The organism is Mesorhizobium sp. M7A.F.Ca.MR.148.00.0.0 (assembly GCF_003997735.1).
Taxonomy (GTDB): domain Bacteria; phylum Pseudomonadota; class Alphaproteobacteria; order Rhizobiales; family Rhizobiaceae; genus Mesorhizobium.
In genome coordinates this window covers 1-46076 of record NZ_RZTB01000043.1, presented here as the reverse complement: position 1 = coordinate 46076, position 46076 = coordinate 1, and the positions used below count along the sequence as shown (strand labels likewise).

Sequence of the window (46076 nt, the reverse complement as noted above, 5' to 3'; positions counted from 1 at the left end):
TCTCCCCGCTTGAGGGGGAGATGTCCGGCAGGACAGAGGGGGGCGCCGTAGAGCGTCGGCCTTGAACCGCCCTCACCCCTGATGCGCGGCGGCCAGTTCTTTGACGTGTTTTTCGTGCATCTGCAGCGTCGGCAGGGTTTTCTTGGCGAATTCCTTCATCGCCGGGTCGTCGCCGGATTGCGCATAGCCGCTGAACAGCGCCACGGCTTCCTTGTGGGCGTTGGTCTGCATCTCGATGTATTTGGCCTGGAACTGATCGCCGCTGGCGCCCTTTAATTCATCGAGCATCTTCTGCTCCTTGGGCTGCAGGGCTGGACCGGACGGTGCGGTGGCCGAGGTTGTCTGGCCCTGGGCAAGCGCCGCCTTGAATTCCTCGCCGGCCTTGGTGTGGTCGGCGATCATCTGTTTGGCGAACGCCTTGACGTCGGCATCGGTCGCCTTCTGCTCGGCGAGCTTGCTGGACTCGATCTCGAACTCATTGGCGCTCGGCACCGTCTTGATGAAGGTCGAAGTGTCGACCTTCGTCGTCGTAGCGAGCGGCGTGGTCGTGGCGGTCGTGTTCGACTGGGCAAAGGCCGGCGCGCCGGCAAGCAATGCTGCTGCGGTCAGAATGGTAAGCGTCTTCATGGCATGTCTCCGGTTGGAATTGTCCCTCGGACAATCCAACGTCGCTTGGGCACTCCGGTTGCAGCTCTTGAGGAAGAAGCCTGCGCATGTCGCCTCAATTGCCCCACCGTATCCGTGCCTGACGCGAACGCTCGCCGATGCCCTCGTTCGAGCCAGCCCATGGGACTCATGTTCCGAAAACTGAAACGCGGCGGCTGGCCAGAGCTGCCTTTCAGTGGCAACACGCCTCGCCATATTGCAGCTGCTCGTTCCAGTTCGGGCGGCCTTCCGGCGTGAAATCCATCAGGTTCCACAGCGTTTCGCAGGTGCCGAGGCTGCGCGGATCCTGGCCCGGCTCCGTCGGCGCGAAATCCAGTTCCGAACTCCAGAAATGGCGTATGCCCTCGCCGTCGCGGTGAAACACCGACAGCAGCGGGATCTGTGAGCCGTCGGCCGCCTCCGCATTGTAGTCGCGCTTGAAGCTGTTGGAAGCCGAAGACACCAGCCGCATGTTGTGCCAGCCCCTGTCGAGGCCGAGCGTGACCAGGTTTTCAAGCGCGGTCTTGCCCACCACCGCGAAATTGAAGCCGGCGGCCTGGAGATGACCGACCGCGCCGTCGAACTGGTCGAGCAGCGCCGTGCAGGAGGGGCATGGCTGGTCCTGCCGGGCGAGCTTCGCCGTACCGCCGCTGGTCGCCACCTCGCGCTTTTCCTGCGGGTGGCGCGGGAACATCAGATGATAGAGGATCAGGCTGTCCTTGCCGGGCGCGAACAGCTCCGACAGCTTTATCTTTGCAGGCCTCCCATCACCGTCCAGCCCGTCGAACTCATAATCCTGGCGGACCAGGCCGCCCGGCGGCAGCGCGCGCCGGGCCTCGGCGACCTCTTCCATGGCGCGGCGCAGCTCGATTTCCTTCTTCAGCAATTTTTCGCGCGCGGTGCGGTATTTGGCGGATTCATTGGGAAAGGTGATCATGATCGGCTCCTTCAAGTCGCGGCGCCGGCGTCCCGGCGCGGTTGCTCTGCGACCCAAGGACGTTCGGCGGCGATCGGTCCCGACATTTATTGCGCATCGTAAGATGTCGTAATACCTGTTCGGGCAGCGTGATCCGGGGAACAACATGCACGACGGCGAGATCGATCTGCGCTGCCCGCAAGTGGTGGCCGACAATGCCGCCAAGGGCCTCAGGCTGCGCGGCGAGTTCGGCCGTGGCGGCACCGAGATCGGCGTCGCCCGAGCCACCGAGCTGAAGAACCGGGAAAAGCTCGCGCCCTCCACCATCCGCCGCATGGTCAGCTATTCGCCCGCCACGAGATCGACAAGCGCGGCAGGAACTACGACAATGAGCAAAACCCTTCGGCCGGTTATATTGCCTGGCTGCTGTGGGGCGGCGACGAAGGCCGCGCCTGGGCGCTGGAGCTTAAGCAGAAGATCGGCAACGCGCCGGACATCTGAGGACTCGTCCCTCACCCCTTGACCCCGCCCGCGGTGAGGCCGGAGACGATTTTGCGCTGGAAGATCAGGACCAGCACCACCAGCGGCACCGTGACGATCACCGAGGCGGCCATGATGTTGCCCCATGGGATCTCGAACTGCGAGTTGCCGGAGAGCAGCGCGATCGCCACCGGCACGGTCCGCTGTGCGTTGTTGGAGGTGAAGGTCAGGGCAAACAGGAACTCGTTCCACGCGCCGATGAAGGCCAGCAGGCCGGTGGTTGCCAGCGCCGGCCACATCAGCGGCAGGAAGACCCGGGTAATGATGAGCCACGGCGTCGCGCCGTCTAGGATCGCCGCCTCCTCGACCTCGACCGGCAGGTCGCGGACGAAGGTGGTGAGCACCCAGACGGTGAACGGCAAGGTGAAGATCATGTAGGAGAAGATCAGCGCGAACAGCGAATTGTAGAGGCCGAACAGGCGGACCAGTTCGAACAGCCCGGCCAGCAGCGCCACCTGCGGGAACATCGACACCGACAGGATGATGAACAGCAGGGCCGAGCGGCCGCGGAATCGAATGCGCGCCAGCGCATAGGCCGATGTGACGCCGAGCAACAGCGAAAGGGCAACCACCGCGCCGGAGACGAACAGCGAGTTCAGCAAGTTGCGCACGAAGCTGCCTTCGGTCAGCACATTCCGGTAGTTGGCGAGGCTGATCGTCGTCGGCCACAGATCGGCCCGGAACAGGTCGGTCCCCGATTTCAGGCTGGTGACGATGGCATAGTAGAACGGGAACACGGCGACGAAGACGATGACCGCGACCAGCAGGTAAAAGGCCGTGCGCTTCACGATCCACATGTCAGCGGCCTCCGTCCAGGCTGATCCGGCCGATGCGGATGGTGACGATGGTGAGCAGAGCGAGGATCAGGAAAAGCAAGGTCGAGGCGGCGGAGCCATAGGCGAACTTGTCGAACTCGAACAGGTTCTCGCGGGCGAATACCGACATCGACTTGGTGTGCACATTGCTGGGCGTCAGCACATAGATCAGGTCGAAGATGCGCAGCGCATCGAGCGCGCGGAAGATCACGGCCACCATCAGCGCCGGGCGGATGAGCGGCAAGGTCACCCGCCAGAAGATCTGCCAGGGGTTGGCGCCGTCGAGCCTGGCGACCTCGATGATCTCCCTCGGCAGCATCTGCAGCGCGGCCAGGATGAGCAGCGTCATGAACGGTGTCGCCTTCCAGATATCGACGATGAGGACGGCCGCCATCGCCGTGTCGGCGTCGGCCGTCCAGGCGATCTTGGTGCTGATCAGGCCGAGGTTGAGCAGCACGACATTGATGATGCCGAACTGGTCGTTGAGCATCCATTGCCACATCTTCGCCGAGACGATCGTCGGGATCGCCCAGGGGATCAGGATCGCTGCCCTGACGATGCCGCGGCCGGCGAATTCCGCGTTGAGAACCAAGGCAACGATGGTGCCGAGGATGGTTTCGCAGGTCACCGAAATCACCGTGAAGCGCACCGTGTTCCAGACCGCGCGCCACCAGACCGGATCGACCAGCAACCCGTCATAGAGGGTCCGGCCGCTCGGCATGTGCAGCACCGAGAAGTAATTGGCGAAGCCGACCCATTGGCGCGCGTCGAGGTTGGCCAGCGAGGCGTCGGTGAAGCTGAAATAAACCGTGCGGGCAAGCGGCCAGCCGGCCGCCCCGGCGAGCACCAGCAGCATCGGCGCCAGGAAAAGCCACGCCGAGCGAACGCGCTGTGCCGTCAACGGCGATGGCCGACGGCGAACAGCCTGTGTCTCCGACGCCGCACGGGCGTCGGTCCCTGTCGGCACTGTGGTCACCAGCCGTTGCCCTTCAGCTTGGTCAGCATCGCTTCGAGGTCGGCCAGATTGTCGGCGGCGGTGCCGTCGCCCGACAGCGTGTTGTGAACGGCGTTCCAGAACTGGCTCGAGGCCTCGTTGTATTTGATCCTGGCCGCGGCCGACGGGCGCGGCACCGCATTGAGAAATATCTGCTTCCAGCGCGGAATAATCGGCTGCTCCCTGGCAATGTCGGCATCGTCATACAGCGCCTGGATGGTCGGCAGGTTGGACGTCTTCAGCGCGCGGTATTTCTGCATCGCGGGCGAAGCGATGAACTTGACCAGCCCGATCGCGGCATCCGGATGCTTCGAATATTTGGAGACGGCGAGATTCCAGCCGCCCAGGGTCGCGACCGGGCGCGCGCCCTCGCCCGTGCCGGCCGGCAGCGGTGCCACGTCGAACTTGCCCTTGATCGGCGAGCCCTCGCCGTTGGCGAGCGCATAGGCATAGGGCCAGTTGCGCATGAACACCGCATTGCCGGTCTGCCAGACGCCGCGCGATTCCTCTTCCTGGTAGGCGAGTACGCCGGGCGGCGCGATGGTCCCGACCCAGCCCTTGATCATATCGAGCGCCGCCGCCGCTTGGCTGTTGTTGATGGAGATGGAGCCGTCCGGCTCGATGATCTGGCCGCCGCCATTCGACATCACCCATTCGAGCGCGTTGCAGGTCAGCCCTTCATAGGCGTTGCCCTGGAAGACGAAGCCCCAGATATCCCGATTGCCAGCCGCACGCTCCTTGTCCATGACCAGCCTGGCGGTGTCCGCCAGTTCCTTCCAGGTGGCCGGCACCTTGGCGCCATATTTGTCGAGGAGATCCTTGCGGTAGTAGAGCGCCGGCGCATCGGTGAAGATCGGCAAGGCGACGAGCTTGCCGTTGACGGTCTGTGACTGGATGATCGATGGGAAATGCTCGGCCACGACGTCCTTGGTCGCCGCGGTCAGATCCACGACCTGGCTGGCGAGCTGCGGTGCCCAGATCACGTCCGTCTGGTAGACGTCGATGTCACTGTTTCCCGCGGCGAGCCAAAGCCGGTATTGGCCGAACTGGTCGGTCCCGGACGTCGGCATGACGACGATGCTGACCTTGTTGCCGCTGTCTTTCTCATAGCGGTCGAGGATCTCACGCAGCACCTTGATGCCGTCGCCAGTATCGCCCGACACGATCGACAACTCGACGGCCCGCGCCGGCGTACCAACCAGCATGGCGGCGATGCCGAGCGCCAGGAATGCGGGGAAAAGCTTCATGGTGGGTGGATGTCCCTCCGCAGCCGGCCACGGAAATGCTCCCACCCGCCGGCAGCTTGTCAGGCCCTCACCTCCCATTGAATGCGAAGCGGCGCTTTGGGTTCCCAAATCGCGCCGTTCCTGCGTGAGGCGACACCCATCAGGGTGTGTTAAGATTCAGGTCAGGCCGAGTCGAAAATGGTGGTTTCCGAGAACCGGAGCGGAGCGTACTTTTGGGTACGTGAGCACCGGAAGCGCAGGAAGCCATCATTTGCAGGCCGGCATCACCTGAATATCAGCACACCCTAGCCTTCCCAGGCGACAGGCATCATGCCCAGCCGCTCATAGAGCCGGACGGCGGCGGGATTCTCGACCGTGTTGGTCTTGAGGTCGACATGGTCGGCGCCGCGTTCGCGAAAAACGGCGAAGGCGTGCCACATCAGCGCTTCGGCAACGCCCTTGCCGCGAGCCTCGGGATGAACGGCTAGATCCTTGACGAAGGCGCGGGTCCAGCACAGTGCCGCTGCCGCCAGCCGGCCCTTGGCGTCGATGACGAGGAAGCACAGTGCCGGGTCGAATTCGGGATCGTCGGCGATGCGCGGCCACCACTCGTCGAACGGACCGTCGGCGCCGTCGTCGAACACTTCGGTCAACAGCGCATGCAGGGGCAGCGCGTCACCGGGCTCGAAGCTGCGCATGACAAAGCCGTCGGGCCAGTGCGGCGGAACCAGCGTCTCGTCGAGGATTTTGCGCAGCCGGATGTCGTTGAGAGCCGGCGGGCGCGGTTCAGGCATCGCGCTCAGGCGTCGGGCTGCAGGCGACGGCGCTGGCGGTCGCGGCCAAGGCCGGTCGCCTCGAGCAGGCCCTTGCGCTTGGCGTCGTAATAATAGCCGGTCTGGTAGAGCCAGTCGGCCTTCTTGGCGTTGCCGCCGGCCACCAGCCAGGCGCCCCGCAGATATTTGACCGCGTATTTCAGATTGGTATCGGCGTCGAACAGGCCCTTGGCCGGTCCGTCATAGCCCATGCCGCGCGCCGTCGCGTGTTTGATCTGCATCAGCCCCCAATGGCCGTTGTTGTAGGCTTTCGGGTTGAAGGTGCTCTCGCGGTTGACGACATGGCGCACCAGATCCACCGGCACCTGATAGATCGCCGCGTATTTCTCGATCAGCCGCTCGACATCGCCACGCACGCCCGTCGCGTGTTCTTCTTGCACGGGCCCTGCCGGGAACTGGACCAGGGCCGCCGGGTTCTGCGGCACGACATAGGCGACTTGCTGGACGCCGGGCATGCGATCGCCCTTGGCGGTTGCCGGCACGACCAGCCCCGCGGTCGTATAGGTCTCGGCCGCCTTGACCGGCTTGCTCGCATTTGCTGGTGGCGGCGCCTGCCAGGCATTGGCGGTCATCACCGCGGGCACGGCTGGTGCCATCGGTGTCGATCCGGCAAAAGCGGCGGTCGCCGCAGCCGGCTGTGCGGCGGGATCGAGCGGCAGCTCGGCCGTCTGAACGGGGGCGATCCCTGATGATTCCGGCAGCACCGAAACCGTCTCCGGCAGCGGCACGGTGAAACCGGCGTCAGTGCCGGCGACGGTCGCTGTTTCGGTGAGAGCAGGCGCGGGCTTCATCTGCGAGGTCGACGTGCAGCCGCTGATGCCGGCGGCGGCCAGGATCACGCCGATCGCGATAAGGTTGAGTTTTGCTGGCAAGCCGCGCTCGGGTCCGGTTTGTCGGGTTGTTAAGAAATTCCTTACACCAGCGATTCAGGCCGGGCAATCGGGGCGCTCAGGTGGTTTTCGGGTGGCGAGAGGCAGGCGGTGGTGCCATATTGTTCCGGATATGTACCGGAACGAATCCCGGATTTCGCCACTTTGCGGGAAGGAACGCATCATGGTCACGACAGTTTCGATCACGGCCGGCCACGCAGTGTTAGAAACAGTGATCGGTTTCATGGGCATTGCCTGGAGCGAAAAGGGCCTGATCCGGCTCTGCCTGCCCGAACGCAGCCGCGAGGCGGTGGAGCGGCGCCTGCTGCGCCATGGCGGCGTTTCCAGTGCCACGGCGCAGCCGCCATGGGTGGTCGAGCTGATCGCGGCGATCAAGGCCTATGCGGCGGGCGAGGACATCGATTTCTCCGCCGTGCCGGTCGATCTCGACGGCGTCGACGATTTCCGCCTCGCCATTTACGACGCCGCGCGAAAACTCTCCTTCGGCGAAACCACCACCTATGGCGAGCTGGCCAAAACCGCCGGCCATGCCGGGCTCGCCCGCGAAACCGGGGCCGCCCTTGGCTCAAATCCGGTGCCGCTGGTCATCCCTTGCCATCGCATCCTTGCCGCCGGCGGCAAGATCGGCGGCTTCTCGGCGCCCGGCGGATCGATCACCAAGGAGAAGATGCTGGCCATGGAAGGCGTGCGCGTCGGCCCTCCGCCACCAGCGCAGGTGTCGTTCGGGTTTTGATGTAGGCAGGTGCCTAGTTGTTGTGGAAGAACCGCCGGCGGAAATGCCGGTCATTGTCCGGCCGCTTGCAGTTGTAGACCGGGCAGGACTTTGTGTCGGCGCTCGGCACGTAGGCCCGTGTCCTCACCTCGCCCATGCTGCAGAATCGCTGGCTCTGCACATAGCGGTCGTAGAGCGGCAGTCCCGGCACCCGCTTCGACTGGTAGCGCAGGATGACCGCCCCTTGCCGGGCGATCGTCCCCTGAACCTTGCCGCAGCTCATACGCGTCGGGTCGTAGCGCGAGATCGCCTGCGCCTGAGCGGCGACAAGCGTCAGGCAGGCGGCAAGCAGAATGATTTTCATGGTCCTCTCCCCAAGATCCCCTCCCAAGCGGGTGTGGATCGAGCGCCCACAGGCTCCGATCATCGCGACGCTCTCACGCGATTGGGGCGGCCATTGGGCGGCGCCCTCATCACGGCTTTCTCACGCAGTCTTGTTTTTCGTGCGAAAGCAGCCTATATGCCTTCCATTGATATTTCGGCCGATCGATCCGGGCCTCGCGATAATCGCGTTTGCTGACGTCTATCTCCAAAATCTCGATGCACACCGGCTGGACCTCGGTCCGGTCAATCTAAAGCAAATGTGAAGGACTATCTAAATGGCAACTGGAACGGTCAAGTGGTTCAACGCCACCAAGGGCTTCGGCTTCATTCAGCCTGACGCGGGCGGCGCGGACGTTTTCGTCCACATCTCCGCTGTCGAGCGTGCTGGACTGTCGACCCTGGTCGAAGGCCAGAAGATCAACTTCGAGATCGAGCAGGACCGCCGCACTGGCAAGTCGTCCGCTGGATCTCTGAGCAAGGCAGCCTGATTTTGCGATAGCGCGCGCCGGGCGAGAGCTCGGGGCGCGCGGCAAGTCACGGATGTACTGACAGTCGCGCGAGAAGCGCGCTGGAGCGGAAAGACCCGACAAGCTGGATCAGCAGATAGCTGCCAGCCCGGACCGGACCCTCCCGATCAGGCTACCAAGCATGGAAGGCGGGATTTATCCCGCCTTTTTGCTGTCTGGGGTTAGGTGCTGCAACGTGCGCTACAGTCCCACCGATGGTACTTTTAGCCTAGTAGTGGTATCATTCGGCCATGACCAAGCTTGAGCAAATTGAAAAATCCGTTGCGGAACTGAGCCCTGAAGAACTGAAGGCGTTTGCTGCCTGGTTCGAAGCGCTTCGGGAGGATATGTGGGATCGGCAGATCGAGGCCGATGCGAAAGCCGGCCGATTGGATAAGCTTGCCGAACAGGCACTGACGGACCATCGCGCTGGTCGGACGCGGCCTCTGTGAATCACGTCGCCTCCCCATCCTTTTGATCCCTCGCTGCATTTCAAACAGGTCGGACGCTACTGGTCTGCGCGAGTTGACGACAATTACCGGGCTGTTGCCACCCGCACCAACGATGATGTGATCTGGTTCTGGATCGGCACCCATGCGGACTATGATCATCTCTTGAAGTAGCTACCCATCCGCCCACCTGGCGCGGGACAAACTACCCCATCCACCCGATCAGCACATGCCCCGGATCCGCTTCCACTCGGCCAAGCCAGGCCGCCACCGCCGGATAGGCGTCGAGCTGGAAGCCGCCCTGCTCCGCCGTATGCGTATAGGCATAGAGCGCGATGTCGGCGACGCTGAGCGCGCTGCCGGCGAAGAAGGCATTGTTTTCCAGATGCCTGTTCATCACGCCGAGCGCCTTGTTGCCGCGCTCCAGCGTCACCGCCAGCCGCTCCGGGGTCGCATCCCCAGCACGTTCGGGGAAGGTCAGCAGCGCCTTGCGCACGGCAATGTAAGGCTCGTGGCTGTATTGCTCGAAGAACAGCCATTGATAGGCAAGCCCGCGCTCATACCTGTCCGCCGGCAGGAAGCGTGTGCCTTCGGCGAGATAGAGCAGGATGGCGTTGGATTCGGCCAGCCGCCGGCCATCGTCGAACTCGAGCAGCGGCACCATGGCGTTCGGATTCTTGGCGACAAAGTCGGCTTTGCGCGTATCGCCGGTGTGCGAACTCACTTCGACATTGGTAAAGCCAAGGCCAAGCTTGGCCATCAGCAGGCGCGGCTTGTAACAATTGCCGCTGTCGATCATGCCGTAAAGTATCATGGCTGTTCCCCGGAGCACTGTCTCCGCGCGATTATCGCAGCGGCGGCGGTCTCAACCAATGATTTGTTTTGGTACGACGATCAGCGCCGCTGATGTGTGAATCGCCGAAAATCTGAGGCCGTTGAAGGGCATGTTGAGATTCAGGTCAGGCCGAGCCGAAAACGGTGGGTTCCGAGAACCGGAGCGGAGCGTACTTAAGTACGTGAGCACCGGAAGCGCAGGAAGCCGCCGTTGCAGGCCGGCATCACCTGAATATCGACATGCCCTAGCCAAAGAGGGGCACGACCTTGCTGTCCCGGCCCAGCAGTGCATCGATGACCAGCGGTTTCTCCTCGAATACCGTGCCGGCCAAGGCCGGACGGGCAAGGAGAAAACCCTGCAGCAGGTCGACGCCGCCTTCGAGCGCGACGCGCAGATGGGTGGGCTGCTCGATGCCTTCGACCAGCACCTTGGCGCCGCGGTCATGCAGGCTGGAAACCAGCGGGCGGAAGAACCGTTCGGCGGCAGCGTGGCGGCAGAACTCCGCGAACCAGGTGCCGTCGATCTTGACGATGTCGGGCTTGAGCAGGCTCACCCGCTCCTCGGTCGAGTGCCCGGTGCCGAAATCGTCGATGGCGATGCGGATGCCGTCGCGCCGCATCTCGCGCACCAGCCGCACGAGAAGCGCGTCGTCCGCCGCCTGTTCGGTGATTTCGCAGACCAGCATGGCCGGCGCCAGGCCGAACTCGCCGAGATGCCTGGTCATCAGGCGAATCTCGGCCAGTGCCCGCCCGGCATGGTCGTTGATCAACGGGTTGTAGTTGAAGAACAGGTCGAGCCCGTCGACGCCGATGTTGCGGAAATTCCTGAGATGCAGCGCCCGGCACATGGTTTCCACAAACAGCCGGTCCGAGACGGCAACGCTTTCAAAGAACACCTTCGGCGCGCCGGGGCGGCCGGCACGGTGCGGCTCGATCAGGGCTTCGGCCGCGACCGCGTGAAGCGACCGGCCGCGCGGCGCGAAAATCGGCTGATAGGCGCTACGCAGGCGGAACTCGCCATAGATGCCGTATTCGATGCCGACTTCGTCGACCTGGATCGCATCGCCGACATTGCGCCGCCGATCGTCTCTCATGTCGCCACCCGGCGCCCGAAGGCCTTGACCGGCCGCGCCGAAGGCATTGCCGCGGCAGGAGCAGCCGTGTCGACGGCAGCAGCGGCAGGCGCCTGCCTGGCCTTGTCGAAGACGCCAAAGCTGGTCGGCGCCAATTCGGGCCGCGCCAGCACGAAACCCTGCACCATCGACGCCCCCGATTTCTCGGCCAGCTCCAGTTGCCAGCCCTCCTCGATGCCTTCGAACACCGTATGGATGCCTTGCTCCTCGAAGTTCTTCACCATGGTGGTCAGCAACGCGAAGCCGGCGCCGGACTCCATCAGCTGCGTGATCCAGTAGGCATCGAACTTGACGATATCCGGCTTCAATTCCTTGACCCGATTGATGTCGGAATCGTCGGCGCCATAATCGTCGACGGCGATGCGAAAACCGTTGGCCCTCAGTGCCGCGACGAAGCCGTGCAAGGCTTCCTGCGACGCCGACCGCTGCTCGGTCACCTCGCAGACGACGCGACGCGGGTCGATGCCGGCCTCGTGCAGCACGAGCCGCATTTCGCGCAAGGCAGCGTCGGCAACGGCGCGTTCGGTGAACACTGACGGGTCGAAATTGACGAAGATCGATGCTTCCCGCGGCAGGCAGGCACCGGCGTTGAGAAGATGCAGCGTCCTGGTCAGCGCCTCGATATGCAGCCGGTCGGCGGCCGGGCAGGTCGAGAAGAAATTCATCGGCGATTGCGGCTCGCCGTCGCGGAACGGTCGGATCAGCCCTTCGAACGCGACCACCGACAGCTTGCCTTCCTTGAAAGCGAAGATCGGCTGGAAGGCGCTTTGCAGCGTGTAGATACCCCAGACACCGGTGGAGGTGCCGTCGTCCTGACGGATGATGTGGGCAAGCCCGACGCTGCGCGACACGGTTCCTCGCTCCGCAATTGGTCTGCCATCCTGCCACTCAAGCCTCTACCGCTCGTTAATGAATTTATTGTTGCCGACCCCGGGTCCCGATCACAGCTCCTTGAGACCTGGATCAGCCGACAATGCTTGCGTTGCGCGAAATCATGCGACATGAGAAGCGCCGCGGTCGCTCCTGGCCGCGCCGATCTTCCATGGAGACGTCAAGCTCATGGCCTTTCTTGCCGACACCCTTTCCCGCGTGAAGCCTTCCGCCACCATCGCGGTCACGCAGAAAGCGCGCGAGCTGAAAAATGCCGGCCGTGACATTATCGGGCTTGGCGCCGGCGAACCGGATTTCGACACGCCAGACAACATCAAGAATGCGGCAATCGAGGCGATCCGCCGTGGCGAAACCAAGTATCCGCCGGTTTCGGGCATCGTGCCGCTGCGCGAGGCGATCGCCAAAAAGTTCAAGCGCGAGAACAATCTCGACTACAAGCCCGAGCAGACCATAGTCGGCACCGGCGGCAAGCAGATCCTGTTCAACGCCTTCATGGCGACGCTGAACCCCGGCGACGAGGTCATCATTCCTCGCCCCTATTGGGTCAGCTACCCCGAGATGGTGGCCATATGCGGCGGCACCTCCGTGTTTGCCGACACCTCGATCGACAACGGCTTCAAGCTGACCGCTTCCGTGCTGGAAAAGGCGATCACGCCGAAGACCAAATGGCTGCTGATGAACTCGCCGTCGAACCCGTCGGGTGCCGCCTATACCGAAGCCGAATTGCGCGAGCTGGCCGACGTGCTGTTGAAGCATCCGCATGTCTGGACGCTGACCGACGACATGTACGAGCACCTGACCTATGGCGATTTCGTCTTCAGGACCATCGCCGAGGTCGAGCCTAAGCTCTACGAGCGCACGCTGACCATGAACGGCGTGTCGAAAGCCTATGCAATGACCGGCTGGCGCATCGGTTATGCGGCGGGTCCGGTCCAAGTGATCAAGGCGATGGACATGATCCAGGGTCAGCAGACATCGGGCGCCTGCACCATCGCGCAATGGGCATCCGTCGAGGCGCTGACTGGCCCGCAGGATTTCATCGCCAAAAACAAGGCGATCTTTCAAGGCAGGCGCGACCTTGTCGTGTCGATGCTCAACCAGGCACGCGGCATCACCTGTCCGTCGCCGGAAGGCGCCTTCTATGTCTATCCTTCCTGCGCCCAGCTGATCGGCAAGAAGACCAAGGCCGGCAGGCTGATCGACACCGACGAGACCTTCTGCTCGGAACTGCTCGAAGCCGAGGGCGTCGCGGTGGTGTTCGGCTCGGCCTTCGGCCTCGGGCCCAACTTCCGCATCTCCTACGCGACCTCGGAGACGCTTCTGGAAGAAGCCTGCACACGCATCCAGCGTTTTACGGCTTCGCTGACCTGACCGACGCACTATGAACGCAAAAACCCGGCTTCACCGCCGGGTTTTTTAATGGGCCGTCAGCCTCACGCCTCGTGCTTGGTCTCTTTGGCTGAGCGCGCCTCGGCCGGCGCCAGCACGGCAACCAGCAATGCGGCGGTGAGGAACGCGCCGATCGCTGCCGTCAGCATCGCGGCGTGGAAGCCGCCGGCATAGGCGGCAGCATAGAGTTCATGCACGCCGCTTTCGCCCATCGCCGCATCGGTTGCGAAATCATGCCGTGAAATCGCAGCACGCGCCACCGCTTCCGCGTTGGCGACACCGGCATCGCCGAGATACCCGGTCAAAAGGTTGGTTGCCCGCATGCTCATCAAGGCGCCGAGCAAGGCGATGCCGATGGCAAGGCCGCTCTGGCGGGTGGCATTGATGACCGCCGACACCATGCCCGAGCGTTCGCGCGGCGCATAGGACATGGCGGCAGCGCTGCCGGTCGGGATTGCAAGCGCGTTGCCGAGGCCGCCAATGGCGAACAGAAGGCACAGCATCGCATAGGGCGTCGAAGGGCCGGCCCAGCACATGCCGAGCATGGACAGGCCGATAGCAACATAGCCGATGGTCATCAGCGCGGAGTGGCCATAGCGGGCGCTGAGCCTGCCGATCCACGGCGACACCACGATCTGGACGATGAAGGCCGGCGCCATGCGCAGGCCGGTCTGCGTCGGCGACCAGCCCTGCACCTGCTGCAGGAACATCGAGAAGAAGAAGACGCTGGAATAGGAGGTGAAGCCGAGCGCGAACGAAGCGACATTGGCGACGGCAAAGCGGACATCGCGGAACAGGTCAAGCGGCAGCATCGGCCGTGCCGTGCGCGCCTCGAAGCCGAGGAAAGCAGCCAGGCCGACGACCCCGGCGACGAGCGCCGCGACGGTCCTTGGCTCGCCCCAGCCGTTCTCGCCGGCCGAGATCAGGCCAAAGGTCAGCGCCCCCAGCCACAGGATGCTGAGAGCCAGGCCGATAAGATCGAGATGCGCATGTTCGGGATGCGCCGTCTCGTTGATCGAAGCAGCACCGAGCGCGACCGTGATCAAGCCAAGCGGCAGGTTGATCAGGAAGATGCTTTGCCAGCCGACGGTCTCGACCAGGATGCCGCCGAGGACGGGACCAACGAGCAGGGAGATGGCGGCGAACGACGCCCAGCCGCCAATGACGCCGGCACGCTGGCGCGCATCGGGAAAGGCCTGCGTCAGGATCGACAGCGCGCCTGGAATGAGCAGCGAGCCGGCGATGCCCTGCACCACCCGGCCGGCCAGCAGCACCGGCAGGTTGGGCGCGACGGCACAGATCAGCGAGCCGGCCACGAAGATGCCAACGCCGGCCAGCCACGAGCGCTTGCGGCCATAGCGGTCGCCGATCAGGCCGGACGACAGCATGAAGGCGGACAGGCACAGCGTGTAGGCGTCGACCACCCATTGCAGGCCGCCGAAATCGGTTTGCAACGCCTGCTGGATGGTCGGCAGCGCGACATTGACGATGCTGACGTCGAGCAGAGCCACGAACGAACCAAGATAGACAGCGGCGACCAGGGGCAGACGGTGCTTTGACAATGGCTATATCCAGACGTGAGTTTCGCAATCACCTACGTCACTGACTGACGGTCAGTTGAACGGACGGGCATGGCGCTGTCGATCACGCTATTGAGTTGAAAATATCGCGGCTGGAACAGAAGCCCGGCTTCCTACGGACTGAGCAATCAGCCGCCATATTGCTCCGCGGTCACCGCTTCCAGCCAATCGGCATGGACATCGTCGAGCGCCTCCTGCATGGCGATATGCGTCATCGCCGATTTCGGCGCCGCGCCATGCCAGTGTTTTTCGCCAGGCGCGAACGAGATGACGTCGCCGGCCCTGATCTCCTGGATCGGGCCGCCCCACGTCTGGGCAAACCCGGCGCCCACCGTCACGTACAGCGTCTGGCCAAGCGGATGCGTATGCCAGTGGGTGCGCGCGCCCGGCTCGAAGCTGACCAGCGTGGCCCGCAGCCGCGCCGGCGCCTCTTTCTCGATGATCGGCGTCTGCAGCACCCGGCCGGTGAAGTATTTTTCCGGCGCGATGACGGTCGGCACGCTGCCGCAGGCGATGATCTTCATGGGTCGATGGTCCTTCAAACAGCGGGCGACGGGTCGCCTGTTTTCAGTTTCGGCCGATATCGGTCGACGTGCAACAGCTTCCCGCTGCCAGCCCCAGCATATGATCCGCACGGTCCACTGCCGAGCAAAGGGTTTCTATTTTTCTTGCCCTGCCGGCAAACAAGTGGGACGATGGCTTTGGGCAGGTGGCACTTGAAAAGAACCCCGCCCGCGACGGTCGAACAGGCCGGCCGCCGCTCAGGACCGATTGACCAAGCCTGAACCATACATGCCAGTCGGTCCTACGGGAAACGCCTGAGTGGAGGTCAGTCATGGGTACTCGCGCCGGAGGACGACGCACGGGACCGAAATGCATTGCCATAGTCGGTCCCTTCGCAAGCGGTAAGACGACACTTCTCGAAGCCATATTGGCCCGTACGGGCTCAATTCCCCGACAAAATCCCGTTTCATCAGGTAACACCGTTTCAGATCATTCGCCCGAGGCGCGCGCCCACGCCATGAGCGTCGAGGCGACGGTCGCCACGACCGAATTCATGGGCGAGCAGATCACCTTCGTCGACTGTCCCGGTTCCATCGAATTCTCTTTCGAGGCCGAACCGGTGCTGGCCGCCTGCGACCTCGCGGTCGTCGTAGCCGAGGCCGATGAGAAGAAGATCCCTGCCCTGCAACTGATCATGCGCAAGCTCGACGATCTCGGAGTGCCGCGCATTCTGTTCCTCAACAAGGTCGACAAGGCAATCACCGGCGTGCGCGACACGCTGAAGATGCTGCAGCCGGCCAGTGCCGTGCCGTTGCTGCTGCGCCAGATTCCGCTGCGCAAGGACGGCGTCGTCATTGGTTCGATCGACCTGGCGCTGGAGCGCGCCTACATCTATCGCGAATATGCCGAAAGCGAGGTGGCGCAGATTCCCGGCGACGACAAGGCGCGCGAGCTCGAAGCGCGTTTCTCGATGCTGGAGACGCTGGCCGACCATGATGACCAGTTGATGGAACAACTGCTCGAGGAGATCGAGCCGCCCAAGGATGCGATCTTCGACGACCTCGCCGCCGACCTGCGTGACGGTGCGGTGATCCCGGTGCTGATCGGCACCGCCGAGAAAGGCAACGGCGTGCTGCGCCTCCTGAAGGCGATCCGCCACGACGCGCCCGACATCGAGGCGACCCGCAAACGGCTCGGTGCACCCGACGGCGCGGCTACCCTGGTCCAGGTGATGAAAACCATCCACACCTCGCATGGCGGCAAGCTGTCGGTGTCGCGCATCCTCTCCGGTCAGGTCGTCGACGGTTCCGAACTCTGGCTGCCCGGCGGCGACACGGCCAAGGTTTCCGGCATCTACCGGATGCTCGGCAAGGACCAGTCCAAGCTCTCCATCGCCAAGGTCGGCGACACGGTGGCACTGGGCAAGCTGGACGAGGTCAAGACCGGCCAGACGCTGAGCTCGGCCAAGGGCGGCATCAAGCCCCTCGTCCAGTTCGAGCCGCCGCAGCCGGTCTTCGCCTTCGCGCTCCGCCCCAAGGAGCGCAAGGACGAAGTGAAGATGTCGGCTGCCATCCAGCGGCTGGCCGAGGAGGACCCATCGCTCAGCCTGCGCCACAATCAGGACTCGGCCGAAACCGTGCTGTCGGGCCATGGCGAGATGCATCTGCGCGTGGTGCGCGAGCGGCTGGAAGGCAAGAACCAGATACCGGTCGAAGGTCATCCGCCGGCGGTGCCCTATCGCGAGACGATCCGCAAATCGGCGCAGCAGCGCGGCCGTCACAAGAAACAGTCCGGCGGCCATGGCCAGTTCGGCGACGTGGTGATCGAGATCAAGCCGCTGCCGCGCGGTTCCGGCTTCCAGTTCACCGACACCATCACCGGCGGCGTCGTGCCCAAGACCTACATCCAGTCGGTCGAGACCGGGGTCCGCGACTATCTGAAATCCGGGCCGCTTGGCTTTCCGGTCGTGGATGTCGCAGTCAACCTATCGGACGGCTCCTATCATGCGGTCGATTCCTCCGACATGGCCTTCCAGATGGCGGCCAGGCTGGCGATGAAGGAGGGCATGGCCGCGTGCTTGCCGGTGCTCCTGGAGCCCGTGATGAAGGTCGAGATCGTCACCCCCTCCGATGCCACCTCGAAGATCATCGCTCTCATCCCGCAGCGGCGCGGCCAGATCCTCGGCTACGACGCGCGACCCGACTGGCCGGGATGGGATGTCGTCGAGGCAACCATGCCGCAAGCCGAGATCGGCGACCTGATCATCGAGTTGCGCTCGGCGACCGCGGGCGTTGCCAGCTATCGTGCCGTCTTCGACCACATGGCCGAACTCACCGGCCGTCTGGCCGACGACGCCATGAACACCAACGGCAAGGCCGCCTGATGGCGTGGCGTTCCTCTCGAACCTGATTCGGGGGAACAAAAGAAAACGACGTCCGGCGGGGACCGGACGTCGTTTTGTTCGCGGACCGTTTCCTTGGGAGGTAAAACGTCAGGTCCGCCGCATTTGGTACCGCCGAGTTCGGCGGAAAAACGGTTCGGACGCGGTAGCCGCCTGAGCCCGGGCCGTACGAGTGATGCCCCCATCTCCCGTCCGAACCACACCGCGTCCTATGATCTACATAGCAGGTCGCGGGCGTCCGGGATATGTTACCAGAGGTTACATGTCACCGTTACGTGGCAATTGTGATGGAATTTTTGGCCGGCCCAGCAGGGCACAGGCAACAAAAAAGCCGGATCAATGAAGATCCGGCTGAGTTTGATTGGAGTGCCTGTTAAGGCTAACCTCCAGAGGGGAACACTCGAGGGCGCTAATGGGAGGAGAACGCGCCCAGGAGATGATCTATATATGTGCTCATCATGCCCAAGAAACAAGCATCTATTTTGCAACACACACATGCAAAAAGACGCAGGCTGTGGTCTAACCCATTCCAGAAGCCAATAGGACCAGCAAAATCGTCGAAATGGAGCGCTGAATCGGGCAATTGCAACTACAGAATCGCTAATCTCGGCTGGCTTTCGGCTCGAAATGCCAAAACTGGGCAATGATGTGGAAGCGGGCAGCAGGCGTGCATTTCTAAGGCAATCGCGGAGCAAGCAGCCAATGCGGAGGTTTTCGGCGATCGCCGGCAGTGCGGCCTTCTTCATCGCGGCGCCCTGCGTGGTTGCCGGACTGGTGCCCTGGCTGTTGACCGATCGCTGGGGCTTGCCCTGGTCGAGCCTGCCGGGCTTTGCCCCTGCTGGCGGGCTTCTGATCGTTGCCGCGGGCGCGGCACTCCTGCATGCCTTCAGCCGTTTTGCGCTTGAGGGCCTGGGCACACCCGCACCGGTCGCCCCGACCGAGAGGCTGGTGATCGGCGGCATCTACCGCCATGTCCGCAACCCGATGTATGTCGCCGTGCTGTCGATCATCCTCGGCCAGGCGCTGCTGTTTTCGAGCTGGGCGCTTGTCGCCTATGCCGCCGTCAGCGCTGTCTCCATGGGCGCCTTCGTCAGGCTCTATGAAGAGCCGACGCTTAGCCGCCGTTATGGCGCCGAATACGACACCTACCGCCGCAACGTGCCCGGCTGGCTGCCTCGGCTGATGCCCTGGCGGGGATAATCCCGTAGGGCGTGAAAACGAAAATCAGAAGGACCAGCTTCGGGCCTTAGCGATGATGAAGTCCCGGAACACATGCAGCTTGGCCTGGTTCTTCATCGCGTCGGGATAGGCGAAATAGGTGTCGAAAGACGGCACCTCGGTCTCCGGCAGCAGCTGCACCAGATCGGAGTCCTTGCTGATCACATAGTCGGGCAGCATGGCGATGCCGGCACCGCCCTGCACCGCCCGCTTGATCGACAATATGTCGTTGATCTGCAGCGTCGGCACCCTTTGTCCGCCTTCGAAATCACCGACCGTTTCCAGCCAGTTCAGCTCCGACAGATGCGACGGCACCGGCACGCCGAAGGTGACGATGCGATGGGCCTTCAGTTCGGCGACGGAAGACGGCTTGCCGTGCTTGGCGACATAGGATGGGGCCGCGTAGAGATGGAAATGCACGGTGAACAGGCGGCGCTGGATCAGGTCCGGCTGCTGCGGCTGGCGCAGCCGGATGGCGCAATCGGCCTGGCGCATGGTGAGATCCAGCTCCTCGTTGGCGAGGATCAACTGCAGGCTGATTTCGGGATAGAGTTCGATGAATTCCTGCACCCGCTCGGTCAGCCAGCCGGCGCCCAGCCCCACCGTCGTCGTCACCCGCAGCACGCCCGACGGGCGATCCTTGGTCTCGGTCAGCCGGGACTTGATGGTCTCCAGCTTCATCAGCACGTCATGCGCCGTGCGAAACAGCATCTCACCTTGCTCGGTCAGCACCAGCCCGCGGGCGTGGCGGTTGAACAGCGGCACGCCGACATCATGCTCGAGCGCGCTGACCTGCCGCGAGATCGCCGATTGCGACAGATGCAATGTCTCGGCCGCATGGGTAAACGACCCCGCCTCCGCCGCAGCGTGAAACACGCGTAGCTTGTCCCAGTCCAACGCCATGATTCCCCTCGTTCTGTTTTGGCGTCTGAATGAAAAATCAGGCTTTTACACGGCGTTTCTAAGCCGCTCTCTGAACTCTCTACTCGGCCGCTTCGCGATGCACTTCGATGCCGGCCAGATACTTCTCCGCCTCGAGCGCGGCCATGCAGCCGAGCCCCGCTGCCGTCACCGCCTGGCGGTAGATATCGTCGGTCACATCGCCGGCCGCGAACACGCCCGGCACATCGGTGCGGGTCGAATCCGGCGCTGTCCACAGATAGCCGTTCGGCTTCTGCTTGAGCTTGCCGGCGAACAGTTCAACCGCCGGCGCATGGCCGATGGCCACGAACACGCCGTCGATCTTGAGGTGCGACACCTCGCCGGTCACCGCATGCTTGAGCTTCAGCCCCTCGACCGAGGGCGGCAGCGGCGTCTTGCCGGGCCGGCCGGTGATCTCATCGACGATCGTGTCCCAGATGACGCGGACATTGTCCTTCTTCAGAAGCCGCTCGCGCAGAATACGTTCAGCGCGAAAATCGCTGCGCCTGTGGATGACCGTCACGCTCCTGGCGAGATTGGACAGATAGAGCGCCTCTTCCACCGCGGAATTGCCGCCACCGACCACCGCGACATCCTTGCCCCTGTAGAAGAAACCGTCGCAGGTGGCGCAGGCCGAGACTCCAAAACCCATGAAGTCCTGCTCGGTCGGGATGCCCAGCCATTTCGCTTGCGCGCCGGTGGCGATGATCAGCGCGTCGGCGGTATAGGTCGTGCCGGAATCGCCCTTGGCGCGGAACGGTCGCACGTTGAGGTCGACCTCGGTGATGATGTCGTTGATGATGTCGGTGCCGACATGCTCGGCCTGTTTCAGCATCTGCTCCATCAGCCACGGACCTTGGATCGGGTCGGCGAAGCCGGGATAATTTTCGACATCGGTGGTGATCATCAACTGCCCGCCCTGCTGCAGGCCGGCGACCAGCATCGGCTTCAGCATGGCGCGGGCGGCATAGACCGCCGCCGTATAGCCGGCCGGGCCGGAACCGATGATGAGAACGGGCGCGTGCTTGGTGGTCATCTAAAGCCTCTGCGGAGGGCTGCCGGCAATTGCGGCATGGAAAACTCGATCATTGTCGCGCGTAATGTAAGTGTTGCCCACGACGCCAGCAAGGCAAGTTGGTGTTCGTCCCCGGAAAGCTTTGTCGCACCTGTCGGCCGCTGATCCCGCGAAATATTCCGGGCGAAGGATGGAATGGACAGCGAAGTCGTTTGCTTACAAAATCACGCAAGATTCTTGCGTATTGCCCCTCATGATCGAGAGCCCCCATGCCGCTCAAGGCCGACCTCGACGCCATCGACTGGAAGATCCTGCGCGAATTGCAGGGCGACGGCCGCATGACCAATGTCGAACTGTCGAACCGCGTCGGCATTTCGGCGCCGCCATGCCTGCGCCGCGTCAAGCGCCTGGAGGAAGCCGGCATCATCCGTGGCTACCGTGCCTTGCTCAATGCACCAGCGCTCGGCCTCGATGTCGTTGCCTTCTGCCTGGTCGGCCTGCATCATCAGGCCGATGCCGAGCTGCGCATCTTTGCCGAGCGCACCCGCGGCTGGCCGATCGTACGCGACGCCTGGATGGTGTCGGGCGAATCCGATTTCCTGCTGCATTGCGTGGCGAGCGACCTCGGCGCCTTCCAGAGCTTCGTCATCGAGGAACTGACCTCGACCCCGAATGTCGACACGGTGCGCACAGCGCTCACCATCCGCCGGGTCAAGGACGAAGGGCTGGTCTCGTTCGCACAGCCTTGAGCCGGTTGAACCGCAACGAGCTTTCGCCGATGTCGCTTGAAGGCCTCGCCATATCAGCGCCGCTTTGGCGTTCGATAGCTCTCCTGTGAAGCCGGAATTTCTGCCGCAGCCGTCTTGTTGGTTTCCTAGAGCAATTCCAGAAAAAGTATGTAACGGTTTTCCCGGGTAAAGCGCATAGCGCTTTCGGGATTGCGTAAACAGGGGCGCAGGGCAGCCCAATTCCGAGAACAGTGTGCCGTGGGGTGGGACGATGACTCGATTTTCTAGCCCGGTTTCGGCGCTGGTCATCTGCATGAACGAGGCCGACATGATCGGCGAGTGCCTGGAAAGCGTCGATTTCTGCGCCGAGATCATCGTCGTCGATTCGGGCTCGACGGACAGCACTCTGGACGTCGTCAACGGGTACATCGCCAAAGGCTACCCGATAAGGCTTTTTCACAACGATTGGCCGGGCTTTCCTCGTCAGCGGCAATTCGCGCTCGATCAGGCCACGCAACCATGGTGCCTTTCGATTGAAGCCGACGAGGCCATCGACGACGTGCTCAGGCAGTCAATCATGAATGTGACCCAGCTTGGGAATGACGCCTTCGACGGATGGTACATCAGACGCCGCGACAAGCTGAAGGGCTATGGCTATGCGCACCGCTGGGTGCTTCACAACAGGCTGCTGCGTCTTTTCCGCCGCGACAAGGCCACGATGGACCTCAATCTGCGGGTCCATGAGTCGTTCGAGGTGCCAGGCGAAACCGGCACGATAGAAAATGGCGTGCTGCTGCATCGCCGCGAAATGACCATTGCCGAGGATCTGGCAAGGGCCAACACCTACTCCAGCCTCAAGGTTGCCACGCTTGTCGAACGAGCCAAGAAGCCCGGCCTGATAAGACTGGTGCTGTCGCCGCTCGGCAACTTTCTGAAGTTCTACCTGGCCAAGCGCTACTTCCTGTGCGGCCGGCACGGGTTCGTCTATTCGATGCTGGTGATGCTGTATTCGTTCGCGACAGAGGCCAAGCTTTATGAAGCCTGGCGAGACAAAGATCGGATGTAAGCCGTCACGGCGCGCCCGAGGCGGTGCCAAGCGCAGCTATTGCGGCGAGCAGGCCGTCGAAATCCGCGCGCTCGCACCAAGGCCGAATTGTGAAGCCCGATCGGACAGCCGCTTGCCCGTCCACCAGCCAGCCCCGCGCGAGGCCGGCGCGTTGTCCCGCCTCCATGTCGGCCTCCTTGTCGCCAACAATCAGCGAACGCCGCAGATCGAGCCCGAGGCGCCCGGCCGCCTCCAGCAGCATGCCCGGATTGGGCTTGCGCATCGGATGATCGGCAACCGCAAGCACACCGGAGCCAGCTTCGTGATAGGCGCAGGCGACGACCATATCGACGAACGCATTGTCGACGCGCAGCAGCTCGAGCACGCGGCCATTGACGGCGGCGAAATCGCCCCAGCCGAAATAGCCACGCGCGATGCCCGACTGGTTGGTGACGATGATGACCGGAATGCCGGCCCGGTTGGCGGCGGCTATCACCGCGGCTATGTCCGCGCGCAGCACCATTTCGGCAGGATCATCCGGATAGCCCGTATCGACATTGATGGTGCCGTCGCGATCGAGGAACAGCGCCGGCGAGCCGGCGGCGAACACTCTTGAGCCGACCTGCTCGACCCATAGGCCAGGCTCCGCCAGCGGATAGCGGCCAGAGGTCGTGGGATCAGCCATTGCTGAGGCGCGCTTCGACCACCTCGCACAAATGATGGTAAAGGCACAGATGCCCCTGCTGGATGATCGGCGTCGAGGTCGACGGCACGTTGAGCAGGATATCGGACAGAGGCTTCAGCTTGCCGCCGGTGTCGCCGGTCATGCCGATCACCGTCATGTCCATCCTCCGCGCCTGTTCGGCGGCGGCAAGGATGCTCGGCGAATTGCCGCTGGTCGAGATCGCCAGGAGCACCCCGCCGGCGGCGCCATGCGCCTCGACCTGGCGCGAAAACACCGTGTCGAATCCATAGTCGTTGCCCCAGGCGGTCAGCACCGCTGCATTGGCCGGCAGCGCGATGACATTGTAGGCCTTGCGCTCCTTGAGAAAGCGGCCGACCAGCTCGCCGGCAATGTGGATGGCGTCACTGGCCGAGCCGCCATTGCCGGCGATGAGCAAGGCTTTCCCCGACGAAAGCGCAGTCACCACGGCGCTCGCTGCCCGCTCCATCTCACCGGTCAGGTCCCGTTCGACCATGGCTGATATGGCAGCCACGGAGCGGACAAGGTAATCGTTCAACTCGGACATGAAACCCTCAGTTTGTGGTGCCGCCGGCGCGCAATTTGCCAATGGTGTTGGTGGTGCTTTTTCCGGCGACCAGATCGACCAGCACGACGCGTCCGCCGGCCTTCTGCACCACATCGGCGCCGACCACGGTGTCGACCGTGTAATCGGCCCCCTTGACCAGTATGTCGGGCAGCAGCGCTTCGATCAGCGCCAGCGGCGTATCTTCCTCGAACACCACGACCGCATCGACCGAGGCAAGGGCTGCCAGCACGCAGGCGCGGTCGTGCTGGTCGTTGACCGGGCGCCCGGCGCCTTTCAGTCGCCGCACCGAAGCATCGCTGTTGAGGCCGAGCACCAGCCGGTCGCATTGGCTGCGCGCCGCGTGCAGCAAGCTGACATGGCCGGCATGCAGGATGTCGAAGCAGCCATTGGTGAAGCCGACGCTCAGGCCCTCTTCCTTCCACGCCGCCACCATGCGCGCAGCCGACGTGGCGTCGAGGATGGCGTCCTTGTGGGCCGTCGGCCCATGCGAACGGAACAGCGCGCCGGTGAGTTCCTCGACCGTCAGCCGCGCGGTGCCGCGTTTTCCCACCACGACGCCACCAGCGGCATTGGCGATCGAAGCGGCCATGACAGTATCGGCGCCCACGGCCAGCGCCAGCGCGAAGCTCGCGATCACCGTGTCGCCGGCGCCCGAAACGTCGAACACTTCGCGCGCCTGGGTGGCGATGTGGCGCGCCTCGTCGGGGCCGACCACGCTCATGCCCTTTTCGCTGCGCGTCGCGACCACGAAATCGAAACCATGTGCCGAAATCAGTTCGCGTGCGGCACCCACGATCTCGTCATCGGCGAACACCGCATGGCCGGCGGCCTCGCCGAGTTCCTTGCGGTTGGGGGTGATGGCGGTCGCCCCGGCATAGCGCGCGTAATCGCGGCCTTTCGGGTCGACCAGCACCGGCTTTCCAGCCTCGCGGCAGATGGCGATCAAGTCGCCGGCGACGCCGTCGAGCAGGATGCCCTTGCCGTAATCGGACAGGATGACGATGTCGGCGTGCGCCAGCGCGGCGCGGAAATGCCGGATCAGGCCGGCTCGCTCCGCAGCGCCGAGCGGCTTGATCTCCTCTTCGTCGAAACGCAGTACCTGCTGGTTGAGCGCGCTGAAGCGGCTTTTGGACGAGGTCATGCGACCACGCTCCTGCGCGAGGCCCGCCGTATCGGCGCCAAGCTCGCCGAGCATCCGCACCAGGCTATCGCCTGCCACATCGGTGCCTATGACCGAGACGGGAATAGCGGCAGCGCCGAGCGAAACGATGTTGGCCACGACATTGCCGGCGCCGCCCATGGTCGAGGTCTCGCCGCGCCCGTGCAGCACCGGTATCGGCGCCTCCGGCGAGATCCGCTCGATGACGCCGTTGACGAAACGATCGAGGATGAAGTCGCCGACCACCAGCACTGTGGCCTGGCCGAACCGCGCAATGGCGCGGTGCAACGGTTCGGGAGAAGGCGGATTGTGCTTGATCATGTCACTGGCAACACAGGGAAAAGGCCGATTTCAATCTCATAAGTGCTCATCAATCGACTGGTCGGATCGTTCATGGCGAAAGCCGATATACCGCAAATTCACGCAGCGCAACGGCAGGGCATGATCCCGGTAGGCTCGAGCGGTCAGCTCTTCTGCAGGGCGACATGGACGCCCAGCCCGACCAGCACAGCCCCTCCCGCCCGTTGCATCAGCCGCTGTGCGCGGCTCGAACGCCGCAAACGGCCGATCACGGCGCCCGCCAGGAACACACAGACGATATCGGCCGAGGAGAACATCAGATTGACGATCGTGCCGAGCACGACGAACTGCAGCCAGACCGGAAACGCCGCCGAGGCGTCGATGAATTGCGGCAGGAACGCCATGAAGAAGATCGCTGTCTTCGGATTGAGCACCTCGACGGTGATGCTATCGAAAAAGGCGCGCCGCGCCGATTTGCGCTCGATCGCAGGCAACGCCGCATCGCCCTCCACGCGCTTGCGAAACAGCGAGACGCCAAGCCAGATCAGATAGAGCGCGCCGACCAGCTTGACCGCCAGGTAGAGCGTCGGCACGGCATGAAACAGCACCGACAGCCCGGCAGCCGCTGCGAAAACATGCACGTAGCCGCCCAGATGAATGCCAAGTGCCGCCGTCAGGCCGGACCAGCGGCCGCGCGCCATCGTCTGCGCGGCGGCATAGAGCATGGCCGGGCCTGGAATGTAGGCGAAAATCGCCGTGGTGGCGAAAAACGCGATGAGCAGTTCGGTCGATGGCATTTTTGGTCCCTCACGATCGTGCTCTGTTCTGTCGATTCAGTCCGCGCGCGGGATGGCTTTGGACTGACCCGTGCGGACAACCGCAGTAAAAGCGAACATAATTTTCTTGTGAATGACGGGCTGAACGCGCCGATTCGCGCACCCGGCTCGAAATAGGCCGACGCTTCCAGGATATCATGATTGTACTCATCGACCATGACCCAAAGGGGCATAGGGTCGAGGCCCGCACGGTGGCGTTCAATTTCCGGGATGCTGACGGCAACGCGATCACGGCCCGGCTGCGTGGAAGTGATTGCAAGGATGAAGAGGTTCGTACCGCCGGCTTTCCCAGGAAGGACAGCCACAAAGGCCACAGGCCGTGACTTCCGGCCTTCGGTCTCGCCGTCTCCGTGTTGGCGATGCCAAAGATATGGATATCGCCAGACGTCCGCAGCGGCGGGTTTAATCACGGTCCAATTCCGCGGCGTACTCCTCGAGCATCTCGACATGTTCGGTCGGGGCATCCTCCGCAGCGTAGACGCGGCGGCTGTCGTTGCCGAAGCGCGCTTCGTAGGCCTCGATGCTCATCAGGACGTATCTCGGCTTGTTGTGGCGAGTGATGGAGACCGGCTGCTGGCTGGCAGCTGCAAGCACATCTCCAAGATTCTGTTTCAGATCGGTCGATGGATAGTTTTTCATGGGATACCCTGTTTTGTCCATAATAGATAAAACAGACAAAACAGACAAGCGCATAAAAGTGGCAGGACAGCGGCATGCACCTGGCTTTGTCGACAGCCCGCCTAGCCTCCCCTATAAGGACCGGAATCGCAAGCAACCAGAGGCCCTTCATGATCATCGTCACGGGCGGCGCCGGCATGATCGGCTCCAACATCGTCGCCGCGCTGAATGCCGAGGGGCATGACGACATCCTCGTCGTCGACGACCTTACCGACGGTCACAAGATCGCCAATCTTGCCGATCTCAAGATCGCCGACTATCTCGACAAGAACGATTTCCTGGACCGCATGGAGGCCGGCTCGCTCGGCCGCATCGAGGCGGTGTTCCACCAGGGCGCCTGCTCGACCACCACCGAATGGAACGGCAAATTCATGATGGAGGTGAATTACGCCTTCTCGAAACGGCTGCTGCATGCAAGCCAGGCGTTGCGCGTGCCTTTCCTTTATGCCTCCTCGGCTTCCGTCTATGGCAGCGGCTCGGAGTTTCGCGAGGATCCCGCGCTCGAGCGGCCGCTCAACGTGTACGCCTATTCGAAAAAACTGTTCGACGACTACGTCAGGCGAACCGTGTTCGCCGGGCGCACCGCCTTCGATACCGACCATTCACAGGTCGTGGGCTTGCGCTACTTCAACGTCTATGGCCCGCGCGAGGCGCACAAGGGCGCCATGGCCTCCGTCGCCTTCCATCTGTTCAACCAGGTCGAACAAGGCCAGAACCCGAAACTGTTCGGCGCCTATGACGGGTTCGGACCCGGCGAACAAAGCCGTGACTTCATCCATGTCGGCGATGTCGCCGACGTCAATCTGTGGCTGTGGAAACGGGGCTCAAGCGGCATCTTCAATTGCGGCACCGGCCGTGCCCAGCCCTTCCGCGCCATAGCCGAAACGGTGATAGACACGTTGGGGAAAGGCGAGATTGAATTCATCCCCTTTCCCGACCATCTCAAGGGCAGCTACCAGAGCTTTACGCAAGCTGATATGTCCCGTTTGCGCGCGGCCGGTTATAACGGCCAATTCCGGACAGTGGAAACCGGTGTCAGAGACTATGTCGAATGGCTGAAAGCCCAACGATCCTCGTGATCGGCCCACGCTGGGTGGGCGACATGGTGATGGCACAGTGCCTGTTTTCGGCGCTGAAGGAGTTGCATCCCAACGCCCCCATCGATGTGCTGGCGCCGGCCTGGGCCGCGCCGCTGGTCAAGCGCATGCCCGAAATCCGCCAGCAGATCGACTTTCCGCTCAAACCCGGCGCGCTCGAATTCACCCATCGCCGCCGCTTCGGCCGCCTGCTGCGCGGCCGCTACGACATGGCCTATATCCTGCCGGGCAGCTGGAAGTCGGCGCTGATCCCGTTCTTTGCCCGTATTCCGCGCCGTGTCGGCAATTTGCGCGAGATGCGCTATGGCCTGTTGACCGACATCGTGCCATTGCCCGACAGCATCAAACGACGCACCGCGCAGGCCTATTTCGGCCTTGCCCAGGGCGGCACTTTCCGGGCGCCACGGCTCAGCGTGGACACGAAAAACCAGGTCGACCTGCTCGGCCGTTTCGGCTTGACGCCGCAGAAATTCGTGGCCCTGATGCCCGGCGCCGAATTCGGCCCGGCCAAGCGCTGGCCCAGCGAAAGCTATGCCGGGCTTGCCCACGATTTCATGGGCAAAGGCTTGAAGGTCGCACTGTTCGGCTCGAAGAACGACCGCGACGTGACGGCGGAGATCGCGGCCCTGGCCCCCGGCGTCGTAGATCTCGCCGGACAGACGCGGCTGGAGGACGCCATCGATCTGATATCAGCCGCAAGGCTGGCCGTGTCCAACGACAGCGGGCTGATGCATGTCGCGGCCGCCGTCGGCACGCCGATCGTCGCCGTCTACGGCTCGACCTCGCCTGAGAACACGCCGCCGCTGGGGGAACGCCGCGAGTTGGTCTGGCTTGGCCTGTCGTGCTCGCCCTGCCACCAGAAGGTCTGCCCGCTCGGCCACCTCAACTGCCTGAAGACGCTCGAAGTCGGCCAGGTCGCAGCAGCGGCGGAGCGGCTGCTGGACATCCCGGCAGCGGCATGAAGGTGCTGATCGTCAAGACGTCGTCGATGGGCGATGTCATTCACACCTTTCCGGCCGTCGAGGATGCCCGTTGCCACCGCCCGGACCTGACCTTCGACTGGTGCGTCGAAGAGGCATTTGCCGGTATCGTCGCGCTTCACCCGGCGATCGAAAGAATTCACACGGTGGCGATCCGGCGTTGGCGCAAGGCGCTGCTCGACGGCGCCACGTGGCACGAGGCGGCCGCCCTGCGCCGCACCTTGCGCGATTGCCGTTACGACCTCGTCATCGATGCGCAAGGCCTCCTGAAATCGGCTCTGGTGGCAAGGCAGGCCGGCGCCCCCATTGCCGGCTTCGACCGTTCGAGCGCGCGCGAACCTTCTGCGACGCTGTTCTACGATGCCACTTATCCCGTGCCGCGCGACCTGCACGCCATCGAACGGATACGGCGGCTGTTCGGGCTGGCGCTCGGCTATCAGCCCGATCTTTCGACCCTGGACTCCGGCATCGTGCCGCCCGCCGGCACTCTGGCGGGCACTTCTGGAAAAACCGCCTTCCTGCTGCACGGCACCAGCCGCGAAGACAAGAAATGGCCGGCCGAAGACTGGATCGAAACCGCCCGCCGGCTGGCTGAACGGGGGATGACGCCGGTCACCACATGGTCGAACGAACGCGAGAAGGCGGTGGCCGAAGCCATTGCCAAGGCAGTGCCATCGACAGTTGTGGTGCCAAAGTCACCGCTGGCCGACATCGCTGCGTTCATCGGCCGCTCGGAACTGGTCATCGGCGCCGACACCGGGCTGACCCATCTCGCCAGCGCCTTCGGCCTGCCAACGGTTGCGGTGTTCCTGGCGACCGAGCCCGGGTTGACGGGTCCGCGCGGGCAATATGCGTCGACGCTTTTGGCCGCGCCCGGGAAGCGTGTGATGCCGGTGGAGGTGGTGGCGGAGGCAGAGAGGCTGGCGGGACTCCAGGTCCTTGGCAAGGCCAACGCTGGCAAGAATTGAAGTCAATCGGAAAGGCTGGCGCTGCCCCTCATCCGCCTGCCGGCACCTTCTCCCCGTATAACGACGGGGAGAAGAGAGCTGAACGCAAGGCCAGCGTCTATTCTGCTACGTTGAAAAGCGGCGAAATCGTCGATGAGAGCATCTTTCTCCCCGTCACTATACGGGGAGAAATGCCCGGCAGGGCGATGAGGGGCAGCGCAAACCTCAGCTTAAAAATCGCAGCCGCGCCCCCCTCAAATCCCCTAGATGAACTGCACCTGGACGATCTCATATCCCCTGGCACCGCCAGGCGCATTGACTTCGATGGCGTCGCCGACTTCCTTGCCGATGAGCGCACGCGCGATCGGCGAGGAGATCGAGATGCGGCCGGACTTCACGTCCGCCTCCTGGTCGCCGACGATCCGGTAAGTCTTCTTTTCCTCGGTGTCCTCGTCGACCAGCACCACGGTGGCGCCGAACTTGATCTTGTCGCCGCTGAGCTTGCTGACGTCGATCACTTCGGCCCGCGCGATATAATCTTCAAGCTCGTTGACGCGGCCCTCGTTGAGGCTCTGCGCCTCTTTGGCGGCATGATATTCGGCATTTTCGGACAGGTCGCCATGCGAGCGCGCTTCGGAGATCGCCTCGATGATGCGCGGCCGCTCTTCCTGCTGGCGCCAGCGCAGTTCTTCCTTCAATGACGCGAACCCCTCGCCTGTCATCGGGACCTTGTTCATGATGCCTGACCTTTCCTGCTGCCACCCCCGCGTTTCGGGGAAAGCCTTGTCGATGGGTACAAAAAGAAAACGGGTCCGGCAGCCTCGGGCTAACGGAACCGTTTCACCGCAATTTCCCTGAATATAGCAATGTCAGCGGGTTTTTCACGCCCAAAAATCGGTTTTGCTAAAATCATCCCCGTTTTCATCAGCCAGGGCGGTGAATGAGGCTGGGGCAACAAAAAGCGGCCGCGATCGCTCGCGGCCGCTTGGAAGAGCCCTGGGATCTTTTCAGCTTCTCATGAAATGGTCGATCTGCTCGGCCAGCATGCCATATTCGCGCGAACCCTTGCCGGTCCGCTTCTCGATTTCCATCAACTGCTGCTGGGCGCCGGCCAGATCGCCGATCTGCAGATGCGCTTCGCCGAGATATTCACGCACCAGCGTGTAGTTCGGATCGATGCGCAGCGCTTCCTCGTAATAGCCGAGGCCGACGGTGACGCGGCCGGAATGGCGGTGCGAATAGCCGAGATAGTTGAGGATGCGCGGATCCTGCTTGTTGGCGGCAAGGCTGAGCACGGCGATCGCCTCGTCATAGCGCCCGGCCATCGCCAACGCGTGGCCAGCATCATAGATGCTGTCGTCGTCGAGCATGCTCTCCTGGGGTGCGACGCACTTTTTCTTCTTCTTGTCCCAGACTTCGCCCTTCTTGCATTGGGTGACCGTCTGATCGCTGCCGCCACTGTCACCGCCGGCGGCGAACACTGGAACGGCAAGGAACTGCAGCGCGACAAGGGCAGTCGCCACCTGGATCAGCACTCTTTTATGCATCGAAGCCTCCTGGAGGGTGAGAATGCAACACTAACGCCGGTCGGCTTGCGTTTCATCCCGGAAAATTGCGTGCGGAGAACATCAGGTGACGGATGCCGCAAATCCGCTATCATCCGGCAAACGACCTGAGGGAGACGGCCCTTGCAGCGGCGGCTTGAAAAGGACTGGGAGCTTTCGATCGGCCCCGACACTGTGCGCCTGTTCATCCTCAAGGCCAAGGCGCTGAGTGCGGCCGTCAATGAAGACTATGCCGATGGCGCCGAGCATGAGGTCGAGCTCGACGGCGAGTCCCATGTCAACCATCACCATGACGGCCTTGCCGAGGAAAGCTCCGAGAATCTGACCGAGGAAGAGCTGCGTGAGCTGATCAACGACCTCAATGTCGATGAAGCAGCCGAACTGATCGCGCTCGCCTGGGTCGGTCGCGGCGACTACGACGCCTCTGAATGGGCGGACGCGCTGGCGGCCGCGCGCGAACGCGCCAACAAGCGCACCGCAAAATACCTGCTTGGCATGCCGCTGCTCGCCGACTGGCTGGAGGAAGGGCTGGAAGCGATCGGTGCGTAACGGAGCGGTTACCGTTCGTGATGCGGCCGAGGCAACCACCTTGCGTCGGCGCCGTTGACGGCGATGGGGTTGCTTATCTTTTCCCGAACGTTCAGGATCGCATTGGTCATGGCCGTCACGGCTCTGCTGGTGACACCGGCTGACGCCAAACATCGCCACCGCCATCACCAGCCGCTGACGCCGCGAATGGAGCAGCCGCTGACACAGCGGGCCGACCAACCCCTGAAACACCGGCGCGGAAAAAGCCTGAAACCACGGCGCCACCGGCAGGTCACACCGAACCGGACACAGCAGAAAACGCAGGCTCCGCTGCCCTCGCCCGCCGATGTTCCGATGCCCGAGGCCGGTATTCCAGCACCCAAGCCCGGCATTCCAGTGCCCGAGCCACGCCCGGCGGACGCTCCAAAGGCTGACGCTGCAAAGACCGAGGAGCAAAAGCCGGAAGCTCCGAAGAGCGCCGGAGCGCCCGACCGGTTCAAGCAAGAAAAATCCCACCAGGAAAAGCAGACACGTCCCGAGCCGTCCGCTCAGGAGCCGTCAGCCGGGGAAAGCGAGCCGGAGCCGCCGGCCATTGCACCGACGCCGACGCCAAAACCCGACATCGCGGAGCCCGAGGCTGGGCCGCCGGTCGTCGCACCTCAGCCGCCGCAAAAGCCGGCCGATACAAGCGACAAAGAAATGCTGCCCGACCCGCGCTCGGCCGACAAGCCCGAGGGGAAGATGCCCACCGAAGAGGTCGCCTGCCGCGAACGGCTGAAGACGCTCGGCGTCGAATTCGAAGAACACAAGGCGGAAAGCCAGCCCGAAATCGGCTGTTCGATCCCCTACCCCCTGGTGCTGAAGACCCTTGGAAAGTCCGTCGCCATCGGCCCCGGCACCGAGCTCAATTGCAAGATGGCCGAGGCGGCAGCGCGTTTTGCCGCCGATGTCATCCAGCCGGCGGCGAAGGCCGAATTCGGTGAGGACCTGAAATCGATCGGCCAGGCATCGGCTTTTGTCTGCCGGCCACGCAACGGCACCCGAAAACTGTCGGAACACGCCTTTGGCAACGCGCTCGACATCGCCAGCTTCACGCTGTCGGACGGCAAGAAGATCGAGGTCGGCCCGGCGCCGCCGGAGAAGGACGCCAAATTCCTCAACGCCGTGCGCAAGGCAGCCTGTGGACCCTTCAAGACGGTGCTCGGTCCGGGCGCCGATCCTGATCACTCCCTGCATTTCCATCTCGATCTCGAACCGCGCCGGCATGGCGGCACGTTCTGCCAGTGAGCATGGCTGATCCAGGCCGCGTGCCGCAATTCGGCCGCAGGCATGAACGCGGGCGCTGAGTTTTCCTTTACCCTTGATCGTTAAAATGCCGGATATCCATCAACGGGATTCCGCCAATGGCCGGCAAATTTCGGGCCGTGTTTTTCGCCACCGCGCGCCAGGCAAACTATGCAGCAATGCTGACCGCCGGCCTGGCGCTGGCGGCGCTTTCCGCCTGCAACACCGGCAGTGTGCTGTCGCTGCAGCCGGCCGTCGACGTCGGCGCGCAGACGGCTGCCGTGCCGCAATATGCCGGCATGCAGAAGCTTGTCCCTTCCAATCCATACATGACGCAGGCCGCCTATCCGCGCATGGACGAGCCGATGTCGCCCGTCGAGCAGATGCCGGCCAGCGAAACCGACTGCCGGCAGCAATTGAAGCGTCTCGATGTCGCCTACACCGACCTGGCGCCGATCCATGAAGGCCAGTGCGGCATCGATTATCCGGTCAAGGTTTCGGCCATCGGCAACATCCAGATGAAACCCGCCGCGACCCTGACCTGCGACATGGCCGCCACCTTTGCCGGCTGGACGAAGAACGAGCTCGTCCCCTCCGCCCGCTGGCGCTATTTCTCCGGCGTCAAGACCATCCACCAGGGCTCCAGCTATTCCTGCCGCAGGATTGCCGGCGAAGGTGTCCTGTCCGAGCATGGCAAGGGAAATGCGCTCGACGTCATGAGCATCGAACTCAACAATGGCGACGACATCGACGTGCGCAAGCCCGGCCTGTTCGCCTTCCGCACCCGCGGCTTCCTCAACAATGTGCGCGCCGACGGCTGCCAGTACTTCACCACCGTACTCGGCCCCGGCTACAATTACGACCACCGCAACCATTTCCATTTCGACATCAAGAACCGCAAAAACGGTTATCGCGCCTGCCGTTAGGGAGAGATCAGCCTAATCGGCGCCACCGGTTGAAGCGGCGATCTGCCGTGCAACCAAGTCCTGGATGCGCCAGAGATTGCGGTCGCGGATGCCGCTCTCTTCAAGCTTGGTCACGGTCCTGAACAAATACTGCGCCGAAGAGCCCCAATGACCGGCAGCCCGTGCCAGAGTGTCGGCAACCTGCTCCAATGGCAACCGGCCGGCATAGGCGCTGCCGTCCGGCGCGGCGACGAAAGCCAGGGCACGCAGCGGCCCGTCCCTGGTCTTGACCTTGATCCAGCATGGCACGTTGGTTGGCGGGTTGGCATCGATCTCGCGGCGCATCAACTGGCCGAGTTGCCCGAAATGATCTTCCGCGGGCAGCCGATAGGCAATGCCATTGCAACTGCCGCCTCGATCGAGCGCCAGCATCAGGGCCGGCAAATCGCGGGTTCCGCGCCAGCGGGTCAGTTTCAGGCAAAACGAGCGGTGCCATCCCGGCGCCGTGGCCGGGCGCTGCTCGACATAGGCGAATTCGGGGTTCCAGATCAACGACCCGTAGGCAAAGACCCAAAGCGTCTCGGGACGATGCTGCAAAAGCAGCTTTTCGACCAGGCCATCGAACTCCACATCGGTGTGCTCGCTGGTTCCGGGCTCTGGCCCGGGATCAGGCTCGACACGCTCAACTTGCGCGACAAGCTCGGCGGTCAACGCCATTGGCTTGCGGCTTGCCAGCTTCCGCTCCATTGCTGCCCCCGCGAGGAAACGATGGCCCACGATAGACCGGCGGCGCGCTGCTGGCCATTGATTTCCAGGGTCCGGCAGGCAACAGATACCGCACGGATCGGGCGGCGTTCATGAGCCAGCGAAGTTTTCGGCGACGCGTTGCAATCTGGGTGGCGACCTTGCTGGCCGCCTATCTGGCGCTCGCCTATTTTGCCGCACCGGAATTCTGGACGTTTCACGATCGCGGCTTTCGCAAGCACAGCTTCGAGATGGTGACGCACACGCCGCAAGGCATTCCGGGCGATCCCATCAATGTCGGTCTTGTCGGTACGCGAAAGGAAGTAGTGCACGCCTTCGCCGTCGCCGGCTGGGACACCGCCGACGCCGTGACCCTGAAGACCGCGATCGAGATTGGTGAAAGCGTGCTGTTCGACCACCCCTACCCCGATGCGCCGGTCAGCAGGCTGCTGTTCGATGGCCGCGCCCAGGATCTCACCTTCGAAAAGCCGGAGGGCCTCAGCGCCGACCGCCGGCATCATGTCCGCTTCTGGCTGACCGATGCAAGCGGCGACGATGGCCGGCCGCTGTGGCTGGGCTCGGCCAGCTTCGATCGCGGCGTCGGCCTCAGCCACGACACCGGCGCCGTCACCCACCATATCGGCCCCGACATCGACGCCGAGCGCGATTTCCTGATGCGCGACCTGGCCACCGCCGGCACGCTGATCTCGACCAGCGATATATCGGGCGTCGGCGCCACCAGTACGGGACGCAATGGCGGCGGCGATCCCTATTTCACGGATGGCGAGGCAATTGTCGGCGTGTTGAAGCAGTTGCCCTGACCATCGCAAAAGTCAGTTCGTGGTGATCACGATCTTGCCGAACGGCCCTTTCTCCAGATGCTGCAAGGCTTGCGGCACCTCGTCGAAGCCAAAGAGCTTGTCGATGACCGGCTTGATCGCCAGCGCCTCGATCGCCTGATTCATACGTTCGAAGGCGCGGCGATGGCCAACCGACAGGCCCTGCACGGTGATGCGGTTGCGCATGAAGGGCATGATAGGGAAGCTGAGCTCCATCGCGCCCAACAGGCCGATGATCGACAGCCGACCGTCGGCGGCGAGCGCATTCAGCGATCGCCGTGCATTATCGCCGCCGACCATTTCCAGCACGTGGTTGACGCCCAGCCCGTTCGTCAGCTCACGCGCGGCCTCGTCCCAGGCCGGTTGCGTGCGGTAGTTGATCCCTTGCCAGGCGCCGAGCTTTCTTGCCCGCTCAAGCTTTTCATCGCTGCTTGAGGTGACGATGGCGCGCAGGCCGAACGCGGTGGCGAACTGCAGGGCAAACAGCGACACGCCGCCGGTGCCCTGGATCAGAATGGTCTGGCCCGGCACCGGTCTGGTCGCTTCGGCCATGGCGAACCAGGCCGTCAGCGCCGCGATCGGCAATGTCGCGGCCTCGATATCGCCGAGCGATGGCGGCGCCAGCACCGCGGCGTCCTCGCCGAAGATGACATGGTCGGAAAGCATGCCCGACAGCGACGACCCCAGCGTGTGCTTATGCAGCACCGGCGGTGCGTCGCCATCCGGCCAATCGGCGATCACCTGGCCGAGCACGCGCTGGCCGACCTGAAAGCGGCTGACCGCACTGCCGACGGCCACCACTTCACCCACCGCGTCGGATGTCGGCACGAAGGGAAAGGCAAGGTCGGGGATCAGCACGCCGTCTACGATCATCTTGTCCTTGTAGTTGAGCGACACGGCCTGGGTCCGCACCAGCAAATCGTGCGCCCCTGGCTCGGGCACCTTGCCTTCCACCTGGCTTAGCCTCGACAGGCCAAAACCGCTCATCTGCCAAGATCTGTTGATTGGGGTGCTCATGTCGTGTCGCGCTCCGTGCGTTGATGCCAGGCGAGACATTTATGCCTTTCGACTATAGAAAATAGTGCTTCCGTGCGGTATAATTGACACTGATTGCGGATTAAAAGTCGACAATAGGAAATCGCCATGGAAACGGCCGACCTGCAAGGCATCGTCGCGTTTGTTCAGGCGGTGGAGGCCGGCAGCTTCACCAGCGCCGGCGAGCGGCTGCATGTGACGAAGTCGGCGATCGGCAAATCGATCGCGCAGCTGGAGCAGAGACTCGGCGTCCGCTTGCTGAACCGCACCACCCGCAGCCTCAGCCCGACCAGCGAAGGCGTCAGCTATTATGAAGCCTGCGTCCGGGCCCTTGCCGAGATCGAAGCCGCACAGTCGCTGCTTGCCTCGCGCCGTCAGGTCCCGTCTGGCCGGCTTCGGATCGACGTGCCGCTGGCCTTCGGCCGACGCTGCGTCGCCCCCGTGCTGTTCGAGATTTCGAAGAAATTTCCGGACCTGACGGTGGAAGTCTCCTTCAATGACCGCCGCGTCGACCTGATCGAGGAGGGCATCGACCTGGCGATCCGCATGGGCGAACTCGACGACAGCCTGTCGCTTGCGGCCAGGCGCCTCTACGCCCAGCGCTCGGCCATATGCGCGGCTCCCGACTATCTCGACAGGCATGGCCGGCCGCAATCGGTCGAGGATCTCGCCGATCACAGCGTCATTGGCTACGGTCGCGAGGGCATCGTCCGGCCCTGGGTGATCAGGCATTCCGACGGCCATCTCGCAACCTTCATGCCCAAGGCGCGACTCGTTCTCGGCCATGGCGAACCGATGCTGGATGCAGCGCTCGCCGGCTGCGGCATCGCCTTCCTGCCGACATGGCTGGCCGCCGACAACCTCAAAAGCGGCGATCTCGAAATGGTGCTGTCGGACTGCCTGGTCGAGAACATCGTCGTGCATGCCGTCTGGCCGGTAACGCGCGCGCTCACGCCAAAGGTACGGGTTGTCGTCGACGCCCTCGTCGAACATTTTTCGACGCCGCCCTGGGATGCCGCGTGACCGAAATGCCGGTCATTTCTCAAAAATCACGTCGGACTATTTTCGAAGACCGCGCCGCAATGCTATTGACCGCTCATGTTATACGTAGAAATCGCTATCGTGGTCGTCCTCATCTGTGTGAACGGCCTTCTGTCGATGTCCGAACTTGCCATCGTCTCGTCGCGACCGGCCCGCCTGAAAGCGATGATCGACCGAGGCATCAATGGCGCCGGCCGCGCGCTCGAGCTTGGCTCGAATCCCGGCAAGTTCCTCTCCTCGGTGCAGATCGGCATCACCCTGGTCGGCGTCCTCTCCGGCGCCTTTTCCGGCGCCACGCTCGGCGAACGGCTGGCGCAGTTCCTGGCATCGACCGGCATCCGCGAGACCGTCGCCGATCCGCTCGGCGTCGGCATCGTCGTCGCCATCATCACCTATTTCTCGCTGATCGTCGGCGAACTGGTGCCCAAGCAGATCGCGTTGCGTGACCCCGAGCGGGTCGCCGCCAGGGTCGCTCCGGCAATGACCATCCTCGCCACCGTCTCGGCGCCGCTGGTCTTCCTGCTCGATTTCTCCGGCCGCACCATCCTGTGGCTGCTCGGCCAGCGCGGCGAAAGCGAGGAGAAGGTCACCGATGAGGAGATCAAGATGCTGGTCGCCGAGGCCGAGCATCACGGCACCATCGAATCCGACGAGCGGCGCATGATCGCCGGCGTCATGCGGCTTGGCGACCGCGCCGTGCGCGCGGTGATGACGCCGCGCACCGAGGTCGACTGGATCAATCTGCAATCCGACGAGGCGGCCATCCGCAAGCTGCTCATGGAAACCCAGCATTCGCGCCTGCCGGCAGGTGACGGCGGCGTCGACGTCATGGTCGGCGTCGTCCAGACGCGTGACGTGCTGGCCGCGTTGCTTGCCGGCCGCGTGCTCGACCCGCGCAGGCATGTGCGCGCAGCCCCCATCGTCTACGACCAGGCCGACGCGCTGGATGTGCTGCAGAAGCTGAAGGAATCCGACGTGCCGATGGCGCTGGTGCATGACGAATACGGCCATTTCGAAGGCATCGTCACCCCGGCCGACATTCTGGAAGCCATCACCGGCGTGTTCCGCGCGGACACAGACGCCGGCGACGAGGAGAACGCGGTCAAGCGCGAGGACGGCTCGTGGCTGCTCGCCGGCTACATGCAGGCCGACGAGATGGCCGATATTCTCGGCATCGACCTGCCGGAAAACCGCGATTACGAAACCGTCGCCGGTTATGTGCTGTCGCACATGCACCATTTGCCGGCGACCGGCGAATGCGTCGACGCCCAGGGCTGGCGCTTCGAGGTGGTCGATCTCGACGGCCGCCGCATCGACAAGCTGATCGCCACCCGCCTGCCCGGCGCCCACCGCGAGGCGGTGCGCTGACATGTTCGAATGTCAGCTTTTGACCGGTTAGCTGACGCCGCCCTCTGCCAGAGATCGAGCTGGTTTCAACAAACCGAAGAAGCCAATGATGCGCGTAATCCGTTTCTGCTCCTCATCCAGAAAAGCGATGTCCAGGCCCTCGGGTAAAGACGAACCGTCAGGCATCACAAACTTCCACGCGAAGCGCGCGACGCCGTGATGAACATCCACGTTGCTGGTCCGCAGAATGCATGCACCCGGATACTCGCTCTGAATTCCTGCAATGTGGGCTAGAAGTTCTTCAGCACCAACTGCGTGAACGGTTGGATCGGTATACGTCGCGCCATCGCTCAAGATCGATAACAGCGACACCCGCCGCTTCTCGGCGTTTTCGGTGGACCACGATGCACAATACTTATCAATGAGATGCGTCAAAGGCATGCTACTTCCCTGTCGTCAGAAAGTTCGAGAGCGCGGCGAAATCATCGTGCAAGTGGCCCGCCGCTATGGCCCGTTTGAATATCGCATCATAACCATCGACTATTGAACGGTCGATTTCGCGGAACTGCATCAACTCCAATAGATGCTGCATTGCGCCGTGGTGCGCCGAGATCGACGAGAGCGTTTCGTTATCGCTGGCAAATCGGCCAGCGCTCGTCCGCTTGATGAGGTCGGTCACCAGGCCGTCAATGACCGGCGCCGTCGCGGACCACTGCCGCGCCAGTTCACCGAGTTCGATCTCTTCGGCCTGCGACACGGCGATCGCATGGAGCGTCCCGAACAGAGCGCCCCACATGATAGCCAGTAGTGCGCTATCGAGCCCGTTCGCACGCCCTGGTTCTTCGCCAACGTGCTGAACATTGCCACCCAAAGCGCGAAACACATCGCGGTTCGTGTCGAAAGCCGCCCTTGGCCCGGCAAGCAGGATGGTTCCGGCGTCCGTGCCGATATAATCCGGCGTCGCCATGATCGCGCCATCAAGGTAGCTTGCGCCGTGCTCCCTATACCATTCAGCCGCTTCCCGTGCGCCATTTGGCGTCCCGGAAGTCAACTCCACGATCAGCTTGCCGCGAATGGCTGAGGCGATGGCGTCACTGTGGAGAAGCGCTTTTGTCGCCTCATAGTCGCTGACATTCACAATGATGATCTCGCCTGCGTTCACGGCTTCCTCGACGGAGGGCGCGACGATTGCGCCCAGCCTGGCGAGTGGATCGGTCTTCTGTCTGGTTCTGTTCCAGACAGTCGTCGGGTATCCGGACTGAAGCAGGCTGCCGGCGAGCGCCGAGCCCATACGGCCCGTTCCAATAACCGTGATTGAAAGCTTCATTCCACACTCCATATCAATTGGCGGCGTCAGACCGCGTTTTGCTGTGATCATCTTGAGAGGTATGTCAAAACGAGCGGCGCGCGATACGCACCCAGGCGTAAGTGGTCACCAGAAGGTAAGGAACGCGCGATGAACAATTCCGCGGACAATGGCTTTGCAGCGGCCGTCAGGATGGTCGAAGGAAAGTGGAAAGTAGATATCCTTTGCGAGCTCGGAACGGCGTCGCGCAGATTTGGCCGATTGAAACAGGCGCTTTCTGGCATCAGTGAAAAGATGCTGGCGCAACAATTGCGAGAACTGGAGGCGGACGGCCTTGTCGACCGCAAGGTCTTCTCCGTGGTTCCAGCGAAGGTAGTCTATTCGCTGACAGAACGCGGCGCGGCGCTCAACGCAGCAGCAGGTTCACTATGTCTGTGGGCCGAGCAATTCGGCCTGCCCGGCTGCACTCAGATTACCAATGGCGTACATATGGATGCCCTCTGATGCATATCGCCCAAAGCGACCTCGGTTGGGCGCCCATCGCGAGGCGGTGCGCTGACGCCCGACGCAATTGCGGCATTCGCTCTATCGTTCCCAGAAGGGCTTGGCGATCTCTCCCTCGACCTGCTGTATCGTCAGGCCGATATCGTCGATCAGATGCGGATTGTCCTTCGACATCTGCCTGAGTTGCCAGCGAAAGCGTATCCGTTCGCGCCAGGTCCGATCGTGCCAACTCGCTATGATGCTTCGCAGGGTCTTCAGGAGCCGGCGCGATGCCGGCCGCACGGGCGTTCCCGGTCGCGCTGCACAACGCTGGGCTGATGCAAGTGTATTGGTCATGGCAACCTCCATATGGTTTGAGGGCCTGGGGCTCTCGATGAGGTTGAATTCTGCGCGATACGGACGGCGCCGTAATTAAGCCCTCCCAAATAGTTCTCAAAACTTCCAAACGAGCTAGAGCAGTTCACCGGCTCACGGAACCGGCAAACTACTCTAACCCTTTGTTTTGACGCAATTCCGAACAGAAAACCGCTTCACACTTTTCCTGGAATTGCTCTATAGATGCGCCTATGCAGGGATCGCGTTTTGCCTTTGGTCCGTTCGTGCTTGATCCGGGTGCGGGAACGCTGCTTCGGAACGACGTCCCCGTTGCCGTTGGCTATCGCGGGCTGAGCCTGCTTGCAGCACTCGTCGGGCGGCCCGGTGAAATCTTGGGGAAGGCCGAGTTGATGGACGCTGCATGGCCGGGCACGGCCGTGGAGCAAGGCAACCTCACTGTCCAGATCGCGCAGTTGCGCAAGCTGCTTGGTCCTGTCGGCGAGAACGGCGAATGGATATCCACCGTTCCGCGCGTCGGCTACCGTTTCACGGGGGCCGTCGAACAGCTCGGCGAGGCCAAGCGAAAACCCTTGCCGCTGCCCGACAAACCATCGATAGCCGTGCTGCCCTTCGTCAATTTCAGCAACGATCCCGAGCAGGATTCCTTCGTGGACGGATTGACCGAAGACCTCATCACCGACCTGTCCAGGATCTCCGGCCTGTTCGTCATCGCCCGCAACTCGACCTTTGCCTACAAGGGAAAAGCGATGGACGTGCGCGAGATCGCCGGGGATCTTGGCGTGCGCTACCTGCTGGAAGGCAGCGCAAGACGCGCCGCGGGGCGCGTGCGCATCAACGCACAGCTGGTCGACGCGATGAGCGGCGATCATCTGTGGGCGGAACGCTTCGATCGCGGCCTGGACGATATCTTTGCCGTTCAGGACGAGGTTACGGCCAAGATTGTGGAGGCGTTGCTTGGCCGTCTGCGCGCGCCGCCGCCGCGCAACCGACCCAGCAATCTCGAGGCTTACGATCTCTGCGTGCGGGCGCGCAAGCTGATCGACGATTCGCCGCAGATGGCGCAGGAAGCGCATCTGATGCTGACGCGCGCGGTGTCGCTCGATCCTGATTACGCCGAGCCCTATCGCTGGCTTGCCATGAACCACTGGATGGGACGGGTGCATTGGGGCGGACCAACCGAAGCTGCCCGCAGCGTTGCCTTGGAGTTGGCGCGCAAGGCCGTGGCGATCGATCCCAACGATGCCGGCTGTCGCTGGATCCTGGCTTATCTGCTTGCCTATGAGCGCAGTTTCACTGAAGCGGATGCGGAATTCGCCAAGGCGATCGAGCTCGACCCGAACGAGGCCGACACCTGGGCGGCATTGTCCGACATCGCGGTCCTGGCTGGACGGGTCGAAGAAGGCCTCGAGCACATCGGCAAGGCGTTCCGGCTGAACCCGTTTCCGGCGAGCTGGTACTATCTGACGCTCGGCCAGGCGCAATATGCAGCGCGCGACTACCAAGCCGCTATCGAGACGTTGCGCCGTGACGAGACCTATCGCACAAGCTCACGCCGTTTCCTGGCGGCAAGCCTGGCCCAACTCGGCCGGCTCGACGAGGCGCGCGCGGAGGCCGAGCTGTTTCTCGTCGGCAACCCGCATTTCACAACCCATCACTGGGCGACGACCGAGCCATTCCGCGACGCCGCTACGCTCGAGCATTTCGTCGATGGTTTTCGCAAGGCCGGTCTTCCGGAGTGACGCGCCGGCATCCGCCCTGCCCGCAGCAAGCGACGTGGCTAACCCGGGTCTAGGCATGGGCATGACCTCGGTGGCGCGAGACCTTCTCGCGGTTACCGCAGGTGCGCATGCTGCACCAGCGCCGCTTGCCGCCTCGCGACGTATCGAGGAAAAGCCAGCCACAGCGAGGGCAGGAATGCAGCCTGTCGCGCGGCAGGGTGAAGAACGCGTCGATGGACAGCATGGCCAGCAAGGCGGTGACGGCGTCCGGGTCCCGCCACCGGGCAAGGGCAAGCTTCGGTCTGGTGCCATCCAACTCGATAGAGCCGGCGGCAAGCGAGCTTGCCGTGCGCGAGAATAACACGCCTAGAGCAATTCCAGGAAAAGTGTTAAGCGGTTTTCCGTCCGGGATTGCGTCAAAACAAAGAGTTAGAGCAGCTCGCCGTTTCCGTGAAACGGTGACATGATCTAGCGGTTCGACCGCAGACGGTTGGCCCGCGGCGATTGACTCGAAAACCTGAAATGACGCCTCCCGCACTTCGCGGACGCGCTCCACGAACCGCCCGTCCGCTATCCCGGCAACGGCCTGCGCCTGGCGATCGTCGGCAAGCCCTGAGGCGTTGAACCAGTTCGCAACATCGCGGACGGACTTGAACAGTTCATTATCAGCTGCCGGCGCCCGCCGGTCGAACACGGCATTCGACAGGTCCAAAGCGGGATGCCCGCCGATGAAGTGATCCGGCACCCATTCGGTGTATGCATCGCCCATGGAACATAACCTCATCAACCGCATTATACGGTTACATGATGTAACCACTATCACAGGGATATGTGGTGTCAAACCCATAGCACCGCCAGGTCGGCGCGGACCACTGGGAGAGAGAGGATGTGCAGCAATCGTTACAAGACCTACCACGAAACCATCAATGTCGACGGCCTCGACATCTTCTACCGTCATGCCGGCGACCCCGGCAGACCGGCAATCCTGCTGCTGCACGGATATCCGACTTCGTCGCACGTCTATCGCAATGTCATCGAACCGCTGGCGGAGACAGCCTATGTGGTGGCGCCGGACCTGCCCGGTTTCGGCTTTTCGTCCGCCCCGTCCATCGATGCCTATGACTACACGTTCGAGAACCTGGCCAACACGATCGAAGCCTTCGTCGAGGCCCTCGGCATCCAGCGATTCTTCCTCTACGTCACTGACTTCGGCACGCCCGTCGGCTACCATCTCGCCACACGGCAGCCGGATCGCATCCTCGGCCTGATCGCCCAGGACAGCAATGCTCATGACGAGGGGCTGGGACCGGAATGGGACGCGCCGAAGGCATTCTTCGCCGGACCGACTGAAGAAAACCGCGCCAAACTGCCGGACTGGATGAATTTCGAGGGGACCCGAAACCAATATATCGGCGGTCTCCCCGAGCGCCTGAAGGTGTTGTTTCCGCCCGAGGGTTGGTATCTCGATACGGAGCGCCTGGCGAGGCCCGGCAACACCGACATTCAGTTCGAACTCTTCACCGATTATGGCTCGCACATCGCGCGCTTCCCGGCAATCCAGGCCTATCTCCGCGACCAACAGCCAGCATGCCTCGTGCTGTGGGGACGGCACGACGCCTTCTTCGCGCTGGACGAGATCATGGCCTACAGCCGCGACCTCGACGCAGTCGAAATCCATGTCTTTGAGAGCGGGCACATGCTTCTCGAAACGCATCATCGCCAATGCGCGGCTCTCATCGCTCACTTCATGCACGAGGTGGAGACTGGGGTATTTCGCGAACCTGCAGGGCGCTGAACGTCGGCGCTCAAACCGCCATTTCGATGGGCTCGGCAAGCCTTGGATTGGCCCGCGCGGCGATCAGGCAGCCGGCGACGATCAGGCATGCTCCGGTCAAGGTGGTCCAGGTCGCCTCCTCGCCGAAGAAGAACCAGCCGAGCGCGACCGCCCAGATGAAGGCCGAGTATTCCGTCGGGATCAGATATTGCGCTTCGGCGCGGGCGTAGGACCAACTCATCAGGAACTGCCCGGCGAGCGACAGCACCGTCACCCCGGCCAAAGGAAACCAAAGATTGCTCGGCAGGGCGACGGCGAGCCAAGGTGCTGCGAGGCCGAGGAGGATGGCAACGCAAAGGTTCTGGAACAGCATGATCTCGATCGGCTTGGCCAACTGCGCCTGTTGCCGGGCGAGGATCAGATTGTAGCCGTAGAACACCGTCGACACGAGCACCGCCGCCGTGCCGAGCATGGCATCTTGCGAATAGTCTGCCTGCCCGAACTGGCCGGCCATGATGATGGCGACGCCGGCGATGCCGGCCAACGATGCCCAGACAGCCTGGCGCCGGATCCGTTCGCCCAGCAACAGCGCGGCGAGAAACAGGGCAAACAAGGGCGCCACGAAGCTGAGCCCGATCGCCTCCGCGAGCGGCAGCCTGGCCAAGCCCCAGAAGAAGGATATCAGGACGACGCCGACAACCGCGGCACGCAGCGCATGCAGCCTCAGCACCGGAACGGTTGGCTTTAGGCGCGGTCCCGCCAGCCAGGCCGTGCCCGCGACCACGGTCGCGACCATGCTGCGCCACAGCAAAGTGTTGTAGACGCCGACCGCGATGACCAGGATCTTCATCGCCGCATCCATCCCGGACAGCAGGAAGATCGCAAGCGCGCATACGAGTACCGGGATCATCGGGGAAACGGCGCCGGTCAGGCTGGATGTCTTCACGGTTTCACTCATGTAACGGAATGCAGCCGGATATATCAGGGCAAAGGGCGCGACCAGATGGCAGTCCCGTCGATGTAGCAGTCCAACCCCGATTGGCGTCGTGTTCGCGGCTATCGCGACATCCGGATATCAGCATCATACCGACGAGTTGGACGAGGCGGACCGCCTCGCCGACTGCATCATCCGGTCACGGCAGGCGACGCACGCACACATGGCATAGATCGAATTGACGGGGCGGGTTGCCGACGCGGCTGGCCCGTCGCATGTTGTCGATTGTTTACAGACGGATCGGAAAAAATGCGCCGCATAGCTTCAGGCGACCTTTATCAGACCTACGATCTTGGTGACTTGCGCATCACCTCCTTGC

General features: G+C 63.0%; 49 protein-coding genes and 1 pseudogene. 21 read left to right on the top strand and 29 right to left on the bottom strand.

The annotated features are described in order from the left end of the window. Window positions 1-72: 72 nt before the first annotated feature. Window positions 73-627, bottom strand: coding sequence for a DUF4142 domain-containing protein (locus tag EOB49_RS17680; RefSeq protein ID WP_127321344.1), 555 nt, complete (start codon window positions 625-627; stop codon window positions 73-75). 211 nt (window positions 628-838) lie between these two features. Continuing rightward, window positions 839-1582, bottom strand: a complete 744-nt coding sequence (locus EOB49_RS17675) for a DUF899 family protein (protein ID WP_164781713.1) — start codon at window positions 1580-1582, stop codon at window positions 839-841. Between the two features lie 145 nt (window positions 1583-1727). Between EOB49_RS17675 and EOB49_RS17670 the strand changes: the two are divergent. Further along, window positions 1728-2062 (top strand): annotated as a pseudogene (locus tag EOB49_RS17670) (hypothetical protein). Window positions 2063-2073: 11 nt separating this feature from the next. On the opposite strand, the gene EOB49_RS17665 reads toward EOB49_RS17670, so the two are convergent. The 5 genes from EOB49_RS17665 to EOB49_RS17645 form a co-directional block, all read right to left on the bottom strand. Beyond that, on the bottom strand, window positions 2074-2898 hold the full coding sequence (locus EOB49_RS17665) for a carbohydrate ABC transporter permease (protein WP_127270437.1): 825 nt from the start codon (window positions 2896-2898) through the stop codon (window positions 2074-2076). Between the two features lies 1 nt (window position 2899). Further along, window positions 2900-3772: a sugar ABC transporter permease gene (locus EOB49_RS17660; RefSeq protein ID WP_245472733.1), complete on the bottom strand. Its 873-nt coding sequence runs from the start codon at window positions 3770-3772 to the stop codon at window positions 2900-2902. A 116-nt stretch (window positions 3773-3888) separates the two neighbouring features. Then, window positions 3889-5157, bottom strand: a complete 1269-nt coding sequence (locus tag EOB49_RS17655) for an ABC transporter substrate-binding protein (RefSeq protein WP_127381722.1) — start codon at window positions 5155-5157, stop codon at window positions 3889-3891. 284 nt (window positions 5158-5441) lie between these two features. Further along, window positions 5442-5930 (bottom strand): GNAT family N-acetyltransferase, encoded by a 489-nt coding sequence (locus EOB49_RS17650; RefSeq protein ID WP_127326851.1) that lies wholly within the window; start codon window positions 5928-5930, stop codon window positions 5442-5444. A 5-nt stretch (window positions 5931-5935) separates the two neighbouring features. After that, window positions 5936-6841, bottom strand: coding sequence for a lytic transglycosylase domain-containing protein (locus EOB49_RS17645; RefSeq protein WP_127381721.1), 906 nt, complete (start codon window positions 6839-6841; stop codon window positions 5936-5938). A 181-nt stretch (window positions 6842-7022) separates the two neighbouring features. Between EOB49_RS17645 and EOB49_RS17640 the strand changes: the two genes are divergently transcribed. After that, on the top strand, window positions 7023-7592 hold the full coding sequence (locus tag EOB49_RS17640) for a methylated-DNA--[protein]-cysteine S-methyltransferase (protein ID WP_127381720.1): 570 nt from the start codon (window positions 7023-7025) through the stop codon (window positions 7590-7592). A 13-nt stretch (window positions 7593-7605) separates the two neighbouring features. Here EOB49_RS17640 and EOB49_RS17635 read toward each other — a convergent pair whose 3' ends face one another. After that, window positions 7606-7935, bottom strand: a complete 330-nt coding sequence (locus EOB49_RS17635; protein ID WP_023809723.1) for a hypothetical protein — start codon at window positions 7933-7935, stop codon at window positions 7606-7608. A gap of 295 nt (window positions 7936-8230) precedes the next feature. Between EOB49_RS17635 and EOB49_RS17630 the strand changes: the two genes are divergently transcribed. Together EOB49_RS17630 and EOB49_RS17625 are read left to right on the top strand one after the other, a co-directional pair. Beyond that, window positions 8231-8443 (top strand): cold-shock protein, encoded by a 213-nt coding sequence (locus tag EOB49_RS17630; RefSeq protein WP_010910991.1) that lies wholly within the window; start codon window positions 8231-8233, stop codon window positions 8441-8443. Window positions 8444-8712: 269 nt separating this feature from the next. Next, a complete protein-coding gene (locus EOB49_RS17625; protein ID WP_027039317.1) occupies window positions 8713-8913 on the top strand; it encodes a hypothetical protein in 201 nt (66 codons plus the stop codon). Between the two features lie 202 nt (window positions 8914-9115). Here the strand turns inward: EOB49_RS17625 and EOB49_RS17620 are convergent, their stop codons facing one another. The 3 genes from EOB49_RS17620 to EOB49_RS17610 form a co-directional block, all read right to left on the bottom strand. After that, on the bottom strand, window positions 9116-9724 hold the full coding sequence (locus EOB49_RS17620) for a glutathione S-transferase family protein (protein ID WP_127322770.1): 609 nt from the start codon (window positions 9722-9724) through the stop codon (window positions 9116-9118). Window positions 9725-9989: 265 nt separating this feature from the next. Beyond that, a complete protein-coding gene (locus EOB49_RS17615) occupies window positions 9990-10838 on the bottom strand; it encodes an EAL domain-containing protein (RefSeq protein WP_127381719.1) in 849 nt (282 codons plus the stop codon). Beyond that, window positions 10835-11728: an EAL domain-containing protein gene (locus EOB49_RS17610; protein ID WP_127321442.1), complete on the bottom strand. Its 894-nt coding sequence runs from the start codon at window positions 11726-11728 to the stop codon at window positions 10835-10837. Before EOB49_RS17610 ends, EOB49_RS17615 begins: the two co-directional genes overlap by 4 nt. Before the next feature lie 208 nt (window positions 11729-11936). On the opposite strand from EOB49_RS17610, the gene EOB49_RS17605 reads away from it, so the two are divergent. Then, the gene (locus tag EOB49_RS17605; RefSeq protein WP_127381718.1) at window positions 11937-13139 is read left to right on the top strand and encodes a pyridoxal phosphate-dependent aminotransferase; all 1203 of its coding nucleotides are present in this window, start codon (window positions 11937-11939) and stop codon (window positions 13137-13139) included. Window positions 13140-13201: 62 nt separating this feature from the next. Here EOB49_RS17605 and EOB49_RS17600 read toward each other — a convergent pair whose 3' ends face one another. Both EOB49_RS17600 and EOB49_RS17595 read right to left on the bottom strand, forming a co-directional pair. Then, window positions 13202-14719: an MFS transporter gene (locus tag EOB49_RS17600; RefSeq protein ID WP_127381717.1), complete on the bottom strand. Its 1518-nt coding sequence runs from the start codon at window positions 14717-14719 to the stop codon at window positions 13202-13204. Between the two features lie 146 nt (window positions 14720-14865). Beyond that, window positions 14866-15261, bottom strand: coding sequence for a cupin domain-containing protein (locus EOB49_RS17595; RefSeq protein ID WP_127326844.1), 396 nt, complete (start codon window positions 15259-15261; stop codon window positions 14866-14868). Window positions 15262-15572: 311 nt separating this feature from the next. Between EOB49_RS17595 and EOB49_RS17590 the strand changes: the two genes are divergently transcribed. Further along, window positions 15573-17624: an elongation factor G gene (locus EOB49_RS17590; RefSeq protein WP_127267438.1), complete on the top strand. Its 2052-nt coding sequence runs from the start codon at window positions 15573-15575 to the stop codon at window positions 17622-17624. 720 nt (window positions 17625-18344) lie between these two features. Next, on the top strand, window positions 18345-18842 hold the full coding sequence (locus tag EOB49_RS17585) for an isoprenylcysteine carboxylmethyltransferase family protein (RefSeq protein ID WP_127381716.1): 498 nt from the start codon (window positions 18345-18347) through the stop codon (window positions 18840-18842). 24 nt (window positions 18843-18866) lie between these two features. On the opposite strand, the gene EOB49_RS17580 is transcribed toward EOB49_RS17585, so the two are convergent. After that, window positions 18867-19763, bottom strand: a complete 897-nt coding sequence (locus EOB49_RS17580; protein ID WP_023809733.1) for a LysR family transcriptional regulator — start codon at window positions 19761-19763, stop codon at window positions 18867-18869. Window positions 19764-19842: 79 nt separating this feature from the next. After that, window positions 19843-20817, bottom strand: coding sequence for a thioredoxin-disulfide reductase (gene trxB, locus EOB49_RS17575; RefSeq protein WP_127267436.1), 975 nt, complete (start codon window positions 20815-20817; stop codon window positions 19843-19845). Between the two features lie 248 nt (window positions 20818-21065). Here trxB and EOB49_RS17570 point away from each other — a divergent pair, with 248 nt between their 5' ends. Further along, window positions 21066-21545, top strand: coding sequence for an Lrp/AsnC family transcriptional regulator (locus EOB49_RS17570; protein WP_013530077.1), 480 nt, complete (start codon window positions 21066-21068; stop codon window positions 21543-21545). A 250-nt stretch (window positions 21546-21795) separates the two neighbouring features. Beyond that, complete coding sequence (locus EOB49_RS17565) at window positions 21796-22590, top strand: glycosyltransferase family 2 protein (protein WP_127318541.1); 795 nt, start codon at window positions 21796-21798, stop codon at window positions 22588-22590. 4 nt (window positions 22591-22594) lie between these two features. Here EOB49_RS17565 and EOB49_RS17560 read toward each other — a convergent pair whose 3' ends face one another. The 5 genes from EOB49_RS17560 to EOB49_RS17535 form a co-directional block, all read right to left on the bottom strand. Continuing rightward, window positions 22595-23254: an HAD family hydrolase gene (locus EOB49_RS17560; protein WP_127381715.1), complete on the bottom strand. Its 660-nt coding sequence runs from the start codon at window positions 23252-23254 to the stop codon at window positions 22595-22597. Beyond that, window positions 23247-23819, bottom strand: coding sequence for an SIS domain-containing protein (locus tag EOB49_RS17555; protein ID WP_127270425.1), 573 nt, complete (start codon window positions 23817-23819; stop codon window positions 23247-23249). The genes EOB49_RS17560 and EOB49_RS17555 overlap by 8 nt, the downstream gene beginning before the upstream one ends. Window positions 23820-23826: 7 nt before the next feature. Then, entirely contained in the window at window positions 23827-25320 is a 1494-nt protein-coding gene (rfaE1, locus tag EOB49_RS17550; RefSeq protein WP_127270424.1) for a D-glycero-beta-D-manno-heptose-7-phosphate kinase, read from the bottom strand. A 143-nt stretch (window positions 25321-25463) separates the two neighbouring features. Beyond that, the gene (locus tag EOB49_RS17545; protein WP_127381714.1) at window positions 25464-26096 is read right to left on the bottom strand and encodes a LysE family translocator; all 633 of its coding nucleotides are present in this window, start codon (window positions 26094-26096) and stop codon (window positions 25464-25466) included. A gap of 441 nt (window positions 26097-26537) precedes the next feature. Further along, on the bottom strand, window positions 26538-26774 hold the full coding sequence (locus tag EOB49_RS17535; protein WP_023809741.1) for a type II toxin-antitoxin system Phd/YefM family antitoxin: 237 nt from the start codon (window positions 26772-26774) through the stop codon (window positions 26538-26540). 149 nt (window positions 26775-26923) lie between these two features. On the opposite strand from EOB49_RS17535, the gene rfaD reads away from it, so the two are divergent. Genes rfaD through waaC form a run of 3 tightly spaced genes read left to right on the top strand, consistent with a single transcriptional unit; the run spans window position 26924 to window position 29858 of the window. Beyond that, window positions 26924-27892, top strand: a complete 969-nt coding sequence (gene rfaD / locus EOB49_RS17530; protein ID WP_127381713.1) for an ADP-glyceromanno-heptose 6-epimerase — start codon at window positions 26924-26926, stop codon at window positions 27890-27892. Further along, window positions 27865-28872, top strand: coding sequence for a lipopolysaccharide heptosyltransferase II (waaF, locus tag EOB49_RS17525; RefSeq protein ID WP_127381712.1), 1008 nt, complete (start codon window positions 27865-27867; stop codon window positions 28870-28872). The genes rfaD and waaF overlap by 28 nt, the downstream gene beginning before the upstream one ends. Beyond that, complete coding sequence (waaC, locus tag EOB49_RS17520) at window positions 28869-29858, top strand: lipopolysaccharide heptosyltransferase I (RefSeq protein WP_127381711.1); 990 nt, start codon at window positions 28869-28871, stop codon at window positions 29856-29858. Before waaF ends, waaC begins: the two co-directional genes overlap by 4 nt. Before the next feature lie 242 nt (window positions 29859-30100). On the opposite strand, the gene greA is transcribed toward waaC, so the two are convergent. Both greA and EOB49_RS17505 read right to left on the bottom strand, forming a co-directional pair. After that, window positions 30101-30574 (bottom strand): transcription elongation factor GreA, encoded by a 474-nt coding sequence (gene greA, locus EOB49_RS17510; RefSeq protein WP_013530066.1) that lies wholly within the window; start codon window positions 30572-30574, stop codon window positions 30101-30103. A 270-nt stretch (window positions 30575-30844) separates the two neighbouring features. After that, a complete protein-coding gene (locus tag EOB49_RS17505; RefSeq protein WP_127381710.1) occupies window positions 30845-31384 on the bottom strand; it encodes a tetratricopeptide repeat protein in 540 nt (179 codons plus the stop codon). Between the two features lie 141 nt (window positions 31385-31525). Here EOB49_RS17505 and EOB49_RS17500 point away from each other — a divergent pair, with 141 nt between their 5' ends. From EOB49_RS17500 to EOB49_RS17490, 3 genes are all read left to right on the top strand, one after another. Further along, complete coding sequence (locus tag EOB49_RS17500) at window positions 31526-31951, top strand: DUF3775 domain-containing protein (protein WP_127381709.1); 426 nt, start codon at window positions 31526-31528, stop codon at window positions 31949-31951. Window positions 31952-32137: 186 nt separating this feature from the next. Beyond that, entirely contained in the window at window positions 32138-33217 is a 1080-nt protein-coding gene (locus EOB49_RS17495) for an extensin family protein (RefSeq protein WP_164781714.1), read from the top strand. Between the two features lie 116 nt (window positions 33218-33333). After that, window positions 33334-34140, top strand: coding sequence for an extensin family protein (locus EOB49_RS17490; RefSeq protein ID WP_127381708.1), 807 nt, complete (start codon window positions 33334-33336; stop codon window positions 34138-34140). A 12-nt stretch (window positions 34141-34152) separates the two neighbouring features. Here the strand turns inward: EOB49_RS17490 and EOB49_RS17485 are convergent, their stop codons facing one another. Continuing rightward, on the bottom strand, window positions 34153-34866 hold the full coding sequence (locus EOB49_RS17485; RefSeq protein WP_127381707.1) for a gamma-glutamylcyclotransferase: 714 nt from the start codon (window positions 34864-34866) through the stop codon (window positions 34153-34155). 110 nt (window positions 34867-34976) lie between these two features. On the opposite strand from EOB49_RS17485, the gene EOB49_RS17480 reads away from it, so the two are divergent. After that, on the top strand, window positions 34977-35684 hold the full coding sequence (locus EOB49_RS17480) for an LssY C-terminal domain-containing protein (protein WP_127381706.1): 708 nt from the start codon (window positions 34977-34979) through the stop codon (window positions 35682-35684). 12 nt (window positions 35685-35696) lie between these two features. On the opposite strand, the gene EOB49_RS17475 is transcribed toward EOB49_RS17480, so the two are convergent. Continuing rightward, entirely contained in the window at window positions 35697-36719 is a 1023-nt protein-coding gene (locus tag EOB49_RS17475) for an NAD(P)-dependent alcohol dehydrogenase (RefSeq protein WP_127318568.1), read from the bottom strand. A 126-nt stretch (window positions 36720-36845) separates the two neighbouring features. Here EOB49_RS17475 and EOB49_RS17470 point away from each other — a divergent pair, with 126 nt between their 5' ends. Together EOB49_RS17470 and EOB49_RS17465 are read left to right on the top strand one after the other, a co-directional pair. Further along, on the top strand, window positions 36846-37760 hold the full coding sequence (locus EOB49_RS17470; protein ID WP_127381705.1) for a LysR family transcriptional regulator: 915 nt from the start codon (window positions 36846-36848) through the stop codon (window positions 37758-37760). Window positions 37761-37835: 75 nt separating this feature from the next. Then, window positions 37836-39146, top strand: a complete 1311-nt coding sequence (locus EOB49_RS17465; RefSeq protein ID WP_127295019.1) for a hemolysin family protein — start codon at window positions 37836-37838, stop codon at window positions 39144-39146. Between the two features lie 27 nt (window positions 39147-39173). On the opposite strand, the gene EOB49_RS17460 is transcribed toward EOB49_RS17465, so the two are convergent. Both EOB49_RS17460 and EOB49_RS17455 read right to left on the bottom strand, forming a co-directional pair. Next, complete coding sequence (locus EOB49_RS17460; protein ID WP_127318572.1) at window positions 39174-39566, bottom strand: nuclear transport factor 2 family protein; 393 nt, start codon at window positions 39564-39566, stop codon at window positions 39174-39176. Window position 39567: 1 nt separating this feature from the next. Next, window positions 39568-40452, bottom strand: coding sequence for an NAD(P)-binding domain-containing protein (locus EOB49_RS17455; protein WP_127381704.1), 885 nt, complete (start codon window positions 40450-40452; stop codon window positions 39568-39570). Between the two features lie 129 nt (window positions 40453-40581). On the opposite strand from EOB49_RS17455, the gene EOB49_RS17450 reads away from it, so the two are divergent. Next, a complete protein-coding gene (locus EOB49_RS17450) occupies window positions 40582-40935 on the top strand; it encodes a winged helix-turn-helix transcriptional regulator (RefSeq protein WP_127270482.1) in 354 nt (117 codons plus the stop codon). Window positions 40936-41016: 81 nt separating this feature from the next. Here the strand turns inward: EOB49_RS17450 and EOB49_RS17445 are convergent, their stop codons facing one another. Continuing rightward, window positions 41017-41271: a DUF1127 domain-containing protein gene (locus EOB49_RS17445; protein WP_127318578.1), complete on the bottom strand. Its 255-nt coding sequence runs from the start codon at window positions 41269-41271 to the stop codon at window positions 41017-41019. A gap of 230 nt (window positions 41272-41501) precedes the next feature. Between EOB49_RS17445 and EOB49_RS17440 the strand changes: the two genes are divergently transcribed. Continuing rightward, window positions 41502-43010, top strand: a complete 1509-nt coding sequence (locus tag EOB49_RS17440; protein WP_127381703.1) for a winged helix-turn-helix domain-containing tetratricopeptide repeat protein — start codon at window positions 41502-41504, stop codon at window positions 43008-43010. A gap of 49 nt (window positions 43011-43059) precedes the next feature. Here EOB49_RS17440 and EOB49_RS17435 read toward each other — a convergent pair whose 3' ends face one another. Further along, window positions 43060-43758: a CGNR zinc finger domain-containing protein gene (locus EOB49_RS17435; RefSeq protein ID WP_127381702.1), complete on the bottom strand. Its 699-nt coding sequence runs from the start codon at window positions 43756-43758 to the stop codon at window positions 43060-43062. A gap of 117 nt (window positions 43759-43875) precedes the next feature. On the opposite strand from EOB49_RS17435, the gene EOB49_RS17430 reads away from it, so the two are divergent. After that, a complete protein-coding gene (locus EOB49_RS17430) occupies window positions 43876-44784 on the top strand; it encodes an alpha/beta hydrolase (protein WP_127381701.1) in 909 nt (302 codons plus the stop codon). A gap of 10 nt (window positions 44785-44794) precedes the next feature. On the opposite strand, the gene EOB49_RS17425 is transcribed toward EOB49_RS17430, so the two are convergent. Beyond that, complete coding sequence (locus tag EOB49_RS17425) at window positions 44795-45721, bottom strand: DMT family transporter (protein ID WP_127381700.1); 927 nt, start codon at window positions 45719-45721, stop codon at window positions 44795-44797. Window positions 45722-46076 lie beyond the last annotated feature (355 nt).

Coding starts and splice junctions, on each gene's coding strand:
- EOB49_RS17570 (WP_013530077.1), top strand. CDS start 21,066: ATGCCGCTCAAGGCCGACCTCGACGCCATCGACTGGAAGATCCTGCGC.
- EOB49_RS17555 (WP_127270425.1), bottom strand. CDS start 23,819: ATGTCCGAGTTGAACGATTACCTTGTCCGCTCCGTGGCTGCCATATCA.
- EOB49_RS17615 (WP_127381719.1), bottom strand. CDS start 10,838: ATGAGAGACGATCGGCGGCGCAATGTCGGCGATGCGATCCAGGTCGAC.
- EOB49_RS17675 (WP_164781713.1), bottom strand. CDS start 1,582: ATGATCACCTTTCCCAATGAATCCGCCAAATACCGCACCGCGCGCGAA.
- rfaE1 (WP_127270424.1), bottom strand. CDS start 25,320: ATGATCAAGCACAATCCGCCTTCTCCCGAACCGTTGCACCGCGCCATT.
- EOB49_RS17635 (WP_023809723.1), bottom strand. CDS start 7,935: ATGAAAATCATTCTGCTTGCCGCCTGCCTGACGCTTGTCGCCGCTCAG.
- EOB49_RS17460 (WP_127318572.1), bottom strand. CDS start 39,566: ATGCCTTTGACGCATCTCATTGATAAGTATTGTGCATCGTGGTCCACC.
- waaC (WP_127381711.1), top strand. CDS start 28,869: ATGAAGGTGCTGATCGTCAAGACGTCGTCGATGGGCGATGTCATTCAC.
- EOB49_RS17430 (WP_127381701.1), top strand. CDS start 43,876: ATGTGCAGCAATCGTTACAAGACCTACCACGAAACCATCAATGTCGAC.
- EOB49_RS17440 (WP_127381703.1), top strand. CDS start 41,502: ATGCAGGGATCGCGTTTTGCCTTTGGTCCGTTCGTGCTTGATCCGGGT.
- EOB49_RS17480 (WP_127381706.1), top strand. CDS start 34,977: ATGAGCCAGCGAAGTTTTCGGCGACGCGTTGCAATCTGGGTGGCGACC.
- EOB49_RS17620 (WP_127322770.1), bottom strand. CDS start 9,724: ATGATACTTTACGGCATGATCGACAGCGGCAATTGTTACAAGCCGCGC.
- EOB49_RS17535 (WP_023809741.1), bottom strand. CDS start 26,774: ATGAAAAACTATCCATCGACCGATCTGAAACAGAATCTTGGAGATGTG.
- EOB49_RS17580 (WP_023809733.1), bottom strand. CDS start 19,763: ATGGCGTTGGACTGGGACAAGCTACGCGTGTTTCACGCTGCGGCGGAG.
- EOB49_RS17470 (WP_127381705.1), top strand. CDS start 36,846: ATGGAAACGGCCGACCTGCAAGGCATCGTCGCGTTTGTTCAGGCGGTG.
- EOB49_RS17595 (WP_127326844.1), bottom strand. CDS start 15,261: ATGAAGATCATCGCCTGCGGCAGCGTGCCGACCGTCATCGCGCCGGAA.
- EOB49_RS17545 (WP_127381714.1), bottom strand. CDS start 26,096: ATGCCATCGACCGAACTGCTCATCGCGTTTTTCGCCACCACGGCGATT.
- EOB49_RS17485 (WP_127381707.1), bottom strand. CDS start 34,866: ATGGAGCGGAAGCTGGCAAGCCGCAAGCCAATGGCGTTGACCGCCGAG.
- EOB49_RS17665 (WP_127270437.1), bottom strand. CDS start 2,898: ATGTGGATCGTGAAGCGCACGGCCTTTTACCTGCTGGTCGCGGTCATC.
- EOB49_RS17450 (WP_127270482.1), top strand. CDS start 40,582: ATGAACAATTCCGCGGACAATGGCTTTGCAGCGGCCGTCAGGATGGTC.
- EOB49_RS17505 (WP_127381710.1), bottom strand. CDS start 31,384: ATGCATAAAAGAGTGCTGATCCAGGTGGCGACTGCCCTTGTCGCGCTG.
- EOB49_RS17680 (WP_127321344.1), bottom strand. CDS start 627: ATGAAGACGCTTACCATTCTGACCGCAGCAGCATTGCTTGCCGGCGCG.
- EOB49_RS17490 (WP_127381708.1), top strand. CDS start 33,334: ATGGCCGGCAAATTTCGGGCCGTGTTTTTCGCCACCGCGCGCCAGGCA.
- greA (WP_013530066.1), bottom strand. CDS start 30,574: ATGAACAAGGTCCCGATGACAGGCGAGGGGTTCGCGTCATTGAAGGAA.
- EOB49_RS17660 (WP_245472733.1), bottom strand. CDS start 3,772: ATGCTGCTGGTGCTCGCCGGGGCGGCCGGCTGGCCGCTTGCCCGCACG.
- EOB49_RS17435 (WP_127381702.1), bottom strand. CDS start 43,758: ATGGGCGATGCATACACCGAATGGGTGCCGGATCACTTCATCGGCGGG.
- EOB49_RS17560 (WP_127381715.1), bottom strand. CDS start 23,254: ATGGCTGATCCCACGACCTCTGGCCGCTATCCGCTGGCGGAGCCTGGC.
- EOB49_RS17475 (WP_127318568.1), bottom strand. CDS start 36,719: ATGAGCACCCCAATCAACAGATCTTGGCAGATGAGCGGTTTTGGCCTG.
- EOB49_RS17605 (WP_127381718.1), top strand. CDS start 11,937: ATGGCCTTTCTTGCCGACACCCTTTCCCGCGTGAAGCCTTCCGCCACC.
- EOB49_RS17445 (WP_127318578.1), bottom strand. CDS start 41,271: ATGACCAATACACTTGCATCAGCCCAGCGTTGTGCAGCGCGACCGGGA.
- EOB49_RS17625 (WP_027039317.1), top strand. CDS start 8,713: ATGACCAAGCTTGAGCAAATTGAAAAATCCGTTGCGGAACTGAGCCCT.
- EOB49_RS17640 (WP_127381720.1), top strand. CDS start 7,023: ATGGTCACGACAGTTTCGATCACGGCCGGCCACGCAGTGTTAGAAACA.
- EOB49_RS17650 (WP_127326851.1), bottom strand. CDS start 5,930: ATGCCTGAACCGCGCCCGCCGGCTCTCAACGACATCCGGCTGCGCAAA.
- EOB49_RS17565 (WP_127318541.1), top strand. CDS start 21,796: ATGACTCGATTTTCTAGCCCGGTTTCGGCGCTGGTCATCTGCATGAAC.
- EOB49_RS17495 (WP_164781714.1), top strand. CDS start 32,138: ATGGAGCAGCCGCTGACACAGCGGGCCGACCAACCCCTGAAACACCGG.
- EOB49_RS17455 (WP_127381704.1), bottom strand. CDS start 40,452: ATGAAGCTTTCAATCACGGTTATTGGAACGGGCCGTATGGGCTCGGCG.
- EOB49_RS17655 (WP_127381722.1), bottom strand. CDS start 5,157: ATGAAGCTTTTCCCCGCATTCCTGGCGCTCGGCATCGCCGCCATGCTG.
- EOB49_RS17590 (WP_127267438.1), top strand. CDS start 15,573: ATGGGTACTCGCGCCGGAGGACGACGCACGGGACCGAAATGCATTGCC.
- rfaD (WP_127381713.1), top strand. CDS start 26,924: ATGATCATCGTCACGGGCGGCGCCGGCATGATCGGCTCCAACATCGTC.
- EOB49_RS17585 (WP_127381716.1), top strand. CDS start 18,345: ATGCGGAGGTTTTCGGCGATCGCCGGCAGTGCGGCCTTCTTCATCGCG.
- EOB49_RS17425 (WP_127381700.1), bottom strand. CDS start 45,721: ATGAGTGAAACCGTGAAGACATCCAGCCTGACCGGCGCCGTTTCCCCG.
- EOB49_RS17465 (WP_127295019.1), top strand. CDS start 37,836: ATGTTATACGTAGAAATCGCTATCGTGGTCGTCCTCATCTGTGTGAAC.
- trxB (WP_127267436.1), bottom strand. CDS start 20,817: ATGACCACCAAGCACGCGCCCGTTCTCATCATCGGTTCCGGCCCGGCC.
- EOB49_RS17630 (WP_010910991.1), top strand. CDS start 8,231: ATGGCAACTGGAACGGTCAAGTGGTTCAACGCCACCAAGGGCTTCGGC.
- waaF (WP_127381712.1), top strand. CDS start 27,865: ATGGCTGAAAGCCCAACGATCCTCGTGATCGGCCCACGCTGGGTGGGC.